Source organism: Cyanobium sp. NIVA-CYA 375 (genome assembly GCF_056108345.1).
The window spans coordinates 1-49,927 of sequence record NZ_JBSYHW010000013.1; the positions used below are offsets into that span (position 1 = coordinate 1).

At 64.0% G+C, this 49,927-nt stretch carries 51 protein-coding genes and 1 tRNA gene; 28 read left to right on the forward strand and 24 right to left on the reverse strand.

The genetic code is table 11. The features are described from left to right. Window positions 1–115 precede the first annotated feature (115 nt). A complete protein-coding gene (locus tag AC01FP_RS05275; RefSeq protein WP_474478734.1) occupies window positions 116–1,027 on the forward strand; it encodes a glycosyltransferase in 912 nt (303 codons plus the stop codon). A gap of 213 nt (window positions 1,028–1,240) precedes the next feature. Here AC01FP_RS05275 and rfbB read toward each other — a convergent pair whose 3' ends face one another. Then, window positions 1,241–2,374, reverse strand: a complete 1,134-nt coding sequence (gene rfbB / locus AC01FP_RS05280) for a dTDP-glucose 4,6-dehydratase (protein ID WP_474478655.1) — start codon at window positions 2,372–2,374, stop codon at window positions 1,241–1,243. A gap of 104 nt (window positions 2,375–2,478) precedes the next feature. On the opposite strand from rfbB, the gene AC01FP_RS05285 reads away from it, so the two are divergent. After that, complete coding sequence (locus tag AC01FP_RS05285; protein ID WP_474478656.1) at window positions 2,479–2,802, forward strand: clan AA aspartic protease; 324 nt, start codon at window positions 2,479–2,481, stop codon at window positions 2,800–2,802. A gap of 259 nt (window positions 2,803–3,061) precedes the next feature. Then, window positions 3,062–3,358: a hypothetical protein gene (locus tag AC01FP_RS05290; protein WP_474478657.1), complete on the forward strand. Its 297-nt coding sequence runs from the start codon at window positions 3,062–3,064 to the stop codon at window positions 3,356–3,358. 342 nt (window positions 3,359–3,700) lie between these two features. On the opposite strand, the gene AC01FP_RS05295 is transcribed toward AC01FP_RS05290, so the two are convergent. Then, complete coding sequence (locus tag AC01FP_RS05295) at window positions 3,701–4,039, reverse strand: type II toxin-antitoxin system PemK/MazF family toxin (RefSeq protein ID WP_474478658.1); 339 nt, start codon at window positions 4,037–4,039, stop codon at window positions 3,701–3,703. After that, the gene (locus tag AC01FP_RS05300; RefSeq protein ID WP_474478659.1) at window positions 4,033–4,272 is read right to left on the reverse strand and encodes an AbrB/MazE/SpoVT family DNA-binding domain-containing protein; all 240 of its coding nucleotides are present in this window, start codon (window positions 4,270–4,272) and stop codon (window positions 4,033–4,035) included. The genes AC01FP_RS05295 and AC01FP_RS05300 overlap by 7 nt, the downstream gene beginning before the upstream one ends. 216 nt (window positions 4,273–4,488) lie before the next feature. On the opposite strand from AC01FP_RS05300, the gene AC01FP_RS05305 reads away from it, so the two are divergent. Then, window positions 4,489–4,764: a hypothetical protein gene (locus AC01FP_RS05305; RefSeq protein WP_474478660.1), complete on the forward strand. Its 276-nt coding sequence runs from the start codon at window positions 4,489–4,491 to the stop codon at window positions 4,762–4,764. A 216-nt stretch (window positions 4,765–4,980) separates the two neighbouring features. Further along, entirely contained in the window at window positions 4,981–5,250 is a 270-nt protein-coding gene (locus AC01FP_RS05310) for an AbrB/MazE/SpoVT family DNA-binding domain-containing protein (RefSeq protein WP_474478662.1), read from the forward strand. 128 nt (window positions 5,251–5,378) lie between these two features. Here AC01FP_RS05310 and AC01FP_RS05315 read toward each other — a convergent pair whose 3' ends face one another. Both AC01FP_RS05315 and rfbD read right to left on the reverse strand, forming a co-directional pair. Next, window positions 5,379–5,726: a DUF4172 domain-containing protein gene (locus tag AC01FP_RS05315; RefSeq protein WP_474478663.1), complete on the reverse strand. Its 348-nt coding sequence runs from the start codon at window positions 5,724–5,726 to the stop codon at window positions 5,379–5,381. A gap of 140 nt (window positions 5,727–5,866) precedes the next feature. Then, window positions 5,867–6,730, reverse strand: coding sequence for a dTDP-4-dehydrorhamnose reductase (rfbD, locus tag AC01FP_RS05320; RefSeq protein ID WP_474478664.1), 864 nt, complete (start codon window positions 6,728–6,730; stop codon window positions 5,867–5,869). Between the two features lie 98 nt (window positions 6,731–6,828). Here rfbD and AC01FP_RS05325 point away from each other — a divergent pair, with 98 nt between their 5' ends. Both AC01FP_RS05325 and AC01FP_RS05330 read left to right on the forward strand, forming a co-directional pair. Beyond that, a complete protein-coding gene (locus tag AC01FP_RS05325; protein WP_474478665.1) occupies window positions 6,829–7,053 on the forward strand; it encodes an AbrB/MazE/SpoVT family DNA-binding domain-containing protein in 225 nt (74 codons plus the stop codon). Then, a complete protein-coding gene (locus tag AC01FP_RS05330) occupies window positions 7,050–7,484 on the forward strand; it encodes a putative toxin-antitoxin system toxin component, PIN family (protein WP_474478667.1) in 435 nt (144 codons plus the stop codon). Before AC01FP_RS05325 ends, AC01FP_RS05330 begins: the two co-directional genes overlap by 4 nt. On the opposite strand, the gene rfbC is transcribed toward AC01FP_RS05330, so the two are convergent. Together rfbC and rfbA are read right to left on the reverse strand one after the other, a co-directional pair. Further along, window positions 7,441–8,061 (reverse strand): dTDP-4-dehydrorhamnose 3,5-epimerase, encoded by a 621-nt coding sequence (gene rfbC / locus AC01FP_RS05335; protein WP_474478669.1) that lies wholly within the window; start codon window positions 8,059–8,061, stop codon window positions 7,441–7,443. The genes AC01FP_RS05330 and rfbC overlap by 44 nt on opposite strands. Beyond that, window positions 8,051–8,935 carry a glucose-1-phosphate thymidylyltransferase RfbA gene (gene rfbA / locus AC01FP_RS05340; protein ID WP_474478671.1) on the reverse strand — a complete coding sequence of 295 codons (885 nt, stop codon included), beginning with the start codon at window positions 8,933–8,935 and terminating at the stop codon, window positions 8,051–8,053. Before rfbA ends, rfbC begins: the two co-directional genes overlap by 11 nt. Before the next feature lie 29 nt (window positions 8,936–8,964). Between rfbA and AC01FP_RS05345 the strand changes: the two genes are divergently transcribed. Then, the gene (locus AC01FP_RS05345; protein WP_474478673.1) at window positions 8,965–9,450 is read left to right on the forward strand and encodes a GNAT family N-acetyltransferase; all 486 of its coding nucleotides are present in this window, start codon (window positions 8,965–8,967) and stop codon (window positions 9,448–9,450) included. Between the two features lie 251 nt (window positions 9,451–9,701). On the opposite strand, the gene ribH is transcribed toward AC01FP_RS05345, so the two are convergent. Both ribH and psbZ read right to left on the reverse strand, forming a co-directional pair. Further along, window positions 9,702–10,181: a 6,7-dimethyl-8-ribityllumazine synthase gene (ribH, locus tag AC01FP_RS05350; protein WP_322764411.1), complete on the reverse strand. Its 480-nt coding sequence runs from the start codon at window positions 10,179–10,181 to the stop codon at window positions 9,702–9,704. Between the two features lie 3 nt (window positions 10,182–10,184). Beyond that, window positions 10,185–10,373 (reverse strand): photosystem II reaction center protein PsbZ, encoded by a 189-nt coding sequence (gene psbZ, locus AC01FP_RS05355; protein WP_106632462.1) that lies wholly within the window; start codon window positions 10,371–10,373, stop codon window positions 10,185–10,187. Between the two features lie 130 nt (window positions 10,374–10,503). On the opposite strand from psbZ, the gene mutS reads away from it, so the two are divergent. After that, complete coding sequence (gene mutS, locus AC01FP_RS05360; RefSeq protein ID WP_474478676.1) at window positions 10,504–13,362, forward strand: DNA mismatch repair protein MutS; 2,859 nt, start codon at window positions 10,504–10,506, stop codon at window positions 13,360–13,362. Here the strand turns inward: mutS and AC01FP_RS05365 are convergent. Continuing rightward, window positions 13,335–14,018, reverse strand: coding sequence for a precorrin-8X methylmutase (locus AC01FP_RS05365; protein ID WP_474478678.1), 684 nt, complete (start codon window positions 14,016–14,018; stop codon window positions 13,335–13,337). The genes mutS and AC01FP_RS05365 overlap by 28 nt on opposite strands. Window positions 14,019–14,180: 162 nt before the next feature. On the opposite strand from AC01FP_RS05365, the gene AC01FP_RS05370 reads away from it, so the two are divergent. From AC01FP_RS05370 to AC01FP_RS05385, 4 genes are read left to right on the forward strand one after another with little or no spacing between them, the layout of a single operon-like run. Next, window positions 14,181–14,924 carry a type II toxin-antitoxin system Phd/YefM family antitoxin gene (locus AC01FP_RS05370; protein WP_474478679.1) on the forward strand — a complete coding sequence of 248 codons (744 nt, stop codon included), beginning with the start codon at window positions 14,181–14,183 and terminating at the stop codon, window positions 14,922–14,924. Between the two features lie 16 nt (window positions 14,925–14,940). Then, window positions 14,941–15,912 (forward strand): DNA polymerase III subunit delta, encoded by a 972-nt coding sequence (gene holA / locus AC01FP_RS05375; protein ID WP_474478682.1) that lies wholly within the window; start codon window positions 14,941–14,943, stop codon window positions 15,910–15,912. Between the two features lie 57 nt (window positions 15,913–15,969). Next, entirely contained in the window at window positions 15,970–17,808 is a 1,839-nt protein-coding gene (locus AC01FP_RS05380; RefSeq protein WP_474478683.1) for an aspartate kinase, read from the forward strand. Next, window positions 17,805–19,124, forward strand: a complete 1,320-nt coding sequence (locus tag AC01FP_RS05385; protein ID WP_474478685.1) for a sugar transferase — start codon at window positions 17,805–17,807, stop codon at window positions 19,122–19,124. The genes AC01FP_RS05380 and AC01FP_RS05385 overlap by 4 nt, the downstream gene beginning before the upstream one ends. 15 nt (window positions 19,125–19,139) lie before the next feature. Here AC01FP_RS05385 and uvrB read toward each other — a convergent pair whose 3' ends face one another. The 3 genes from uvrB to AC01FP_RS05400 form a co-directional block, all read right to left on the reverse strand. After that, window positions 19,140–21,146: an excinuclease ABC subunit UvrB gene (uvrB, locus tag AC01FP_RS05390; RefSeq protein ID WP_474478686.1), complete on the reverse strand. Its 2,007-nt coding sequence runs from the start codon at window positions 21,144–21,146 to the stop codon at window positions 19,140–19,142. Between the two features lie 16 nt (window positions 21,147–21,162). Beyond that, window positions 21,163–21,591 (reverse strand): phage holin family protein, encoded by a 429-nt coding sequence (locus AC01FP_RS05395; RefSeq protein ID WP_474478688.1) that lies wholly within the window; start codon window positions 21,589–21,591, stop codon window positions 21,163–21,165. Window positions 21,592–21,659: 68 nt separating this feature from the next. After that, entirely contained in the window at window positions 21,660–22,445 is a 786-nt protein-coding gene (locus AC01FP_RS05400; protein ID WP_474478690.1) for a DUF561 domain-containing protein, read from the reverse strand. On the opposite strand from AC01FP_RS05400, the gene tilS reads away from it, so the two are divergent. Together tilS and AC01FP_RS05410 are read left to right on the forward strand one after the other, a co-directional pair. Continuing rightward, the gene (tilS, locus tag AC01FP_RS05405) at window positions 22,444–23,508 is read left to right on the forward strand and encodes a tRNA lysidine(34) synthetase TilS (RefSeq protein ID WP_474478691.1); all 1,065 of its coding nucleotides are present in this window, start codon (window positions 22,444–22,446) and stop codon (window positions 23,506–23,508) included. The genes AC01FP_RS05400 and tilS overlap by 2 nt on opposite strands. Next, window positions 23,505–24,116 carry a hypothetical protein gene (locus AC01FP_RS05410; RefSeq protein WP_474478692.1) on the forward strand — a complete coding sequence of 204 codons (612 nt, stop codon included), beginning with the start codon at window positions 23,505–23,507 and terminating at the stop codon, window positions 24,114–24,116. The genes tilS and AC01FP_RS05410 overlap by 4 nt, the downstream gene beginning before the upstream one ends. Window positions 24,117–24,147: 31 nt before the next feature. On the opposite strand, the gene AC01FP_RS05415 is transcribed toward AC01FP_RS05410, so the two are convergent. The 3 genes from AC01FP_RS05415 to AC01FP_RS05425 are packed head-to-tail and all read right to left on the reverse strand — an operon-like array spanning window position 24,148 to window position 28,246. Next, on the reverse strand, window positions 24,148–26,190 hold the full coding sequence (locus AC01FP_RS05415; protein ID WP_474478693.1) for a ribonuclease J: 2,043 nt from the start codon (window positions 26,188–26,190) through the stop codon (window positions 24,148–24,150). 59 nt (window positions 26,191–26,249) lie between these two features. Beyond that, a complete protein-coding gene (gene dapA / locus AC01FP_RS05420) occupies window positions 26,250–27,155 on the reverse strand; it encodes a 4-hydroxy-tetrahydrodipicolinate synthase (RefSeq protein ID WP_474478694.1) in 906 nt (301 codons plus the stop codon). Beyond that, window positions 27,152–28,246, reverse strand: coding sequence for an aspartate-semialdehyde dehydrogenase (locus AC01FP_RS05425; protein WP_474478695.1), 1,095 nt, complete (start codon window positions 28,244–28,246; stop codon window positions 27,152–27,154). The genes dapA and AC01FP_RS05425 overlap by 4 nt, the downstream gene beginning before the upstream one ends. Before the next feature lie 211 nt (window positions 28,247–28,457). Here AC01FP_RS05425 and tig point away from each other — a divergent pair, with 211 nt between their 5' ends. The 5 genes from tig to AC01FP_RS05450 all read left to right on the forward strand — a co-directional run bounded on the left by tig (window position 28,458) and on the right by AC01FP_RS05450 (window position 34,444). Continuing rightward, window positions 28,458–29,882 carry a trigger factor gene (gene tig, locus AC01FP_RS05430; protein WP_474478696.1) on the forward strand — a complete coding sequence of 475 codons (1,425 nt, stop codon included), beginning with the start codon at window positions 28,458–28,460 and terminating at the stop codon, window positions 29,880–29,882. Between the two features lie 46 nt (window positions 29,883–29,928). Beyond that, the gene (gene clpP / locus AC01FP_RS05435; protein ID WP_474478697.1) at window positions 29,929–30,588 is read left to right on the forward strand and encodes an ATP-dependent Clp endopeptidase proteolytic subunit ClpP; all 660 of its coding nucleotides are present in this window, start codon (window positions 29,929–29,931) and stop codon (window positions 30,586–30,588) included. Between the two features lie 78 nt (window positions 30,589–30,666). After that, window positions 30,667–32,040 (forward strand): ATP-dependent protease ATP-binding subunit ClpX, encoded by a 1,374-nt coding sequence (gene clpX / locus AC01FP_RS05440; RefSeq protein ID WP_474478700.1) that lies wholly within the window; start codon window positions 30,667–30,669, stop codon window positions 32,038–32,040. A 14-nt stretch (window positions 32,041–32,054) separates the two neighbouring features. Continuing rightward, complete coding sequence (locus AC01FP_RS05445; RefSeq protein WP_474478703.1) at window positions 32,055–32,666, forward strand: lecithin retinol acyltransferase family protein; 612 nt, start codon at window positions 32,055–32,057, stop codon at window positions 32,664–32,666. Window positions 32,667–32,683: 17 nt separating this feature from the next. Next, window positions 32,684–34,444 (forward strand): DNA polymerase III subunit gamma/tau, encoded by a 1,761-nt coding sequence (locus tag AC01FP_RS05450; protein WP_474478705.1) that lies wholly within the window; start codon window positions 32,684–32,686, stop codon window positions 34,442–34,444. Window positions 34,445–34,474: 30 nt separating this feature from the next. Here the strand turns inward: AC01FP_RS05450 and AC01FP_RS05455 are convergent, their stop codons facing one another. After that, window positions 34,475–35,827: a glycosyltransferase family 2 protein gene (locus AC01FP_RS05455; RefSeq protein WP_474478707.1), complete on the reverse strand. Its 1,353-nt coding sequence runs from the start codon at window positions 35,825–35,827 to the stop codon at window positions 34,475–34,477. 24 nt (window positions 35,828–35,851) lie between these two features. Next, window positions 35,852–37,309 carry a SpoIID/LytB domain-containing protein gene (locus AC01FP_RS05460; RefSeq protein ID WP_474478710.1) on the reverse strand — a complete coding sequence of 486 codons (1,458 nt, stop codon included), beginning with the start codon at window positions 37,307–37,309 and terminating at the stop codon, window positions 35,852–35,854. Window positions 37,310–37,530: 221 nt separating this feature from the next. Here AC01FP_RS05460 and rpmI point away from each other — a divergent pair, with 221 nt between their 5' ends. Genes rpmI through AC01FP_RS05475 form a run of 3 tightly spaced genes read left to right on the forward strand, consistent with a single transcriptional unit; the run spans window position 37,531 to window position 38,684 of the window. After that, a complete protein-coding gene (gene rpmI / locus AC01FP_RS05465; protein ID WP_254960546.1) occupies window positions 37,531–37,728 on the forward strand; it encodes a 50S ribosomal protein L35 in 198 nt (65 codons plus the stop codon). 46 nt (window positions 37,729–37,774) lie between these two features. Next, complete coding sequence (gene rplT, locus AC01FP_RS05470) at window positions 37,775–38,122, forward strand: 50S ribosomal protein L20 (RefSeq protein ID WP_474478712.1); 348 nt, start codon at window positions 37,775–37,777, stop codon at window positions 38,120–38,122. 19 nt (window positions 38,123–38,141) lie between these two features. Beyond that, window positions 38,142–38,684, forward strand: a complete 543-nt coding sequence (locus AC01FP_RS05475; protein WP_474478715.1) for a tetratricopeptide repeat protein — start codon at window positions 38,142–38,144, stop codon at window positions 38,682–38,684. Between the two features lie 21 nt (window positions 38,685–38,705). Here the strand turns inward: AC01FP_RS05475 and AC01FP_RS05480 are convergent, their stop codons facing one another. Continuing rightward, window positions 38,706–39,326, reverse strand: coding sequence for a hypothetical protein (locus AC01FP_RS05480; protein WP_474478718.1), 621 nt, complete (start codon window positions 39,324–39,326; stop codon window positions 38,706–38,708). Window positions 39,327–39,384: 58 nt separating this feature from the next. Here AC01FP_RS05480 and AC01FP_RS05485 point away from each other — a divergent pair, with 58 nt between their 5' ends. The 3 genes from AC01FP_RS05485 to AC01FP_RS05495 all read left to right on the forward strand — a co-directional run bounded on the left by AC01FP_RS05485 (window position 39,385) and on the right by AC01FP_RS05495 (window position 42,648). Further along, a complete protein-coding gene (locus AC01FP_RS05485; RefSeq protein WP_474478719.1) occupies window positions 39,385–40,215 on the forward strand; it encodes a thiazole synthase in 831 nt (276 codons plus the stop codon). An 85-nt stretch (window positions 40,216–40,300) separates the two neighbouring features. Further along, on the forward strand, window positions 40,301–41,494 hold the full coding sequence (locus AC01FP_RS05490) for an NAD-dependent epimerase/dehydratase family protein (RefSeq protein WP_474478721.1): 1,194 nt from the start codon (window positions 40,301–40,303) through the stop codon (window positions 41,492–41,494). A gap of 17 nt (window positions 41,495–41,511) precedes the next feature. After that, entirely contained in the window at window positions 41,512–42,648 is a 1,137-nt protein-coding gene (locus tag AC01FP_RS05495; RefSeq protein ID WP_474478724.1) for a glycosyltransferase family 4 protein, read from the forward strand. Window position 42,649: 1 nt separating this feature from the next. Here the strand turns inward: AC01FP_RS05495 and mrdA are convergent, their stop codons facing one another. From mrdA to cbiD, 5 genes are all read right to left on the reverse strand, one after another. Next, window positions 42,650–44,371: a penicillin-binding protein 2 gene (gene mrdA / locus AC01FP_RS05500; protein ID WP_474478726.1), complete on the reverse strand. Its 1,722-nt coding sequence runs from the start codon at window positions 44,369–44,371 to the stop codon at window positions 42,650–42,652. A 38-nt stretch (window positions 44,372–44,409) separates the two neighbouring features. Beyond that, the gene (locus AC01FP_RS05505; protein ID WP_474478727.1) at window positions 44,410–44,793 is read right to left on the reverse strand and encodes a hypothetical protein; all 384 of its coding nucleotides are present in this window, start codon (window positions 44,791–44,793) and stop codon (window positions 44,410–44,412) included. Between the two features lie 52 nt (window positions 44,794–44,845). Continuing rightward, window positions 44,846–45,427 carry a hypothetical protein gene (locus AC01FP_RS05510; RefSeq protein ID WP_474478736.1) on the reverse strand — a complete coding sequence of 194 codons (582 nt, stop codon included), beginning with the start codon at window positions 45,425–45,427 and terminating at the stop codon, window positions 44,846–44,848. A gap of 109 nt (window positions 45,428–45,536) precedes the next feature. After that, complete coding sequence (guaA, locus tag AC01FP_RS05515; RefSeq protein ID WP_474478729.1) at window positions 45,537–47,156, reverse strand: glutamine-hydrolyzing GMP synthase; 1,620 nt, start codon at window positions 47,154–47,156, stop codon at window positions 45,537–45,539. Window positions 47,157–47,190: 34 nt separating this feature from the next. Then, window positions 47,191–48,348, reverse strand: a complete 1,158-nt coding sequence (gene cbiD, locus AC01FP_RS05520) for a cobalt-precorrin-5B (C(1))-methyltransferase CbiD (protein WP_474478738.1) — start codon at window positions 48,346–48,348, stop codon at window positions 47,191–47,193. A gap of 90 nt (window positions 48,349–48,438) precedes the next feature. On the opposite strand from cbiD, the gene AC01FP_RS05525 reads away from it, so the two are divergent. Beyond that, window positions 48,439–49,593: a pyridoxal-phosphate-dependent aminotransferase family protein gene (locus tag AC01FP_RS05525; protein ID WP_474478732.1), complete on the forward strand. Its 1,155-nt coding sequence runs from the start codon at window positions 48,439–48,441 to the stop codon at window positions 49,591–49,593. A 70-nt stretch (window positions 49,594–49,663) separates the two neighbouring features. Next, window positions 49,664–49,735 (forward strand) — tRNA-Gly (locus tag AC01FP_RS05530). Window positions 49,736–49,927 lie beyond the last annotated feature (192 nt).

A 49,927-nucleotide genomic window follows, 5' to 3' on the forward strand; every position in this document is an offset into this window, starting at 1 on the left:
CACCCGATACGAGGCCGAACTGGCCGACGCCAGCCTGAATCTATGCCCCATTCACGAATCTGCTCAGGCGCCTGCCGCACAAGCGCCAGGTGATCACTTGCCATGACCTGACCCTCTGGTCTATCCAAACTCTGCGACAGCCAATTGGTATACCAAGACCGTTCAACTGGCCGCCTGTCGCAGCACCACACGAGTAATCGCGATCAGCCGCACGGTGGCCGATCAGTTGGTGAGCCAAAGGATTGCGGCACGGCAGATTGAGGTCATCCCCAATGGTCTGCCGCCAGCAACCCGCTGGCACAACAGACCTCAGGGCCATGATGTGGTGATGCTGGCCCGGCACGACCGCAACAAGAATGTGCAGCTGGCTCTTGAAGGTTTTGCGCGCTTTCTGGCCATGAACCCCCAATGGCCCGGCCGCCTTCTCATCATTGGCCGGGCGGGCCGCTGCACCCACCAGCTACAGCAAACCAGCCGGGCCCTGAACCTAGATTCCAGAATCAGCTGGCTGGCTTTACTGACCGATCAAGAATTGGCCCAGACATTGCGTCAGGCCTTCTGTTTAGTCTCATGCAGCTTAATGGAAGGGTTTGACTTCCCGTTGTTAGAGGCTCAAGCGATCGGTCTGCCGACCCTGGCCAGTGACATCGGCGTACATCGTGAAATGCACCACGAGGCGAGCTTGCTGTTCCGGGTAGATGACCACGGCAAAAACATGGCCCAGAGGCTCTACGATCTGGCCAACAGCAGATCCCTCTGGGTCCAGTTGTCGAGCTTGGGTTACAACAATGCCAGCCGCTACACGCTGGATCGGCAATCAGATCAGTCAGTTGTTGTTGTCCGTGCAGCGCTAATTGCGCCTTTATTGCGTCAAGCAGCTTGGCTGGCCAACTACATGGGTAGGGGACAAGCCCTAAAGCGGCCAAAATTAAGCTTATCAATTGGGCTTTATTCACAACATAGTTCAGATCTCCAACCCCACCCGCCCCGAGCTGCATGTATCGGAGGTGCGTGCCTTGGCCGATGAACACCGCCGCACGGTGCCCCATATGAATCCAATTGAGGTGCGGCCGGGTATATCCCGATGGGCAAAGGGATCTAGTGCTGCGGCACTAACTTGGCTCCCTGAGATCGATCCACGCTGAAACCGTAGAGCCCCCACATCCCGGTGAGCCTGCCCTGGCTGGCCTGCAGCTCCGGGGAGTAATAACCTCACAGATAGCGAGTTTCGCGGGCCGGTTCAAGCGTGAGGGGGCGGGGCCTGGACCGCCGCCAAATTGGCACCGATCCGCTGACCCTGGTAGCCGGCCTGGGCCTGCACACGCGCACACCAGCCCAGATTGTCTAGATACCAGCGAACCGTGGCTTCCAGCCCCTGCTCAAAACTATGCCGTGGTTTCCAGCCCAGCTCGGTGGTGATCTTGGCCGCATCGATCGCATAGCGCCGGTCGTGGCCGGGGCGGTCGCCCACACGGGTGATCAATCGAGCATGAGGAGCACCCTGGGGCCGCAGCTGATCCATCAGCGCGCAGATCGTTTCCACCACATCGCGGTTGGTGCGCTCACTGGGGGAGCCGTGATCGCCGGCACCACCCACGCAATAGCTCTCACCCAGCCGACCCCGCGTGGCCGCCAGCAGCAGCGCCTCCACGTGGTCTTCCACATACAGCCAGTCGCGCACATTGGCGCCATCGCCATAGAGGGGAATCGGCTCGCCAGCCACGGCCTTGAGAATCACGACCGGAATTAGCTTCTCGGGAAACTGCCAGGGGCCGTAGTTGTTGGAGCAGTTGGTGAGCACCACCGGCAGTCCGTAGGTGTGGTGCCAGGCGCTCACCAGGTGATCGCTGGCCGCCTTGCTGGCCGAATAGGGGGAACGGGGGTCGTAGGGGGTGGTTTCTGAGAAGCGGCCGGTTTCGCCCAGGGATCCAAACACTTCATCGGTGCTGATGTGGTGGAAGCGGAAGCCCTCGCGCCGCTCCGCCGGCAGCTGCTCCCAATGGGCCCGCACCGCCTGCAGCAGGTTGAAGGTGCCGCTCACGTTGCTCTCGATGAACGCCGCAGGCCCATCGATCGAGCGATCCACGTGGCTCTCGGCTGCCAGGTGCATCACCAGGTCGGGATCGGCCTGGCGCACGGCTGCGGCTGTGGCATCGGCGTCGGTGAGGTCCACCCGCAGCAGCTGGTGGCGCTGGCCCGCCTCGGGGCCCAGGCGTTCAATTCCGGTGAGATCGCTGGCGTAACCGATCTTGTCGAGGTTGAACACCGTGGCGCTGGAATCGCGCAGCAACCGGCGCACGAGCGCACCGCCGATGAAGCCGGCGCCGCCGGTAACCAGCACGCGGTTGATCCCTTCGGGCAGTAGAGAGGGCATGGGATCAATCAAGCTTTTATGAGGCTACCGGGGAACGTTGTTCCACAAACCATCACCACGGAAGGGGGGCATGCCTACGGGCAAAACGTCTTTAACCTGACCCCTTGGGCTTGATTTATGGCACCGATCAGCTCTCCAACCCCTCGAGCCCCGAGCTGCAGGGATTGGAGGTGCGTGCCCTGGCCGATTCCGGGGCCGTGCACCTCTGCATCCCTGAGCACGTCGCCATCCAGCTGCAGCTGCGAGAGCTGGAGCAGCGGGAGGTGATTCTGGCCGATGGACACCGGCGCACGGTGCCCTACATGGGCCCCATTGAGGTGCGCTTCGCCAACCGCCGCTGCTTCACCGGCGCCATGGTGCTGGGCAACGAAGTGCTGCTGGGAGCCATCCCCATGGAAGACATGGATCTGGTGCTGCGGCCCCGGTGAGCCTGGCCAAGTAGGCCGATCGCTTGACGCAAGGTCATTCCCCTTCGAACCCTTCGGGTTCGGTCAGAGAGCGAATCGAGAGCCATGGCCATGCCCGGGAAGGCCGTGATTCCACGGATGCCCTGATAGTTTACCTGTACTATCCTGTATTCAGGGCTTGGGCTGGCTACGGTGCTTTTGGGATTTGACCGTCAAGGCTGGATCACGGTTTTTGCCGCCCTGCTCCTCGCCCTGATTACGCTGTTTACCAATTACACCCATGTCGACCTCCTGGGAGCCGCTTCCGTCGACCTACCGCAGCAAGCAGGAATTCCTTGCATCACTGCCGCCGTGGCGACGGCTATTGCAGAAGCTCAATTGGCATCCAACCGTCGAGCTGAAAGTGCAGCGATACGAGCTGGAGCAGAGGAAGCTGCAAATGAGGAGAGAGGACGAGCGTCTGAAGAAAGAAGACGAGCGGCTCGACGAGCTCAGCACCAAGCTCAGTGCAATCTTGTCCAGCTCCGACACCAGCTCGAACCCTCCGAACGCAACTCAAGGCGAGTCCGAGATGTGATCTCGCTGCTGGAGGAGTACGGGGGGATGGCTTGAACAGCCTGCCATGGCGGGCCTTCCCTGCAGGCAAGACCCCTTTATCCTGTTCAGATGGGCTTGATTCACGGCACCGTTCACCTCTGCATCCCTGAGCACATCGCCATCCAGCTACAACTGCGGGAGCTGGATCAGCGGGAGGTGATCCTGGTCGATGGACACCGGCGCCATGGTGCTGGGCCCGGAGAGCCCCAACATCCCTGTGAGCCTGGCCAAGCGAGCCGGCCGCCTGGCCGATGCCTGAGGCTGAGCTGAAAGCGTCCAAAATCTGTACAAGTTGTACAGATTTCATGACACCCCCAAACTGTTACGGGCTGCTCAACAGCGCTCCCACCAGCCGCAGCACCCGCTCCACCACCGCAATCGGAGCATTGGCAATCAGCTCAGCCTCTCGGCTGCGCCAGTCCAGGCTGCGCAGTTGATCCGCCAGCACCACCCCCTGCACCAGCCCCCCTTCCGGCAGCGCCACTTCAAATGGGTATCCCTTCACCCTGCTGGTGATGGGACACACCAAAGCAAGGCCAACCTTGCAGTTGTACGTCGATGGCGACACCACCAATGCCGGGCGGCGTCCAGCCTGTTCACGCCCACTCTGTGGTGTGAAGCTGAGCCAGATCAGATCCCCGCGCTCCGGTGCTCTCACCACACTTCCGCACCGCTGGCCTCACCCCAGTCAGTTGTGCTGTGTTGGTTCTCAGCCGTGATCTCAGCCAGTAGGGCCTCCAGGTGGATCGCCTCTGCGGGCCTGGCGAGCAAGGTACCGGCCTCCACCTTCACCTCCATCTCACTGCCAGAGCCCACACCCAACTCGGTGGCGTAAGCCTTGGGGATCCTTAGCCCCAGGCTGTTGCCCCAGGCCTGCACCTTCACTTTCACCACAGCTCTGCCCGAATAGCCAAAGTCTATCCCGGTCGTGGCAGCCAGACCCAGCCGACTTCTCCGTGATTCCACGGATGCCCTGATAGTTTACTTGTACTATCCTGTGTTCAGGGTTTGGGCTGGCTACGGTGCTTTTGGGATTTGACCGTCAAGGCTGGATCACGGCTTTTGCCGCCCTGCTCCTCGCCCTGATCACATTGTTTACCAATTACACCCATGTCGACCTCCTGGGAGCCGCTTCCGTCGACCTACCGCAGCAAGCAGGAATTCCTTGCATCGCTGCCGCCCTGGCGGCGGCTGTTGCAGAAGCTCAATTGGCATCCAACGATCGACGTCGACGTGGAGCGCTACGCGATCGAGCAGAGGCTGAAACGACTCGAGAAAGAGGACGAACGGCTCGACGAGCTCAACAGCAAGCTCAGTGCAATCTTGTCCAGCTCCGACACCAGCTCGACCCCTCCGAACGCAATGCCAGGCGAGTCCGAGACGTGATCTCACTGCTGGAGGAATACGGCGGATTGGCGGGCTAAGCCTGTGCTGTGAATCGACGTAGGGTCAAATCACAGAGCTGCTCGATCAGGTTGGCGATGGTGATCAGCAAGGGAAAACGCCTTAAAATAAAGTTCTAAGCTGCCCACTGCAATAGTCGAGCCCCCAACGCAAAGGCGCAAACGATCGCGGTCCCTCACCGTCACCCGAAAAGGGCAGGTGACGCTGCGCAAGGATCTACTGGCCCATCTGGGCATTCAGCCTGGCCAGCGCATTGATGTGGAGGTGTTGCCTGGCGGCCGGCTGGAGCTGCAAGCCGAGCAAGCCACCAGCAGCATCAACAGCTTCATCGGCCTGCTGGCAGGCCGCTCCAGCCACTGCGCCAGCCTGGAGGAGCTGAATCAGGCCGCCGCCGCCGGCTGGGCCGGGCTCGGCGACGCAGCTCGCCTGCTGAGCGAAGCCGGCGAACCCGTGCATCTGCTGCATTGATCCCCGTTGCATTAGGGAACCTGTTCAGCTTGTACAACTGCCGTAGAAGCCTGAAATGTTTCCAGCCAATTGGGGCAAGCCGATAGCTGACACTCCGCTGCCACCCCATCCATGATTCCTCGGCGCGCTCAGGAATGGCTGGGTTGATCCTTCTGGTCCAGCTCAAACGGAAAGCCAAGGCGGTAGGCCCGGCTACGACCTGCACCAATCGGCGTGAGCGCCTGAAGTTCCACCAGCTCGCTGAGATCGCGCCAGGCCGTGGCCCGGCTCACCCTGGTGAGGCCAATCGCTTTGCGCAGGGTCATCCCCCCTTCAAATCCTGCATCCAGACGATCCAGTTGCTGAGCCAGCCCCAAAGGCGCCGCAGATGCCTGCAGCAGTGCTGGCCGAAGTGCGGCTCCATCCCAGCGGAAGTTGGGCCAGTCGCGCTGCTGCCAGATCCATCGAGGCTCCATCGAGCCCGTTAATCGCTTCACGGCTGCTTGGCGGGCTAACGGAACCGGAGGAGCGCTGACCGGAAGGCGTCCAAAATTTGTACAGACCGTACAGATTTGCCGACACTCCCAAACACCACACTCCCAAAGGTCACACTCCCAAAGAGCACTGCCGCCAACGCTCATGCGGGGTCCAGCACCTGCGCCAGGGCCGCCCGCCAGTGCAGAGGTTCCAGCCCGAGGGCTACGCGGCTGCTGCTGCACTCCAGCAGCGAGTAGCTGGGGCGTTGGGCCGGAGTGGGGTAGTCGGCGGTGGTGAGGGGGCGCACAGCCGCCGCCTGCTGCAGCAGGCCCAGCTCCACCCCCAGCTCGCCAATCGCCACCGCGAAGTCGTACCAGCTGGCGGCGCCGGCATCGCTCCAGTGCAGGATCTGCGGGCCCTCGACGCTGATCGCCCGCCAGCAGGCCTCCGCCAGGGTGTGGGTGGCAGTGGGGCAACCCACCTGATCGGCCACGACCCCCAACGCTTCCCCCGCCGCTGCCTTGAGGGCATGGAGCCGCAGCATCGTGAGGCAGAAGTTCTTGCCCACGGGCCCATAAACCCAGCTGGTGCGTAGCACTCGGGCGCCGGGCAAGGCCAGGGCCGCTGCCTCGCCAGCTGCCTTGCTGGCCCCGTAGACCCCGAGCGGATCGAGCTCATGATCCGGCCCGTAGGGCCTGCCCTGCTTGCCGTTGAACACGAAATCCGTGCTCACCTGCAGCAACCGGCCGCCCGTTTCGGCGAGGGCCTCGGCAAAGGCGCCGGGGGCACCGGCATTCACGACCTGGGCCAGCTCGGGCTCGCTTTCGGCCTTGTCCACCGCTGTGTAGGCGCCGGCGTTGAGCACCCAATCCGGGCGCTGCGCCTGTACGGCGGCCCGGCAGGCCTCGGGGCTGGCCAGATCCAGCTCGGCGCGGCTGCAGACCACCAGCTCCACCCCCGGCGGCGTTGAGGCGATCAGCGCCTGGCCCAGCTGGCCCGCAGCACCGGTGAGCAGCACCTTCATGACTGGGACAGGGTCAACATCGAGGCCATTGTGGGCGGAACAGGCAAGCGGCAACAAGGAAACTCCTAGAGTAAGGATTCCTTTCCAGCGCCAGATTCATGGTTGTAGCCAAGCGCACCAGCAAAAACCAGCTCACCTTGCCCAAGGCCGTGGTGGAACAGACGGGCCAGGCCGACTACTACGACGTCACCTGCGACAACGGCCGCATTGTGCTCACGCCGCTCCACCCCGGTGGAGCCACAGCGGTGCGAGCCCGTCTGGCGGAGCTCGGGATCAGCGAAGCCGATGTGGCCGATGCCGTGAACTGGGCCCGCCAGGCGTGAGACGTGATCCGACCCGAGCAGTGCTCGACACCAACGTGTTGCTATCAGCTCTGTTGTTCGCCAATGGCCGGCTCAGTTGGTTGCGGCCTTGCTGGCAGCGCGGTGCGTTGATTCCTGTTGTGGCTGAGCCCACAGTGCGGGAGTTGTTGCGGGTGTTGGCCTATCCCAAATTCAGACTGAACCCAGCGGATCAAGAGCGCCTACTGGAAGATCTCCTGCCGTGGTGTGAAAGCTGGACGGGACCGATCCCCACAAGCTCCCACGGGGTGCGAGACCCCCATGATCAGGTCTTCCTTGATCTGGCTCTGGCTGCAGCAACCCCTGTGCTGGTGAGTGGCGATGCCGACTTGCTGGCCCTTCAGGAGTCGGTGAATCCGTTGTTGATCCTCAGCCCAGCAGCCTTCCAAACATGGCTGGCTGGTTCCCTCTGAACAGGTCACCGTTGGCCAGCTCCGCCAGCAACGGCGCAGCGGCATCCTTCTCCGAAAGCTGGGGCAGGGCTCCGGCCAAGGCCTCCAGGGGCCAGGCGATCGCTAGCGCAGGGTCATCCCAGCGAATAGCGCGCTCGCACTCGCGGCTCCAGAAATCGGTGGTTTTGTAGAGCACCTCGGCGTGCTCGCTCAGGGTCAGAAAGCCATGGGCGAAGCCCTGCGGCACCCACAGCTGCTGGTGGTTCTCAGCGCTCAGGCGCGCCCCCACCCATTGGCCAAAGCTGGGCGAACTGCGGCGAATATCTACCGCCACATCAAAGATCTCTCCCAGCACGCAACGCACCAACTTGCCCTGGGGATGGGGCGGCAGCTGGTAGTGCAGGCCCCGCAGCACGCCGCGGCTGGAGCGCGAGTGGTTGTCCTGCACAAAGCAGGTTTCGCCGGCGGCAGCGTTGAAAGACTGCTGGTTCCAGCTCTCGAAGAAGAAACCCCGCCCATCGCCAAACACCCGTGGCGTCAGCAGCAAGGGGCCCAGCAAAGCGACGCCGGACGCTGTGGTGAGCCCTTCAGCCTGCATCTGGAGTCTCCAGTATTTGCAATAAATAATCGCCGTAGCCGCTCTTGCGTAGGGGCGCTGCCAGGGCGGCTAGCTGGTCGCCGCTAATCCAGCCCAACCGCCAGGCCACCTCCTCCGGGCAGCCCACCTTCAGACCCTGGCGGTGCTCCAGGGTGCGGATATAGCTGCCGGCCTCATGCAGCGAATCACAGGTTCCCGTATCCAGCCAAGCCATGCCGCGGCCCATCAGCTCCACCCGCAGCAACCCCTCCTCCAGGTATTGGCGATTGAGATCGGTGATCTCCAGCTCTCCCCGTGGTGACGGTTGGATATGGCGAGCACGCTCCACCACTGAATCGTCATAGAAGTAAAGGCCTGTCACCGCATAGCGGGAGCGGGGCTGGGCTGGCTTCTCTTCCAGGCTCAGCACCTGACCATTCGGCGCAAACTCCACCACCCCGTAGCGCTCGGGATCACGCACCGGATAGGCAAACACCGTGGCTCCGGCCACTCCGCCATTACTGGCCTGCAGCTGGGGAATCAAATCGTGGCCGTGGAAGAGGTTGTCGCCCAGCACCAGTGCCGCCGGAGCGCCATTGAGGAAATTAGCGCCGATTAAGAAAGCCTGAGCCAAACCATCCGGACTCGGCTGAACGGCGTAGCGAATCTCCATGCCCCAGGCGCTGCCATCTCCCAGCAACCGCTCAAAAGAAGCCAAATCATGGGGCGTGCTGATAACCATCACCTGCCGAATTCCCGCCAGCATCAAGGTGCTGAGCGGGTAATAAATCATCGGCTTGTCGTACACCGGCAGCAACTGCTTGCTCACCGCCTGGGTAATCGGATGCAGCCGAGTGCCGCTGCCTCCAGCCAAAATGATGCCCTTACGGGTCATAGGGAACGCTCCGCTGGGAGAATGCTGCCATGGCAGCACTGCGCCTCCTCCTCCACGCACCTGGCGCCCCTGGCCTGCGCTGGTTCGGCCTCGGCCCAGGTCTGCGGCCCAGCCGCGGCCTAGGGAAGCTGCAGCGCCTGTTTAACAAGCACGCCTTTTGGGCCCAGAGGCGCAGCTTTGCAGATCTACGCCGCCTGCTCGCCGGCAGCAGCGTTGTAGTGAGCCTGTGGCATGGCAAGCGGCTAGTGGGATTCGGCCGGGCCAGCAGCGACGGCACCTATCGCGCCGTGCTCTGGGATGTGGTGGTGGCCGGCGACCTGCACGGCCAGGGCCTCGGCCGCCGAGTGGTGGAGGCCCTGCTGGCCGCCCCAGCCCTGCGCGGCGTCGAGCGCGTTTATCTGATGACCACCAACAGCTCCGGCTTCTACGAGCAGCTGGGATTCCGCGATGCAGCCCCCCAGTCCTTACTGGTGAAACAAGGAGTTTCAGGGAGCTCAAGGGTTTCGACCGGATAGGAAAGCGCGCCAGCAGCCTCAGCGAGATCGCGATCGAGGGTCACCGGCAACAGGCCCAGGCGATAGGCATCGATCAAGCGACCATGGCCTGCCTCGTGGTGCAGACGACGTAAGCGCTCAAGCCAAAGCTCAGCTCCAGCCTGGATGCGATCGAGCAAGCCAGACAACTACTGGCGAGCCTGAGCCAGGGGAACCGTGGTCATGGCAGCAGGGGGACGGAGGAAGGGTTGTGCTGTTTCGGCCCGGAACTTTTAGTCGGGAATAGCCGCCATCAAGCTGCCCATCTCCAGGGCCTGCAAGCCGTAGTTCCAGCCCAGGTTGCTCTTGATGCCGGCCCGCTCTAGGGCCTGCTGCAGGGTGTCGGTGGTGAGTACCCCAAAGATCACCGGCACGCCGGTGTCGCGGGCCACGGCAGCCACACCTTTACTAACCTCATTCACCACCACATCGAAATGAGGGGTGTCGCCGCGGATCACGGCCCCCAGGGTGATCACCACCTGATAGCGACCACTGGCCGCCAGGCGCTGGGCCACCAGGGGGATCTCAAAACTGCCAGGCACCCAGGCCACATCCAGCTGGGCACTGGCATCACTGGTGTCGACTCCGTGGCGCAAGAGGCAGTCGAGGCAGCCGCTGAGCAACTTGCCGGTCACCAGGTCATTGAAACGGGCAACCACCACTGCGATACGCAGACCAGCCGTGTCGGTGAACCGCCCTTCAAAAATTGCCACGCTTCAGACCACAAAAATGCTCATGCCCCAGTTGAGCAGCACCAGGGCCACCCAGGCGAGACCGCCAAGCAGGATCAGGCGGTTGGAGCGACCTGAATCTTCACTACTGGCGTACAGCACCGGCACCGCCACAATCAAGGCGAACGACAGCACCACCAGAGCCAAAACGGTGAGGGTGTTGAGGATCTGCATGGATTAGCAGCGGCTACAAGCCGATTGGTTTCGAGATTCTCACACGCAGGCCCCGGGCTCCAGCACCGTTGCTTCACAACTCGATGCCGGCCCCCAAGAAGATCGATCAGCCGTTCAGGCAATCGCCCTGATGCGTCAGGGCACAGAAATTCCTCTGGATGCCGCGCTAGCCCACCAGGCCACCTTGCTCACTCAAGACGCCGACTTCGAGGGAATTCCCGAGGTCGAGTTCATTGTCAAAAAAGCTGAACGTTTCGGCAGAGCTGGGCGAGCCAGCGCTCCTACCATCAACTTCCCCCTGAGCAACCCCATTGCCGTGGCCGCGGAAGCCGATCAGCAGCTTTCGCTCACCGCCGCCCTGGGCCTGGCCGAAGATCCCCAGCCCGCTCCCGAGCCCGGCCCAAGCCGGCCCCGCAGCCGTCAACGCCAAGCCGCCCCAACAGCTCCGCCGGCCCCCGGCCCCGACTCCGACCTGCCCCCCTGGCACCACCACAGCCTGGTGGCAGCCGAACAGCTGACGCCGATGCTGCGTCACTACGTGGAGCTCAAGGCCGCCCATCCCGATCGGGTGTTGCTTTATCGCCTCGGCGACTTCTTTGAGTGCTTCTTTGAAGACGCCATCACCCTCTCGCGCCTACTGGAGCTCACCCTCACCGGCAAGGAGGGCGGCAAGGCTGTCGGTCGGGTGCCAATGGCGGGCATTCCCCACCATGCGGCCGAGCGCTACTGCGCTGAGCTGGTGCGCCGCGGCCTGAGTGTGGCCCTCTGCGACCAGCTGGAAAGCACCCCGGCCAAGGGCGAACTGCTCAAGCGCGGCATCACCCGGGTGCTCACCCCCGGCACGGTGCTTGAGGAGGGCCTGCTAGCGGCCCGCCTCAACAACTGGCTTTGCGCCGTGGTGATGGAGGGAGCGTGCTGGGGCCTTGCAGTAGCCGATGTCAGCACCGGCGAATTTCGGGTCACCGAGAGGACCGGCAGCGCCGGCTTGCACCAGGAGCTGCTGCAGGTGGAGGCAGCCGAGGTGCTCTGGCCCGGCGCCGCCAGCCCTACTTGGTGCCCCGAGGCCCTGCGGCTGACGCCGCTGCCCCGCACCCCCTTTGAGGCACCAGAGGCATCCGCCACCCTCAAGCAGCGCTTCGGCCTAGCCAGCCTTGCTGGCCTGGGGCTCGGCGAAGCGCCGCTGGCCCTGCGTGCGGCGGGCGGCCTGGTGGCCTATCTCGACGACACCAGCCAGGCCAAGGTGCCCCTCGATCCGCCCACCACCTGGCACGCCGGCGACCAGCTGGTGCTCGACGCCGCCACCCGCCGCAACCTGGAGCTCACCAAAACCCAGCTGGGCGGCAGCATCCACGGCTCCCTGCTCTGGGCGCTCGACCGCACCCACACCGCCATGGGTGGCCGCTGCCTGCGCCGCTGGCTGCTGGCGCCGCTGGTGGAGCGCACCGCGATCCTGGAGCGCCAGGGGGGGGTGAGTGAGCTGGTGGTCGACCGCTCCCTGCGGCTAGCCCTGCGCCGCCTGCTGCGCCCGATGGGCGACCTGGAGCGCCTGGCGGGCCGCGCCGGGGCGGGCAGCGCCGGCGCCCGGGATCTGGTGGCCCTGGCCGATGGTCTGGAGCGCCTGCCCCAGCTCGCCGCCCAGCTCGCCAAAGCCAGCAGCGCCCCCCTGCAAGACCTGGCCCGCCCCTGGCCCGAGCTTGAAAGCCTGGCCGGCGAGCTGCGCCACGCCCTGCTCGATGCCCCGCCCCTATCGCTCACTGAAGGCGGCCTGATCCACGACGGCGTCGACCCAAACCTCGATGACCTGCGCAACCAGCTCGACGACCAGGACTCCTGGCTAGCCGGCCAGGAGGCCGAGGAGCGCCGGCTCAGCGGCCTCGCCAGCCTCAAACTCCAGTATCACCGCACCTTCGGCTACTTCCTGGCGGTGTCCAAGGCCAAGGCGGCGGCGGTGCCGGAGCACTGGATCCGCCGCCAAACCCTGGCCAACGAGGAGCGCTTCGTCACCCCAGCCCTGCGCAACCGCGAGGGCGCCATCCAGCAGCTCAAGGCCCGCGCCGCCCAGCGCGAATACGAGCTGTTCTGCGCGCTACGCGCCCGGGTCGGCGAGCAGGCCGCCACCATCCGACACGCCGCCCGCCTGGTGGCCGAGCTCGATGCGATCGCCTCGCTAGCCGAGGTGGCCGCCACCGGCGGCTACTGCTGCCCGGAAATCACCGACCCCGCCGGTCCCGAGGCGCGCCTGCTGCAGATCGAAGCCGGCCGCCACCCGGTGGTGGAGCAGCTGCTGGTGGAAGAGCCCTTCACAGCTAACAATGTGGTGCTAGGTGCCATCCCCGAGGCCGCCCCCCGCCCCGACCTGCTGATCCTCACAGGCCCCAACGCCAGCGGCAAGAGCTGTTATCTGCGCCAAACCGGCTTGCTGCAGCTGATGGCCCAGATGGGCAGCTGGATCCCAGCCACTTCGGCGCGCCTGGGCATCGCCGACCGCATCTTCACCCGCGTCGGCGCCGGCGACGATCTGGCCGCCGGCCAGTCCACCTTCATGGTGGAGATGGCCGAAACCGCCAACATCCTTCACCACGCCAGCGAGCGCTCCTTGGTGCTGCTCGACGAGATCGGTCGCGGCACCGCCACCTTCGATGGCCTCTCGATCGCCTGGGCCGTGGCCGAGCACCTGGCCACGCCAGCGGAGCAGGGCGGCATCCGGGCCCGCTCGATCTTCGCCACCCACTACCACGAGCTCAACGCCCTAGCCGGCCAGCTGCCCAACGTCGCCAATGCCCAGGTGCTGGTGCAGGAAACCGGCGACGACCTGGTGTTCCTGCATCAGGTCGCCCCGGGCGGCGCCAGCCGCAGCTACGGCATCGAGGCCGCCCGCCTGGCCGGAGTGCCCGCCGCGGTAGTGCTGCGCGCTCGCCAGGTGCTGGGCCGCATCGAAGCCAACAGCGTCGTGCGGGTGGATCAGGGGGGCGGCGCACTCGCCGCCTGAAGCCAGGCAGAGCGCAGCAGGGCGTTGCAGGCCGCGGCCACCAGTCCGGCTCCGCCCTTGGAGCCCTCGAGCCGGATATGCACCAGGCCACTCTCAGCCAGGTGACGCTTGCTCTGGGCCACCCCCACAAACCCCACCGGCATGCCGATCACCAGGGCCGGCGCCGGCACCGCTTTTGATGCCACCAAATCCAGCAACACCTCTAGGGCCGTGGGAGCACTGCCGATCAACACCACGCCTGGCTCGCCCTGGCCGGCCAGCGCCGCCGCCATCCCGGCGGCCGTGCGTGTGGAGCCCACTGGCGCCTGCTCAGGAGCCCACTCGAGCACGCTGCGCACCTGATTGCCGAAAGTGCGCAGCGCCATCGGTGCCACAGCGGCGGCCGCCATTGCCGTGTCCGTGAGGATCGGTGCCCCGGCTGCCAACGCCGCCAAACCGGCGGCGCAAGCGGTAACGGGGCAGACCAGATCGACCACCAAGTCCGGATCGCCGCTGCTGTGAATCAGGCGAAGAAAAACGTCCTGCTGCAGGGGGCTGAGCGGCGCCAGCGCCGCCGCCGTCCCCGGCAACTGCCGGATAAGCCGCAAGCTCTCAGAAAAAATCGGGTGATCCAGGGAAGGCACTCCACTCAGAGCCGCAGTTTCAGCATTACTCATGGTTCGATTCATCTCTCATGGCCCATCTCTCATGGCCCATCTCTCATGGCTCATTTCAGTTGACCCATTTCTGAGCAGCGGTGCATCAATCACCAGCAGCGCTGTCCTTAATTCTGTACAGGTTGTACAGCCTGTACGGTCTGTACAGATTCGCGCACACCCATGCCTGACACCACCATGGGCGTCGAGGCGGCCAGACGCCGACTACCGGAACTGCTGGAGCGAGCGGCGGCCGGCGAACGAATCGTGATCCAGCGCCACCGCACCCCCATGGCCGCCCTGGTGCCGCTGGCAGGGCGGGCACCAGTTGATCCCCTGCTCCGCCAACGTCAAATCCAGAGCCTGATGGCCCTACAAGGCAGCAGCAGGGGCTGCTGGGATCCCCAGCAACGCCAACCAGCCCGACCAGCACCACCACCGCCAGCTTTTGTACAATCAGTACAGATCCTGCCCCACAAAGAGGCCTTCAATCCCCGCCTGCTAGCCCACGGCTCCCGGATCGCCCTCGATGGCACCGCGCTGGTGGCCTTTCTGGCCGACGCCAAGGGCGCCGGCAAACACCTTGAGCCACTGATGCAGGGCATAGCGGCTGGGTATTGGATTGGGGTTGTCAGCAGCTTGAGCCTGATGCGGGTGCTGGAGGGGCCCCTGGCCCGCGGCGACGAGGCCCTGACCCAGCGATACATCCAGGCTTTCGACAATCCCCACCACTGGCAACTGATCCCCAGCGATGGCGCCATCGCCGCTGCCGCCGTGCGTCTGCGCCGCCAGGAACCCCAGCTCGACGACAGCTGCGCCATCGAAATTGCTAATGCCATCCAGTCCGGCGCAGTGGTGCTGGTCACCGACCATCCGGCACTGACCCAGACTGCGCTCCACCCGGTGCTCAGCGCCCTGCGGATCTGAGCACCGCCCACCACCCATGCCCATTCACCTGCTCTGGGGCGACGACGAAGCTGCCCGCAACCGTGCCGTAGAGAAGCTCGTGCAGGCGCAGGTGGATCCCAGCTGGGCCACCATTAACCTCAGCCGCCTCGATGGCAACGACGCCGGCCAAGCGGCCCAAGCCCTCGAGGAGGCCCGCACACCGCCCTTTGGCGCCGGCAGCCGGATGGTGCTGCTGCAACGCAGTCCCTTTTGCAGCCAGTGCCCAGCTGAGCTGGCCGAGCGTTTCGAGGCCGCCTTGGCCCAGGTGGCGGATGGCTGCCATCTAGTGCTGGTGAGTTCCGGCAAGCCGGATGCCCGGCTGCGCACCACCAAGGCCCTGCAGAAGCTGGTGAAGGCTGGTCAGGCCAGTGAGCAAAGCTTTGCCCTGCCAGCCATCTGGGACGGCACCGGCCAGGTGGAGCTGGTGAGCTGCACGGCCCGGGAGCTGGGGCTGAAGCTCGAGCCAGCCGCAGCTGAAGCTCTCGCCGATGCCATCGGCAGCGACAGCGCCCGCCTAGCCAGCGAGCTTGAAAAGCTCAGCCTCTACGCCAATCCCATCACCCTGGCCGCCGTGCAAGCCCTGGTGGGCGGTCAAGCCACCAGCTCCCTCGCCGCGGGCGATGCCCTGCTGGCAGGCAAGCCAGCCGACGCCATTGCCCGGCTCGATGCCCTGCTGGAGGCCAACGAACCAGCCCTGCGCATCGTTGCCGCCCTCACCAGCCAGATCCGCGGCTGGCTTTGGGTCACCTTGCTCGACCAGAAGGGTGAAAGCGACGTGGCGGTGATCGCCAAAGCGGCCGGCATCGGCAACCCCAAACGCATCTACGTAATGCGCAAACAGATCCGCGGCCGCCAGCCTGCCCTGTTCCTGCGCCTGCTCAGCCAGCTGCTCTCAGTGGAAGCTGCCCTCAAGCGGGGCAGTGATGCCGGCGACGCCTTCCGCGACGGCTTCCTGCTCAACCCCTAAGGGACCAAGACGGATAATTAACCCTTCCTTCACTGACGCCAACCGCCACACCCCGCTATGGCCCTGCTGGTTCAGAAGTTTGGCGGCACCTCGGTGGCCGATGTGGAGCGCATCCAGGCAGTGGCCCGCCGCATCGCCCGCAGCCGTGAGGATGGCCACGAACTGGTGATTGTGGTTTCAGCTATGGGCCACACCACCGACCAGCTCACCGGCCTGGCCCGCGCTATCAGCAGCAACCCACCCCAGCGGGAGCTGGACATGCTGCTCGCCACCGGCGAGCAGGTGTCGATCGCGCTGCTTTCGATGGCGCTGCACGCTGAGGGCGTACCGGCGGTGTCGATGACAGGCACCCAGGCGGGCATCGTCACCGAATCGGCCCACGGCCGCGCCCGAATCCTGGAGATCCGCACCGAACGGCTGCGGCGCCTGCTCGCTGATGGTCAGGTGGTGGTGGTGGCTGGTTTCCAGGGCACCAGCAGCGGCGCCGGCGGCACCCCCGAGATCACCACCTTGGGCCGTGGCGGCTCCGACACCTCGGCGGTGGCCCTGGCCGCAGCGCTGGGCGCCGACACCTGCGAGATCTATACCGACGTTCCCGGGGTGCTGACCACCGACCCCCGCAAGGTGGCCGACGCCCAGCTGATGGCTCAGGTGAGCTGCGATGAAATGCTCGAGCTGGCCAGCCTGGGGGCTTCGGTGCTGCACCCGCGGGCGGTGGAGATCGCCCGTAACTACGGCGTGCCCCTAGTGGTGCGCTCCAGCTGGAGCGAGCAGCCCGGCACCCTGCTCACCAGCGGCGCCCCCAGGCCAATTGGCCATGAGGGGCTGGAGCTTGGTAAGCCGGTGGATGGCGCCGAACTGGAAACAAATCAAGCGGTGCTGGCCCTCGCCCACGTGCCCGACAGGCCCGGGGTGGCAGCCCAGCTATTCGAAGCCCTCGGCGCCGCCGGCCTCAACGTCGACCTGATCGTGCAAGCCACCCACGAGGGCAGCTCGAACGACATCGCCTTCACCCTGGCCGCCGCTGAATGCGACCGGGCCCAGCTCGTGTGCTGGGAGGTGCTCGCCGCCATGGGCGCAACCCTCAACGATGGCGGCGCCCAGCTAAGCGCTGAAGCCGGCTTGGCCAAGCTGAGCATCTCTGGCGCCGGAATCATGGGCCGGCCAGGGGTCGCTGCCCGGCTGTTCGACACCCTGGCCCGCTCAGGCATCAACCTGCGGCTGATTGCCACCAGCGAGGTGAAGGTGAGCTGCCTGCTGGCTGGAGATCAGGCGGATCGGGCCCTACGGGCCGCCGCCGAAGCCTTTGAGCTGACTGATCAGCAGCTGCGCCGCGATCCCGGGACCTGCAACCTGAGGGATCCGGCCGTACGCGGCGTCGCCCTCGACCGCGATCAGGCCCAGGTGGCGTTAAGGCGACTGCCCGATCGCCCCGGCACCGCTGCGGCCGTCTGCCGCACCCTGGCCGATGCAGGCATCAGCCTCGATGCGATCGTGCAATCCGAGCGCACCCACGCCGGGCCAAGCCGCGATATGAGCTTTGTGCTCAAACGCGACGATCTGGCGCGGGCGCAGCAGTCCCTGGCGACCCTTCTGGGCCAATGGCCAGGCTCCAGCTTTGAGGAGGGACCCGCCATAGCCCGAATCAGCGCTGTAGGTGCTGGCATGCCCTGCACCCCCGGCACCGCCGCCCGCATGTTCCGCTGCCTGGCCGACGCAGGCATCAACATCGAACTGATCGCCACCAGCGAAATCCGCACCAGCTGCGTCGTAGCCGAGGCCGAGGGCATCAAGGCGCTGCAAGCAGTCCACGCTGCATTTGCACTTGGTGGCATCGCGCAACATCAAGCCGAAGGCACCGAGGCGCCTGGCGAAGTTGAGGTATCCATGGCATGAACTGGAGCCGCCACCGTCTTCCCCTTGCCCTTGCGGCAGGTCTCGACGCTGCCGGGTTAATCGCAGCAGCCTTAATCGTCAATGGCCTGCGCCAGAGCAGTGTTGCTGATCAACAGCTATTGCTCCTCGCCCTGGTGCTGATCTACCTGAGCCTGGGCTGGCTGTTCGGCTCCTACACCCTGCTGAAACTGGCGCGGCTGCGCTGGATGCAACTGCTGCTGCGGCTCGGAATCACCAGCACCGCCAGCATCGTGGCGGGCGCCCTGCTGGGTTGGCTGCTGCGGGTGCCTCCAGGCATCACCCTGCTGCACCGGGGCAGCCTGATTCCCCTGTTCAGCCTGGCAATCCTCTGGAGCGCCCTTGTGCGGCTGGGGCTGCGCCAAAGCCAACATCTTTCATCCCAGCCGGCCTGGCAGGTTGTAGCGCTACCGCAGGAAGTGGCAGCCATCGCCCGGGAATGGCGGCGCAGTTACGGCAGCACTCCCCTTCCAGCGATATTGCCATTCAGCCCCACGCTCTGGGAACGCGATGCCCCCAACGCAACCATTGCCCTGAGTAGTGGCGTAGCCGCCGAAGCAAACGTGCAGCAGTTTTGCCAAGAGGTAGTGGGCCAGGGTCACCCCGTGCTGTCACTAGCGGCCATGGCGGAGCAAGAGCTGCAGCGAATTCCTCCCCACTGGGTGAGCGATCAATGGCTGCTGTTTTCGAACCGCATCGATGGCGTCAACAGCACGTTTGAACAGCAGCTAAAGCGCTTTGCCGATGTGGTGAGCAGCGTCGTGTTGCTGGTAATAACCAGCCCGGTCTTAGCGCTGGCAGCCCTATTGATCCGAGCGCAGGACGGCGGAGCCGTGATCTACAGGCAACAACGTACCGGGCTGCTGGGCCAGTCCTTCGCTGTGCTGAAACTCCGCACCATGGTGCCCCGAGCCGAAACCGGGTGCGCCCTATGGGCAGCAGAGCAGGATGAGCGCATCACTCCTATCGGCCATTGGCTGCGGCGCACCCGGCTCGATGAACTGCCCCAGCTGATCAACGTGCTGCGAGGCGAGATGAGCCTGATCGGCCCGCGTCCAGAACGGCCCGAGCTGGAGGAACAGCTAGAAGCGCAAATCCCCAACTACCGCCTGCGCCACTGGGTACGCCCCGGCCTTAGCGGCTGGGCCCAAGTGAATATGCCCTACACCTCAAGCATTGAGGATTCGGAGCTGAAATTGAGCTACGACCTTTTCTATCTGCGCAATGCCGGGCTGTGGCTGGATCTGGTGATCATGGTCAAAACTATCAAGATCGTGCTCAAGGCGGCTGGTCGTTAACCCCTCAGAACCGCGCTAGGCCTTCCCCACCAACTTCTGGCGCAGATTCTTAATCTTATCGCGCAGGTTGGCAGCCTCCTCGAATTCGAGGTTCTTGGCGGCGCCCTTCATCTTCTCTTCAAGCTGCTGAATTAGCTGCGGCAGGGCATCCAGCGGCACATTGTTGTGCTCGGCTTGCTCGGTGGCCTCCTCCAGCTGGTCGTCGTTGAGCCGCCGTGACATCTCCAAAGAGGAGAGGATCGAATTGCCGGCCCGCTTGCCCGCAGGGGTGGGGGTGATGCCGTGCTCAACGTTATAGGCGTGCTGAATGGTGCGGCGGCGCTCGGTTTCGGAGATGGCCCTAGCCATCGAATCGGTGAGATTGTCGGCATAGAGGATGGCCTTGCCCTCGATGTGGCGGGCAGCCCGGCCAATGGTCTGAACCAAGGAGCGCTCGGCCCGCAGGAAACCCTCCTTATCGGCATCAAGAATCGCCACTAGCGACACCTCGGGCAGATCCAATCCTTCCCGCAGTAGGTTCACGCCCACCAGCACGTCGTATTCACCATTCCTGAGATCTTGGATGATCTCAATCCGCTCAATCGAATGGATCTCCGAGTGCAAGTAGCGCACTCGCACGCCATTTTCAGCCAGATAGTCGGTGAGATCTTCGGCCATGCGCTTGGTGAGCGTGGTTACAAGCACTCGCTCGTTTTTCTCCGCTCGCACCCGAATCTCGCCGAGCAGGTCGTCCACCTGACCCTCACTGGGCCTCACCTCCACGATCGGATCGAGCACCCCGGTGGGGCGGATCACCTGCTGCACAATCTGGCCACTGCTCTGCTCCATCTCCCAGTTGCCTGGGGTGGCACTGACAAAGATCGTCTGCTGGGCCTTCTCCCAAAACTCCGAGCCCTTGAGCGGCCTGTTGTCGGCAGCGCTGGGCAGGCGGAAGCCGTGCTCGATTAGCACCTGCTTACGCGACTGGTCGCCGTTGTACATCGCCTGCAGTTGGGAGCAGGTGACGTGACTCTCATCCACCACGAGCAGCCAGTCCTTGGGAAAGTAGTCGATCAGGCATTCCGGCGGCGTGCCCGCCTCTCGCCCGGCCAGATGGCGGGCGTAGTTTTCCACTCCATTGCAATAACCCACCTGCTCGAGCATCTCCAGGTCGTAGGTGGTGCGCTGCTCCAGCCGTTGCGCCTCTAGGAGCCGCCCCTGACCGTTGAGTACATCGAGCCGCTCGCGCATCTCGTTGCGGATGGCCGAAATCGCGTCCGCCAGCCGCTCCTTTGGCGTCACAAAGTGCTTAGCAGGATAAATATTGATTGTGTCGAGGCTTTGCAGGATCTCCCCGGTGGTGGGATCCACGTAGCGGATCGCCTCCACCTCATCACCAAAGAGCTCAATCCGCACCAGCCTGTCTTCATAGGCTGGGCCGATCTCCAGCACATCGCCCCGCACCCGAAAACGACCGCGGGAAATCTCCAGGTCGTTGCGTGAATACTGATTATTTACCAACTCCCGCAAGGAACCTCGCAAATTGAGAGTCTCACCCACCTTAAACTTGACGGCAGCTTTTAGATATTCACTGGGAATACCCAGGCCATAAATGCAGCTGATTGAGGCAACTACGATAACATCTTTACGCTCAAACAGCGAACGGGTCGCCGAGTGGCGCAACATATCGATCTCTTCGTTGATCGATGCTGTTTTGGCGATATAGGTATCGGAGACAGCCACATACGCCTCCGGCTGGTAATAGTCGTAATAGCTGATGAAATATTCAACGGCATTATTCGGGAAGAACTCCCGCAGCTCGTTGCAGAGCTGAGCCGCCAAGGTCTTGTTGTGGGCCAGCACTAAGGCAGGACGCCCGGTTTGGGCGATCACATTGGCGATCGTGAAGGTCTTACCGGTACCGGTGGCGCCTAGCAGGGTCTGGTAGCGCTCACCCCCGTCGACGCCCTGGACCAGCCCAGCAATGGCCGTGGGCTGATCACCCTTGGGTAGGTAGGGGGCGTGGAGTTCAAACGGAACCATGTCCCCATTCTCGGGGTCAAACCACCGGAGCTGTGGTGATCAGGGCAGCTGCGCGAGTGAAGTCGACATCGAGGCCGAGGATGCGCAGGATCACGGCCGACAACACCGCATAGACGACCCCACCAAGAATCGCGCTCACCACTCCGTTTTTGAGCCGGAACCCCTTGATCAACCAGGCCGCCAAACCAAACAGCACCACGGTGATCGCCCAGTTGAACAGCAGGCTCACCGGACTGATCAGGCCACCTAGGCTGGTGATCGCCCACACCGGCCCGAGCAGCAGCTTCAGCGGCCAGATCAGCAGGGTGCCAAGCAAGCCAATCACCACTGCGGAAAGCAGGGCGACCGGGAAACTGCTTAGTTCCACCCCCAGAGGCAGCCAGGCCACAATCAACAGCACAATGGCCCGAATCGGCCACTGCAACAGCCAGATCAGAGAACCCATGAAAACGACGAGGAGATCAACTCCCGCAAGGTAGTCATGGGTTCACTCAGGCACCAATGAGCGTGGCGTTAAGCAACAACAGTTGCGCCAGCGGGCAGGCCTAGGGCCTCGCGCAGACCGCGCACTACGGCCACCATGGCCAGCTCATCGTTGAGCTTGTTGATCGCCGAACCCACCCCCACTCCGGCGGCACCGGCAGCAATTGCCATCGGCACGGTGACAGCGGAAAGGCCGGATGCACACAGCACCGGTGCAGTACTGGCCGCCGCAGTAAGGGCGCGGCTGATGGTGTGAGCCGCAGCCAAGGTGGGCGCCGCCTTCTCAATCAGGCCCAGGCTGCCGGCGCTGAAGGGCTTGGCACTGGTGCCCCCCTCGGTTTGGATGATGTCGGCACCGGCGGCCACCAAATCCACCGCCAGCTGCTCCTGCTGATCGAGGGGCAGCACGTGGGGCACGGTGACGCTCAACACCACTTCAGGCAGCAGCTCGCGGGTGCGTCGGGTGAGCTCGAGCACCTCGGCGGCGTCGAAGATGCGGCCGAGGGGATAGAAGGCGTCGTAATTACCGATCTCAACCATCGCCGCCCCGGCAGCCACAGCGGCGGGAAAAAGCTCGGGCTCGACGGCGCTCACGCAGATCGGCAAGCCGCTCACGGCAGCGGCAAGCTGCACCAGCGCTGAATCGCAGGCCACATCGATCAAATCGGCACCGCCTTGGCCAGCGGCCCGGCTGATCCGCTCCACACTGGCAGCATCAAAATTGGTGAGGCCAGCGATCACCTTGAGCAGGCGGCGTCCAGCCAGCGCGGCTTGCAGGGCGGAGGGCAGCTGCTCAAGACGCGACTTCGCAACCATGGAAACGCAAGACTGGAATAATGAGCTGATTCTCCCACCCGGACCGCGCTGGAGCCAGGAACATCTGCGGCTGCATCGCCACCTGCGGCACCATCCCGAGCTGTTGCCAGCGGGTGCGCCGCTGCTGCTGGCGATCTCGGGTGGTCAAGACTCCATGGCCTTGTTGGGCCTGCTGCGCGACCTGCAGCGCCTGCACCACTGGCCGCTGCACCTCTGGCACGGCGACCACCGCTGGCGACCGGAGTCGGGCAGCGTTGCCTTGGAGCTGGCCGGCTGGTGCAGCGACCAGGGACTCGACCTGCACATTTCCTCTTGGCTGAGGCCACTGGAGGCAACCAGCGAAGCTGCCGCCCGCCACTGGCGCTACGACCAACTGGCAGAACAGGCCAGATGTCTGGGGGTGAACCATGTGCTGACCGCCCACACCGCCAGCGACCGAGCCGAAACCCTCCTGCTGCACCTGGCCCGGGGCAGCCATCGCCGCGGCCTGGCAAGCCTGCGCAGCCAGCGCCCCCTCAGCAGCGAGCCAGGTGATCCAATCGTGCTGGCGCGGCCGCTGCTGCCCTTCTCCCGGGCCGACACGGCCCGCCTTTGCGAGCAACTAGCTCTGCCGGTGTGGCACGACCCGAGCAACACCGACCGCCGCTACAGCCGTAACCGAATCCGGGCCGAAGTGCTGCCCGTGCTCGAAGGGCTCCACCCCGGCGCCGCCCAGCGGATCAGCGCCCAAGCCGAAAGGCTGGTGGAGGAAGTAGACAGCCGCAACGAACTTGTAGCCCTGGCCCTACAGACCCTTAAAACCAGCAGCAACCTCAGCAGCACGCCAGCCCTACAGCGCCAGGCCCTGGGCAGCCTGGCCGGCGCCAATCAACGCCAGCTCCTGCACCACTGGCTCGAGCAAGGCAGCGGACTGGTGCTTCCTGCCAGGCAACTCGAAGAGCTACTTATGCGACTGCAACCGGGCCATCCCCCAGGCCAGGCCAACCTATCTGCCGGTTGGCAGCTGCAATGGGATCGCTCCACACTGTGGCTTAAGCCTTCTACCCCGCCCTCGCCGCGATGACAGCCTCGCCGAACTCGCTACAACAGCGCTACGGGGGCATTGAACGGCTGTACAGCGAACGTCAATGGGACGTGGTGTCCCGGTTGAGCGAGGAGCTGCTGCTCGAGCTGCCAGGCGACCCCGCCCACCCCCTGCGCCAACGGCTGCAGCTGCTCCTGGGCCACACCTACCTCTACGGCTACCAAGACAGCAGCACAGCGGCGGGGTTTTACAGCCGCGTGCGCGCTGCTACGGAAGAGCCCCTGCTGCGGGACATCGCCGACCAGGGACTGGCGCAATGCGCCCGCCAGATAGCGCCTACAGCGGCACCGGTTCAAAGCAGCGGCGCCGCCATGCCCTGGCTTGAGGAGCTTGGCGGCATCGCGCCTGCGGAGGTTCAGGTGCCGGGGCCGGCACCGGTGCCAAATCTGATGGTTGAGGTGGTCGATGAACCAGAGCTGATCGAAGTGGCCCAGGCGGATGAGTCTTACAGCGAAGAGCTGGTGGTCAATTTGAGTGAGGGGAGCCTGGCTGAAGTTGAAAAGCGCTTGACGGAGCGGGTAAGCAGCCCGAGCCCCTTAGAGCTCGTAGAGCTCACCAAGGGGCTGCTGCGGGTAGTAATCCAGTAATCCGCTGAAGCTGCTGCCGCGGGGAGTTGCTTCAGCCCACGGTGGCAGCTGAGCGGCGACGGCGGGTGCGGCCGGCGGGTTCTGGCTCGAGCTCTGCGGGCGCCGGGGCCGGCACCGCAACAACTGCAGCCGCTAGAGGGGCAGCCGGAGCAGGCTCAGGGGCGGGTGCTCCGGCCCCAACGGCAACCAGCTGCCGTTGGGGGGCGGGCACTGCACCATCACGGCCACGCCCCCCTCCATCGCGGCCACCTGAATCACGAGAGCCTCCATCACGAGCACCGCGGCCCCGGGGTGCGGGACGGCTGTCGGGCTCGACATCGGCGCGGCCCTTGTAGGCCGGGGTACCAGCAGGGGCGGGTTGCACCAGGCAAATGATCAGCGGCTCCACCTGCAACTCTCGGCGCAGGCGGCGTTGCAGACCCACCTCTACCTCTCGCTGCACTCCCACCCAATCCACCTCGGGGGCACTGCCACCGGTGTTGCGGCAGAGCTGATTCCAGCGGTTTTCCAATACCCAGCCGATTTCTCGCTCGGCCCACATCGAGAGCTTGCGGGCGTCGGCCGCGGTGACGACACCGCGGATATTCACCCTTGGCGGCGCTGCCATCACGCCATCGGTGCTGATCACAGCCAGCAGGGTGACAACGCCATCCTCCGCCAATTGTTGGCGCTCCTTTAGCACCCTGGCATCAACGATGCCATTGCGGGAGGCATCCAGCAGCTCGATACCGGCCTTGACGGGGTCGCCCTTGCGGATCGAATCGGCGGTGAGCTCCACCACATCGCCGTTGTCAATGATCAGCATGTTGTCGGTGGGAATCCCCATCGATTGGGCAGTTTTGCTGTGGGCCACCAACATGCGGTGCTCCCCGTGCACCGGCACAAAATATTTGGGCTTGGTGAGGGCCAGCATCAGCTTCTGGTCTTCCTGGAAGCCGTGGCCGGACACGTGAATGCCCTCGCCCTTGCCGTACACCACCTTGGCGCCGAGCATCATCAGCCGGTCGATCGTGTTGACCACCGAGATGGTGTTGCCCGGAATCGGGCTGGCCGAGAAGATGATCGTGTCGGTGCTTTTCACCTGCACCTGGGGATGCTCACCGCGGGAAATGCGGCTCAGGGCGGCGAGCGGCTCACCCTGGCTGCCGGTCATCAGCAACAGGGTTTCGCGGTCGGGCAGATCACGAATCTGCTTGATGGGCACGAACAGATCATCGGGGGCGCGCATATAACCCAACTCGCGCGCCTTGGCGATCACGTTGAGCATGGAGCGGCCCAGCAGACCCACCTTGCGACCGTTCTTGAGAGCCAGCTCCAGGATCATCGAGACGCGGTGAATCGAGCTGGCAAAGGTGGTGATGATTACCCGACCTTCAGCCTGGGAGATGTGGCGATCCAGGCATGGGAACACAGAGCGTTCGGGGGGGCAGAAGCCCGGCACCTCAGCGTTGGTGGAGTCGCTGAACAGGCAAAGCACGCCCTTGTCGCCGTAATGGGCGAGGCGAGCCATATCAAAGGTCTCGCCATCCACCGGCGTGTGGTCAAATTTAAAGTCGCCAGTGAAGATCACCGTGCCCACAGGGGTAGTGATGGCCAGCGAAAAACTGTCTGCCATCGAGTGGGTGTTGCGGATGAACTCCACTGAAAAGTGTTGGCCCACCTTCACCACATCGCGGGGCGCGACGGTTTGAAGGATGGTGCGATCCATCACACCGGCCTCCTCCATCTTGCCGGTGAGCATGGCCAGCGCCAGGCGCGGCCCATGAATCACGGGGATGCTGAAGTTTTTGAGGTGGTGGGCAATACCACCGATGTGATCTTCGTGACCATGGGTCACGATCATGCCGCGAATCCGCTTCTGGTTTTCCTTCAGGTAGCTGGTATCTGGCATCACCACATTGACGCCATGCATGCCATCGCTGGGGAAGGCCAATCCGGCATCCACCAACATGATGTCGTCGCCATATTCGAACACGCAGGTGTTCTTGCCGATCTCATGCAGGCCGCCCAGGGGAATTACCCGCAGGTGGGGCTGCTTGGTGGCGCTCTGGGCTCTGCCGTTGGAACTGGTCATGGAGAAGGAGTTTTAGGGAAAAGGAACAAACTGAATCGATCTGGTCTCAAGCCTTGGCGTCAGGTAGGACGCAGGGCGGCCAGGGTTTCGGAGAGGCGTTGTCGCACGTCGGTGGTGGCGGAAAGCAGGGGAAGACGGGGTGCACCCACGGGCCAGCCGCTGAGCTCAAGGGCGGCTTTAACGGGGATCGGATTGGTGCTGCAGAAAAGGGCCTTGCACAGCGGTAGCAGCTGGTCGTGCAGAGCCAGGGCCTGGGCCATATCCCCCGCGAAAAAGGCGCGCACCATGGCGCTGATCTCAGCGCCGGCCAGGTGGCTGGCCACACTCACCACGCCCACAGCCCCAACGGCAAGCATCGGCAGGGTGAGGGCGTCGTCACCGCTGTAAATCGCCAGACGGTTGCCGCACAGGGCCCGCAGGGCGCTCACCTCTTCGGTGCTGCCGCTAGCGGCCTTAAAACTCACCACGTTGGCGCAGTCAAACAAGCGGGCCACGGTGGCTGGCGCCAGGCTGGTGCCTGTGCGGCCAGGAATGTTGTAGAGCATCAGGGGCAGCTGGGGTGCCGCCGCTGCCACAGCGCGGAAATGGGCCTCAAGGCCGTCCTGGGGAGGCTTGTTGTAGTAGGGCACTACCACTAGGGCGCCATCGGCACCGAGGGCCGCCGCCTGCCGCGTGGCCTCCACCGCTTCGGCGGTGCAGTTGCTGCCGCTGCCGGCCAGCACGCTGGCCCGATGACCAACCGCTTGCTTCACCGCAACTAAAAGCGCGTGCTGTTCGTCCCAGCTGAGCGTCGGTGATTCGCCAGTGGTGCCGCACACCACGATCCCATCGGAGCCCTGGTTGATCAGGTGCTCTGCCAGCTGGGCCGCAAGGCCCAGATCCACCGAACCATCGACGGCAAAGGGGGTAACCATCGCCGTCAGCACGCGGCCAAATGGCGGAGTGGCTGGCTGGATAGGGCTCAAGCAGCACCTCCGGGCAAAACCGCTCCAGCTCTAGCCGCCGGGCCCTGGATCAACAGCTCGGCAATCTGGATCGCATTAAGAGCAGCACCCTTGCGGATCTGATCACCGCAGAGCCACAGCTCCAGGGCATTGGCGTCACTGAGATCCTGGCGGATTCGGCCCACCGCCACCGGATCGCGGCCCGTCACATCGGTGGGCATCGGGAAACGGTTGGCTTCAAAGTTTTCCAGCAGCTCCACGCCAGGCGCCTTGGCCAGCAGGGCTCTGGCCTCCTGCACCGGGAAGGGCTCATGAAATTCAATATTTACCGCCTCCGAATGGGCCCGCAACACCGGCACCCGCACACAGGTAGCCGAGAGCCGCAGCTCCGGAGTTCCCATGATCTTGCGGGTTTCGTTGAGCATCTTCAGCTCCTCCTCGCAATAGCCATTGGGCTGCAGCGGTGAGTTGTGCAGAAAAAGGTTGAAGGCTAGGGAGTGGGGCAGCACCTCACTCACGGGCTCACCACCATCGAGCACGGTGCGGCTGAGCTGGCGCAGCTCCTCCATCGCCCGGGCGCCGGCGCCGCTGGCACTCTGATAAGTGCTCACCAGCACACGCCGAATTGCCCGCCGCGCTGCCAAGGGGGCCAAAACCAAGGTGAGCAGGATCGTTGTGCAATTGGGGTTAGCAATGATGCCCCGATGGGCAAAAGCAGCCTCTGGGTTCACTTCTGGAACCACCAACGGCACCTCAGGATCCATACGAAAAGCACTGGAGTTGTCAATCACCACGGCACCAGCCCGGGCCGCCACCGGAGCCCACTGGCGCGACACCGAGCCGCCGGCTGAGGCCAGCACCACGTCCACCCCTTCAAAAGCTGGGGCCTCCACGGGCCGGATCGCCAGCGATGTGCCCTGCCAGGCGAGGCTTTGGCCGGCGGAACGGGGTGACGCCAGGGGAATCAGCTCAGCTACAGGAAAGTTGCGCTCAGCGAGCAACTCGAGCAATTCCTGGCCAACTGCGCCAGTTGCACCGAGCACCGCAACCCGCAAGGGGCGGTTGGGCAGGCAGGGAGATGGCGGGGCAGGGACGGTCTGGGCGGCGGTCAAGGGAGCGGGAACAGAATCAAAAATTGGTGGCGGAGCTGGGGCCGAACATCAACCCAACTAAGGCGGGAAGCTGCAACAAAGACGCCGACCTTCGCCGATGCCATTCTTTGCTGATTGAGGTCCTATCGCCTTCGTCGTGCGCCGATACGACAATACGCGCCGAGAGCTCGGAACGGCCGCTTTCTAGGATCGAGGTCTGCAACTGTTTTCCATGAGCTCTGCCGCCGCCCCAGCCGCCAGCCCGCTGTCGATAAAGGCCAGTCCCCGTCCGGGCAGCCGCGTAGCCCTGGAGGTGGCAATCCCCGGCGGCCGCAGCCAGGCCAGCTATGACGCCGCCGTGGACAAGCTGAGTCGCAGCATCAAGCTTCCCGGCTTCCGCAAGGGCAAGGTGCCCAGGCCCGTGCTGCTCCAGCAGATCGGCCCCCTGCGCATTCGGGCCACCGCCCTAGAAGACCTGGTGGACGCCGCTTTCCGTGACGCTGTTACTCAGGAAATGGTGGCAGCAATCGGCCGGCCCGAGCTCACCGAAGGTTTCGAGGTCGTGCTGGAACGCTTCGAGCCCGGCAGCGCCCTCACCATCACCCTGGAGCTCGACGTCGAGCCCACACCAAAACTCAAGTCCACCAAAGGGCTAAAGGCTGAAGCCGAGGCAATCAGCTTCGATCCGGCCCGTATCGATGAACTGATCGAGCAGTCGCGCAAGCAGCTGGCCGCCCTGGTGCCCGTGGAAGACCGCCCCGCCGCCAGCGGCGATGTAGCAGTGCTCAGCTTCAGCGGCATTTACATAGATAGCGGCGAGGCCATCAGTGGCGGCAGCAGCGATGCCATGGAGGTGGAGCTGGAGGAGGGCCGGATGATCCCCGGCTTCATCGAGGGTGTGATCGGCATGGCTATCGGCGACAGCAAAACCATCGACTGCCAGTTCCCCGATACCTACCCTCAAGAAGATGCCGCTGGCCGCCAGTCGCGCTTCGAAATCAGCCTGAAAGACCTCAAGTGCCGGGAACTACCCGCCCTTGACGACTCCTTTGCCCAGCAGGCCAGCGACAAAGCCACCCTGGCCGAACTGCGCAGCGATCTAGAAACCCGCCTCAAGGACGACGCCGAGCGCCGCGCTAAGGCCAGCCGCCACGACGCCCTGCTCACCGCCCTCGTGGAAGAACTCGAAGTGGAACTACCCGAAACCCTGGTGCAACAGGAAATCCGCAACCTGTTGGAGCAGACAGCTGGTCAAATCGCCCAACAGGGCATGGACGTCAAAAAGCTGTTCACGCCAGACCTGGTGCGCTCACTGATGGAGACCTCCCGACCGGAGGCGGAGGAGCGCCTGCGCCGCAGCCTGGCCCTTAAGGCCCTAGCCACCGCCGAGGCGATCGAAGTGGAAGCCAAGGAGCTCGAAGCCAAGATCAAGGAGATCAGCCGCGGCCTCAGCCAGCAGGGCAACATCGACCCCGAAAGGTTGCGCCTGGCCGTTGCTGACGACCTGCTGCGCGACAAGCTGCTGGAGTGGCTTGAGGCCAACAGCACCATCACTGAAAAGGCTGCCACCCCAGCCGACGCCAACCCTGACGCTGCAGGCGAGGAGCAGGCAAAGGCTAAAGCGAAAGACAAGGCCAAAGCGGCCAAGGCCCAATAGCCACAACCAGGACCAATAGATTGATTCTCCGAGAGCTTCCCCGCGTGTGATCGACGCCACCATTCGCCATCCCATCCACAGCAGCTGGAGCCCTAGTGGCTCCCCCGGGGTGCTGCCCACGGTGGTCGAGCAGTCGGGCAAGGGTGACCGCGCCTTCGATATTTATTCCCGCCTGCTGCGCGAGCGGATCATCTTTCTGGGCACCGGCATCGACGATCAAGTGGCCGATTCGCTAGTCGCCCAGCTGCTGTTCCTCGAAGCCGAGGATCCGGAGAAGGACATCCAGATCTATGTGAACTCCCCAGGCGGCTCGGTGACCGCCGGCTTGGCGATCTACGACACGATGCAGCAGGTGTCCCCCGACGTGGTGACCATCTGTTACGGCCTGGCAGCCTCCATGGGTGCCTTCCTGCTGTCGGGTGGCACCAAGGGCAAGCGGCTGGCCCTGCCCAATGCCCGGATCATGATTCACCAACCCCTCGGCGGCGCCCAGGGCCAGGCGGTGGATATTGAAATCCAGGCTAAGGAGATTCTGTTCCTCAAAGACACCCTCAACGGTTTGATGGCAGAACACACCGGCCAGCCCCTCGAAAAAATCACCGAAGACACAGACCGCGACTACTTCCTTTCGCCTGCAGAGGCGGTTGAATACGGCCTGATCGATCAGGTCGTGACCGACTCCCCTGCGGCCACCGCTGCTGAGTGATTCCTTCCGGTTTGATCCTTAAGGTCAGCTGACAATCCGTTATTTCCTGTCGATCCTGGAATCAGGACTCCCCTGCCCATGGCCAAGTTCGACGCCCACCTGAAGTGCTCGTTCTGCGGCAAGTCGCAGGAACAGGTGCGCAAGCTGATCGCCGGCCCGGGCGTCTACATCTGCGATGAATGCATCGATCTCTGCAACGAGATCCTTGACGAGGAACTGGTAGATAGCCACACCGGCACAGCCAGCGGCGGCGGCCGCCATGCCGCCGACTCCAGCCGCAACAAGGCCCCCAGCAAAAAAACAGCCAAACCCCTCCCAACTTTGGCGGAGGTGCCCAAGCCCCAGGAGATCAAGGCCTTCCTCGACCGCCAGGTAGTGGGCCAGAACGAAGCCAAGAAAAATCTATCCGTAGCTGTTTACAACCACTACAAACGCCTGGCCTGGCAGGGCGATGGCAAGGGCGAAACCGACCAGACAGCCACCAAGCTGCACAAGAGCAATATCCTGCTGATCGGCCCCACCGGCTGCGGCAAAACACTCCTAGCCCAGACCCTGGCCGAAATGCTCGACGTGCCCTTTGCGGTAGCCGACGCCACCACCCTCACCGAGGCTGGCTACGTCGGAGAAGACGTGGAAAACATCCTGCTGCGGCTGCTGCAGAAGGCTGATCAGGATGTAGAGCAGGCCCAGCGGGGCATCATCTACATAGACGAAATCGACAAGATCGCTCGTAAGAGCGAAAACCCCTCGATCACCCGGGATGTATCTGGTGAAGGGGTGCAGCAGGCCCTGCTGAAGATGCTCGAAGGCACCGTGGCGAACGTGCCGCCCCAGGGAGGACGGAAGCATCCCTACCAGGAATGCATTCAGATCGACACCAGTCAGATCCTGTTCATCTGCGGTGGTGCCTTCGTGGGCCTCGAAGATGTGGTGCAGAAACGGATGGGCCGCAACGCCATCGGTTTCCTCAGTGCCGATGGCAGCAACCGGACCCGCAGCGGCAAGGATCGCCATGCAGCCGAAGTACTGCGCCACCTGGAGCCCGACGATCTGGTGCGCTACGGCCTGATCCCTGAATTCATTGGACGGCTACCGGTGAGTGCGGTGCTTGAGCCCCTCGATACGCCAGCCCTCAAAGCCATCCTCACCGAGCCGCGGGATGCCCTAATTAAGCAGTTCCAGACTCTGCTGAGCATGGACAACGTGCAGCTCGAGTTCGAAGCTGGCGCTGTTGAAGCGATTGCCATCGAAGCCCATCGCCGCAAGACCGGCGCCCGGGCCCTGCGCGGCATCGTCGAAGAGCTGATGCTCGACCTGATGTACGACCTGCCCTCCCGCAATGACGTCAAGAGCTTCACCGTGACCCGGGAGCTGGTGGAACAGCGCAGCAAGGCCAAAGTGGTTCCCCTCAGCAGCGCCAACCTGGAATCGCCACAGCAAGCCAGCGCCTGATCGGGCATACAACGATGACCGCAGCTGATCATCTGCAGGTGCCCCGCCAGCATGGTCTGTTCCTGCATCACGGCATCGACCTGGGCGACGGCAGCGTGGCCCACTACCTAGAGGGACGCGAAATCCTGCGCAGCCCCCTGGCCGATTTCAGCCGCGGCGAACCGGTGGCGGTGGTGGCCTATCCAGCAAGCAGCTGCTCCCCAGCCGGCGTAACCCTGCGACGGGCCATGGGGCGCCTAGGCGAACAGAATTACAACCTGCTGTTTAACAACTGCGAGCACTTCGCCCATTGGTGCAAAACGGGCCGGCACCGCAGCGCCCAGGTCGAAGACTTGCTGCACACCGGCAGCCTCGGGGCCCTAGCGATCGGTCAATGGGTGCCAGCGGCCGTGCTCAGTGCGGCCCGAATGCTGCTGAACCAGGGCAACCTGGCCGAACTCGATAAGTTGCGTCAGGGCCTGCAACAAAGGTTGGAGCAGGAGCTGGGCCGGGCTGAAGCGCGCTGGGGCCAAGACCGCTTCGAAAGCCTGCGCCTAGCGGCCCAGAAACTGGCCGACCAACTCACGGCCGTAGAGGAACTGGAAGAGCGGCTACGGCGCCAACTCGAACCGGGCCAGGGCCACTAATCTCAAGCCTCAGCTTCATGGGCCCAACGGCGATTTCCAGCTACCAACCCCTCCACCACAAATACCGCCCCCAGCGCTTCGACCAGCTGGTGGGTCAGGAGGCGATCGCAGCCACCCTGGGCAACGCCCTGCGCACCGGTCGGATTGCGCCGGCCTATCTGTTCTGCGGCCCGCGCGGCACAGGCAAAACCTCCAGCGCCCGCATCCTGGCTCGCTCGCTCAACTGCGTAGGCAGCGATGGGCCCACCCCCGAACCCTGTGGCGTCTGCGAGCTCTGCACCTCCATCACCGCCGGCAACGCCCTAGATGTGATCGAGATCGACGCCGCCTCCAACACCGGCGTTGACAACATCCGCGAGCTGATCGAGCGCTCCCGCTTCGCGCCGGTGCAGGCCCGCTGGAAGGTGTACGTGGTGGACGAGTGCCACATGCTCTCGACCGCCGCCTTCAATGCCCTGCTCAAAACCCTGGAGGAGCCACCACCTCGGGTGGTGTTCGTGCTGGCTACCACCGACCCCCAGCGGGTACTCGCCACAATTCTGAGCCGCTGTCAGCGCTTCGATTTCCGCCGCATTCCCCTGCAGGCCCTGGAGCAGCACCTGAGCTGGATCGCTGAGCAAGAGCAAATCGGCATCACCCCAGAAGCCCTGCACGTGGTGTCCCAGCGGGCCCAGGGAGGCCTGCGGGACGCCGAGAGCCTGCTGGACCAACTCAGCTTGCTGCCGGCACCAATCGAGGCCACGGCAGTTTGGGAGCTGCTGGGAGCGGTGCCGGAGCAGGAGCTGCTGGCCCTAGCCGGGGCCCTGGCCAGCTGCGATCCCCTCGCCCTGCTGGAGGGCTGCCGCGAGCTGCTGGAGCGGGGCCGGGAGCCCGCCGCCGTGCTGCAGGGTTTGGTGAGCCTGCTACGGGATCTGGTGCTAGCTGGAACGGCGCCCGACCGCCTGGAGCTCACCAGCGTGTCGCCCCAGTTCCGCCAAGCCCTGCCCGATCTGGCCCGCTCGATCGGCAAAGCCCACCTGCTGCAGTGGCAAGCCCAGCTCAAGAGCAGCGAGCAGCAACTGCGCCACAGCGTCAACCCGCGCCTGTGGCTTGAAGTGCTGCTACTGGGCCTGCTGGCTGAGCCGGTAGCTGCTGCCCGGCCAATCTCTGCCGCAGCTCCTACTGCAGCTGCACCGGTGGTTGCACCTGCTGTCGCACCGCCAGTCGCCCCCCCAGCCGCCGCCCCAATCCCGGCTCCAGCTCCGGTCTGCGTCGAGCCCAACAACTCCGCCAACCTGCAGGAGCTCTGGCAGCAAATCCTGGCGGGCCTGGAGCTGCCTTCTACGCGCATGCTGCTGTCCCAACAGGCCCGACTGGTGCGTCTCGATGAGCGCCGTGCCGTGGTGCAGGTGGCCGGCAACTGGATGGCCATGGTGCAGAGCCGCCTGCCCCTGCTGGAAACTGCGGTGGCCAAGGCCCTGGGTAGTCCCCGCCAGCTGACGCTGGAAGGGGGTGGCGAGAGCTCCGCACCAACTGGCGCCCCCAGTGCAGCCACCCCCAGACCAGCACCGCCACCGCCAACGCCAGCACCCCTGCCAACGCCAGCAGCTAATCCGCCAGCCCCAGCACCACCGCTAACGCCAACGCCAACGCCAACGCCAACAGCTACTGCGCCCCCCTTAGCCGCACCCCTCGATGACAAGGCCAGAAGACTGGCGGAGTTCTTCAATGGCGAAGTAGTTGAACTCGATGGGCCGCTGGACGAATTAACTGGCGATACAGCTGAGGTGGCTGCCTGAGCAGGGCCAGCACAATTGTGTAACGGATAATCAGGCCGCTGCCGGATCTTCGATCGGGGTCTCGTCCTCCTCGCCGAGGTGCATGGTTTTAGCCCACACCAGGGTCTTGGGCAGCAGGGCCATGCGCAGGCTGGTCCAGGGAATCACCACAAACCAATGACCCAGGTAGACAATGCCGAGGGCCAGATTCCAGACGTTCATGGCGGGCAGGGCCGGCCCCTCGCCAGGGCGGCGACAGCCGGCCAAGATCGCTCCTCCAGAGAGCCCAAAGGCAACGAAAGACAAGGGCCAGATGGTTGGGCGGGTGCCCGTAATCACGGCGCCGAGCAAATCGGCAATCGCCACTACCGGCAAGAAGTATTGGAGCAGGAAGAAACTGGTTAAATCAAGCTTCTGGCTAGCGCTGAGACGCTGCGAAATCAGGCCAGGCCAGTAATCGAAGAAACGCTGCAAACCGCCTTCAGCCCAACGCTGACGCTGGCGCCACAGGGCAGCCAAGCTCAGCACGGCCTCTTCCTGCACCGGCGGATCCCAGAGGATGCCAATCGGCTGGCCGTCGAGCAGCAGCCTGAAACTGAGGTCTAGGTCGTCGGTGACCGTGTCTTCGTTAAAACCACCGCTAGTGAGCAGGGCGTCCCGGCGCAGCAGCTGGCCATTGCCGCGCAATTCGGCTACGCCTCCTACAGCTAAGCGACCCTGCTGGATCACGGCGTCGAGGGCCATCTCCATGGCCTGGGCCCGGGTCAACCAATTAGCGGTGGCATTGACCTCAGCTTTGCGCAGCTGCACCGCCGACCAGCCACCAGCTTCAGCAAAAGGAATCAGCCGCTCCAGAGTGTCGCTCTGCAGATCGGCATCAGCGTCGAGCACGAACATCCAGCGGCCCTGAAGCTGCTGCAGCACCAAATTCAGAGCACCCGATTTGCCGCCGCCGGCATCTGCCTCACGCCGCAATACCTGCAAAAAAGGATGACGCTCCTGCAGCTCAGCCAAAACCTGGGGAGTGCGATCGCTGCTGGCATCGTCAATTACCCAGAGCCGCAGCCGCCCCTGCGGGTAGCTCAACTGGGCAATGCGTTCCACCAGGCGGCCGATCACTGCTTGCTCATCGCGGGCCGCCACCACCACGTCCACTGCGGGAAGGGGCTCAGCCCCTAGAGCGGCGGAAGTTTGTGCTGGCTCCGAGGTGCCTGCCGAACCAAAAACCTGGCGCAACACGGTGCGCAAGCTGTACCCACCCAGCAGCACGGCCAGGGTGAAAGCCGGGATCAGGCGCAGCGACTCATGGAGCCAATGGGGCGCTATGCCCGCCCAGCCGCAGCCGATCAGGAACAGGGCCGACTTACCGCGACGGTGATCGGTGGAACGGCCACCCGCAGCCATGACGATCCCAAAAGTAACCAAATTCTAAGGGGGACTCGAGTCCGACCCGGGCGGGGACAGGGGGCTTGTCCCTGGCAACGCCCTCAGGGGCTGGAGACTGGTACCTGGGTAGTAGTGCTCAAGAATGCGGGCCAGGCTCCAGCCACGCCGGGCCAAGTCGATGGCCCCCGCCTGGGACAAGCCGGCACCGTGACCAAACCCTCCCCCTTCAAAAATCCAGCGACCCGGGCCGTCGGGTCGCAATACAAAAAGAGTGCTGGGCAACTGCCGCAGGGTGCGGCGAATGGCATCACGGCGTAGCACCACGCTCTGCATCACTCCGCTGGCGCCCCGTGCCTGGATTTCCAGCGCCAACACCCGACCACTGGGGCCCCGTTCAAGCACCGCTAGGCGGGTGGGCCGGTCGCCAAAGGGCATAGCAGCGCGGCTTAGGGCCTGCTGGATCTGGGCCGCATCAAGCTGGCGAGACCAGCGAAAACGGGGATGGTCGAAGCCATAGGCGCGGGCGGTGGCCGCCAGGGCTACCCCAAGCTGAGCCGGCTGCAACGGCAGGGACACAGCTGCAACAACGGCGGGCGGACCATCTACACGCGGCCGCAGATAGGGCAGGGCCTCCCCACTCCACACCTCCTCAAATCCGGCCGCAATCCCCCCATTTGTGGCGTGATAGACGCCATGAATCGGCGAGCCCTGCCAGCTCAGTACCTGGTATTGAGTGGCGGCAATCGCCTGGCGTACGGCCGCTCCAGCTTGGCGAGGGTCGGCATACACCTGACATTGGGTATCGGCGCATAGGTGGTAGCCATCCACCACGAATCGCTCCTGGTTGCGCAGGGCCCAGGTGCGGGCGAGCACCGCCTGGGCAGCCAGCGCCGCCGGGGGGGAGCCAGCGCCAATCTCATGGGGCACAACCCCAAGCAGGTATCGCTCTAAGGGCACCTCCTCCACCAAAGACCAGCTGCCGTAGGCATCTCCCTGGAGTCGGAACGGACCTGCAAACACCCCCCCCTGCCAGCGCAGCCCCCCAGGGGCCTCCAAACGCAAGGGCTCCTCAAACAAAACCGGACCGTCATGGCGCCGCAGCTCCAAAACCAGGCGATCGCGCTGCAGCTGCTCCACCAGCCGCGGCCTAACTCCAGCGGGCGCTGGGGCCTCTGGCGCGGCCCACACTTCCCACTCGGCCGGGTGGGCAATCACAGGGGTGGCACCAGCCAGTCGCCAGCGGCCAGCAGCCTCCTGGGCGCTCTCGTAGCTGGCAAAGGGCCCCCACACCTGACGGCGCAGCGCCAGGGGCTGGGCCAACGGCAGCCTGCGCCAGTGCAACTGCAACCTGGGCGCCTGAAACCGCTGGCCCGTCGCACTCAGCAGGGTGAGGTTTCCAGCCGCGCTGCGTAGCTCCAAGGGAGTAGGCGGACCCAAATGGGCCGCCAGGGCCACCCAGAGCACCGGCGCTGTTGCCGCCACTGCCGGCGGAGGCTGCACGGGCCAATGCAGCGCAGAAGCAGGGCCGGGTCCAGGTGAAATGGGAGGTGGGGCGGCACGACATCCCCCCGTTAGCAGCAGCGTGCTGGCCCAAACGGCTAACGGCAACAACGATTGGGCCGAAGAGGACCGGACTGAAAACATTGCTTGAAAGAAGGGGGCTTGGAGGAGGGCACTGCCACGTCGTACTCTGCTTGTTTGTGCCAGCCGCAACGCAAGAAATGCCGAAGCTCAAGACCCGCAAAGCAGCCGCCAAGCGGTTCAAGGCCACCGGCACCGGCAAGTTTCTGCGGCGCCGGGCCTTCCTCAACCACCTGCTCGATCACAAGAGCCCGAAGCGCAAGCGTCATCTGGGCACAATGGCTCTTGTTGATGAGCGCGATGCGGACAACGTGAGGGCGATGCTCCCCTACGCCTGAGCGCGACCTCGGCCGATTTTCACTTCTATCTTCCTGATCTACTGCTATGTCACGCGTCAAGAGGGGCAATGTTGCCCGCAAACGCCGTAACAAGATTCTTCGCCTAGCCCGCGGCTTCCGCGGCGGCAATGGCTCCCTCTTCCGCACCGCCAACCAGCGGGTGATGAAGGCGCTTTGCAATGCCTACCGGGACCGCCGCCGTCGCAAGCGGGACTTCCGCCGCCTCTGGATCGCCCGGATCAACGCAGCAGCTCGGCTCAATGGCCTGAGCTACAGCCGCTTTATGGGTGGCTTAAAGAAAGCAGACGTGCGCATCAACCGCAAAATGCTGGCCCAGCTTGCCGTGGTCGACCCCGGCAGCTTCACCAACGTCGTGGGTGCCGCTTCAAACTGAGTTCCATCGGTAGGTCTTTTTGGACGCCCTCCTCCCCCAGGCCTACCTAATCGGTCTGATTGTTTTGTTAGGGGTCGCTGCCGTAGTAGTGGCCCGTCAAATCTGGCGGGTGCGCGCAGACGAAGTCACCCTTGCCAAACTAGAGCGCAACGATGGCCCCAAAGCCTCAGACGCGGCAGCTTTATACGAGCTGGGCTCTGTACAGCTGCGCAAGCGCCTGTATGGCCAAGCTGCGGAGTCGCTCAAGCAGGCCCTAAAGAAAGCTGAGGTCGCTAAAGAGCCGGCTGAGGCCCAGGCCGTGATTCAAAACGCTCTTGGCTTCGCTCTTGCTGCTCAAAGCAATTACAAGACAGCAATTCGTCACTACCGGCTGGCGCTGGAGGCCAAGCCCGCCTATCCAGTGGCCCTCAATAATCTTGCCTACGCCCTGGAAAAACAGCTGAAGCTGGAGGAGGCCAAGCAGGCCTATGAGCAGGTGATTGCCCTGGATGCAAACAATAAAACTGCCCGCAAACGGCTGAAACTTCTAGCTCGCAAGGCCGGGCTGAATCAGGCGGCCTGAACCACAATCTCTAATCAGCCCTCACCAGAGCCCACGTACTTCAGAACCACGGCTTGAGCTCGGCATGCGGTTGGGAGCAGCCATGCTGCTGCTGGCAATTGGGCGCAGCTCTAAGCGACCGCCTGGGCTCGTCAGTCGGGGCGCTTGCCAGCCCGACAGCTGCAAACCCTGCAGACCCGTAAACACACCTCCCTTCTCCAGACCCGCCACGTCGCATTGGCAGAGCATCAGCATGTCGAGCTGGTCTGATTCAGCATTGAGATTGCCCTGCATGGGGGTAGTGACCCCTCCCACCGTGAGCTCGCCGCGCAGATCGATCATTTGGCCTACGGGCCTAACCGATGCGAGCCTCAGCTCGACGTCCATGATCTGGGAGTTGTCGAAGGGTTGGTAGATACCCTTCCAGGTGAGTGGCATCTCCCGGGCCAGCAGCTCGGCCCTGGCTACCGGATCAAAAGTTTCCGCTCCCCCAAGACCACTGAGCGATTCTCCGCCGACACTGCCGGCCGAGGGAATGGTGAAGGGCACGAATGCCTCACTGCCTAGAGGAGTGGCCGCCTGCGCCGGAACCAAAGCCAGTGGCAACACAGCCAGCGGCAAGGCGGCTAAGGACAGCGCTGCACGAATAACGGCGAAAGACACAACAACTGAAACCAACTAGTGGGAGGCTAGGACCGCCTTTGAGATCTGGCCCTGCTCCGTGGTCACCACCGCTCCCACCAGCGAATCGCACACCCACCGGGATCCTCTTGTCATCGGTGGGCGCAGTTTCCGCAGCCGCCTGATGACGGGCACCGGTAAATATCCGAGCCTGGCGGCCATGCAGGCCAGCCTGACGGCCAGCGACTGCGAAATCGTGACCGTGGCCGTGCGCCGGGTCCAGAGCCAGGCTGCCGGCCATGGCGGCCTGATGGAGGCCATCGACTGGCAGCGCATCTGGATGCTGCCCAACACCGCCGGCTGTGCCACCGCGGAAGAGGCGATCCGGGTGGCCCGCCTAGGGCGGGAGCTGGCCAAGCTGGCTGGGCAGGAGGACAACTGCTTCGTGAAGCTGGAGGTAATTCCAGACACCCGTCACCTATTGCCCGATCCATTCGGCACCCTGGCGGCCGCTGAGCAATTGGTGAAGGAGGGCTTCACGGTGCTGCCTTACATAAATGCCGATCCACTGCTGGCCAAGCGCCTCGAGGAGGCCGGCTGCGCCACCGTGATGCCCCTGGGCTCGCCGATCGGCTCGGGCCAAGGCATCCGCAACGCAGCCAACATTGCCCTGATCATCGAAAACGCCAAGGTGCCAGTTGTGGTAGATGCTGGCATCGGCGTACCAAGCGAAGCCGCCCAGGCCATGGAAATGGGCGCCGACGCCCTGCTGATCAACAGCGCCATCGCCCTGGCAGGCGACCCTGCGGCGATGGCACGGGCCATGGCCATGGCCTGCGAAGCCGGCCGCAGCGCCCTCCACGCCGGTCGTCTGCCGATCCGAGCAGACGCCAATGCCAGCTCACCCCAGGTCGGCCGGGTAGGGAGCTGAACGCCTGTAGTAGTTTGCGGTTGGAGCATCCGCTCGTCCTGCAGGGGTCTGGGGTTTTCGGAATGGGTTCGGAATGGGGGTTGCAATGAAGGTCTTCGTTCTCGGTGGCGACGGCTTCTGCGGATGGCCCTGCGCGGTGAATTTGGCCGATGCCGGTCATGAGGTGGTGATCATTGACAACCTCAGCCGGCGCAAGATCGACGTCGACTTGGAGGTGGAGTCGCTGACGCCGATCGCCACCATGGGCGACCGCCTCAAGGCATGGGAGCAAGTGGACGGCAAGCCGATGCGCTTCGTGCACCTCGACCTGGCTCATGAGTACCAGCGGCTGGTGGATCTGCTGGTCGCGGAGCGGCCTGATTCCGTGGTGCACTTCGCCGAGCAGCGCGCAGCGCCCTACTCGATGAAGAGCAGCGCCACCAAGCGCTACACCGTGGACAACAACGTCAACGGCACCCACAACCTGCTGGCCGCCATCGTGGAGAGCGGCCTCGACATCCACATCGTGCACTTGGGCACAATGGGTGTGTATGGCTACGGCTCCCATCGCGGCGCCACCATCCCGGAGGGCTACCTCAAAGTTGAGGTGCCCCAGCCAGACGGCAGTCGCTTCGAGGAGGAGATCCTGCACCCGGCCAGTCCGGGCAGCGTCTATCACATGACCAAGACGCTGGACCAGCTGCTCTTCCTCTACTACAACAAAAACGACCTGATCCGCATCACCGATCTGCATCAGGGGATCGTCTGGGGCACCAACACCGAGGCAACCGAGCGAGACCCACGGCTCACCAATCGCTTCGATTACGACGGCGACTACGGCACCGTGCTCAACCGCTTCTTAATGCAGGCAGCAATTGGCTATCCGCTCACTGTGCACGGCACCGGCGGCCAGACCCGCGCCTTCATCCACATCCGCGATTCGGTTAAGTGCGTTCAGCTGGCCCTGGAAAACCCGCCGGCAAAGGGCGAGCGAGTCAAGATCTTCAATCAGATGACCGAAAGCCACCAGGTGGGCGAACTGGCCCGCAAGGTGGCAGCCCTCACCGATGCCCAGATCAGCCACCTGCCCAATCCCCGCAACGAAGCCGTTGAAAACGACCTGATCGTGGACAACCGCTGCTTCATCGAGCTGGGTCTCAACCCCACCACCCTCGATGACGGCCTGCTGGCTGAAGTTGTGGATGTGGCCCGCCGTTGGGCTGACCGCTGCGACCGCAGCCGCATCCCCTGCCAATCCGCCTGGACCCAAACCCAGGCCCAGGCAATCCAGACGGCCTGAGGCGCAACTCCAGACCCTTGAAGATCGCCTTTTTCACCGAAACCTTCCTGCCCAAGGTGGACGGCATCGTCACCCGGCTCACCAAGACGGTGCAGCACTTGGTGGCTGCTGGCGATGAGGTGCTGATCTTCTGCCCTGAAGGTGCCCCCGAGACCTACATGGGAGCCCAGGTGGTGGGGGTGCCGGCGATGCCCCTACCCCTCTACCCCGAGCTCAAGCTGGCCCTGCCGCGGCCGGCGGTGGCCGAAGCGCTGGATCGCTTCAAGCCCGATCTTGTCCACGTTGTGAACCCGGCCGTACTGGGGCTCGGCGGCATCTGGCTGGCCAAAACCAAGTCCTATCCCTTGGTAGCCAGCTACCACACCCACCTGCCCAAATACCTGGAGCACTACGGCATGGGCATGCTCGAGCCGTTGCTGTGGGAACTGCTCAAAGCTGCCCACAACCAGGCCCGCCTCAACCTCTGCACCTCCACCGCCATGGTGCACGAGCTAAGTGAGAAGGGAATCCAGCACACCGATTTGTGGCAGCGCGGCGTAGACACTGAACTTTTCCAGCCGTCGCTGCGCTCCGATGCCATGCGCCAGCGGCTGCTAAATGGCCGGAGCGACACCGGCAAACTGCTGCTCTACATCGGCCGGCTATCTGCCGAAAAACAGATCGAACGGATCCGGCCCGTGCTTGAAGCAATGCCCGATGCCCGGCTGGCCCTAGTGGGAGATGGTCCTTACCGCCTGCAACTCGAGAAGATTTTTGCCGGCACACCTACCCACTTCGTGGGCTACCTAGCCGGGCAAGAACTGGCGGCGGCCTATGCCAGCGGCGACGCCTTCCTATTCCCCTCCAGCACCGAAACCCTGGGCCTGGTGCTGCTCGAGGCCATGGCGGCCGGCTGCCCGGTGGTGGGCGCCAACCGAGGTGGCATCCCCGACATCGTCAGCGATGGAGTCAATGGCTGCCTTTACGAACCCGACCAGGAGGGCAGCCTGGCTGCAGCGGTGCAGCGCCTGCTTGGCGATGCCAGTCAGCGTGCCGAGCTGCGCACTAACGCCCGCCAGGAAGCCGAGCGCTGGGGTTGGGCTGGAGCTACCGAACAACTGCGCGGCTATTACCAGCGCCTGCTAGCCAAGCCCGACCTGCAACTGGTGGCCTGAATCAGGACTGGGGCGGCTGTCCCGGCAAGCTGCCCCTAAACCAGGTATTCATTAAAGCCTTCACCATCGGAGCTGCCACCGTGCCGCCATAGCCGCCTGAGTTTTCCCCAAAGGCGATGATCACCAAGGTGGGCTTATCAGCTGGGGCATAGCCGCCAAACCAGGCGTGATCCGGCCGGGGTGGATCCTCGCCCGTGCCGGTTTTGCCAGCCACCGGAGGCAGGTTGGGATCATTGAGGAGCTTGGCGGTGCCGAGGGTCACCACCTGGCGCAGCCCATCCCGCAGCACCTGCAGGGTGGCCGGCTTGAGACCAATCCAGGTGCGTTCCGTGGGGCGCTCCACCAGGTGGGGCGTCACCAGCCAGCCACCGTTGGCCACCGCTGCATAAAGCCGCGCCATCTGGATCGGGGTCACCTGCAAGGCCCCCTGGCCAATGGCCGAGGTGATGGTGTCCACGGGTGTCCAGCCCTCACCCAGCACCTCCTGTTTCCAGGCCTGATCGCCCAGCAAGCCCGGGGTCTCCTCCTCCACCAGCTCAATGCCGGTGACCTGGCCGTAGCCCATACGCCGGGCGGCTTTGAACAGCTCATCGGGGCCCACCTTCAGCCCCACCTGATAATAAAAGGTGTTGCTGCTCACGGCCAAGGCGAAGGGGAAACCGATGGCTCCATAGGCGCCATGGTCGCGGTAGCAAAGGCCCGCGTAACAGAACGAATTCATCGTCATCACCTTGGAATCGGCTGAATAGCGGCCCGACTCCAAGCCCGCCACAGAGGTGACGATCTTGAAGGTGCTGGCAGGGGGAAAGCCCTGAAAGGCGCGATTCAGCAGGGGCGCATCGGGGGAATTGAGACTGCTCCACTGGCTGGAGCTTGGCGCCGGCGAAAAGACGTTGGGGTCAAAGGTGGGCCGGCTGGCCAGGGCCCGAATTGCTCCGGTTTCGGGGTCGAGCGCCACGATCGCCCCCTTGCGAACCCCATCGAGGGCTCGCTCAGCCGCCTGCTGCAGGGCCAGATCCAGGGTGAGCCGCAGGTCCTGACCAGCCCTGGCAGATTTCTCGCCAATGATGCGCTGCACCTGGCCGGCGGCGTTTACCTCCACCTGCTGGCCGCCCCACTCGCCGCGCAGGTGCCCTTCAAACTGCTTCTCGACCCCACTGCGGCCTACCCGATCCTGAATCCGGTAACCCTTTTGCTGGAGCTGGGCGTATTCCTCTTCGGTGATCCCGCTGGTGTAGCCAAGCACGTGGGCTGCCAGCCGGCCGTGGGGATAACTGCGCAGGATGTCCACGTCCACCTCGGCTCCCTGAAGCCCGGCGGCCTGCTCGCGGAAGCGCAGTACCTGCTCAGACCTGAGGCCGCTAGCCAGATCTATCCGAAATCCCTCCGCGTTGGCACCGCTGCGGCGGCGCGCTTCCAGTTGGGCCGCGGGCACCCCAACCACCGTCGCCAAGCGATTCCGCAAGGCCGGCCACTGGGCGTCATCGACCTCTCGAGGCTGGATGTAGAGGTTGTAGGTGAGCCGGCTGGTGGCCAGCACCTGGCCGTGACGATCTAGCAGGCGTCCCCGGATCGGGTTGCGGGGCAGCAGCCGGATTCGGTTTTCATCGGCCCTGGCGCGGTTTTCAGCGCCATGAAACAGCTGCAGCCAAGCCAACCGTGCAATCATGGCTCCGCTGAACAGCAACACCAGGGTCATTAGTAGGGCCGACTGGCGGCCCATACCTGTGTGACGCGAAGCTGCTGAACCAAAGGCCATGGTTAGGCGTGGGGCCCGAGCCGTTGGTCCAGCAGCTCAAGCCGAGCGGCGATGCGGGCCAGACCCTGCTGCAGCTCCAGGGCTTCCTGGGGATCGGCATGGGGTGCTGCCTCAGCCCCTACCTCGGTGGCCACGTCATAGACCTCCACCTTCATCACAGGGTTGCCAAGGCCTGGGCTGACCCGATCCAAACCCTGGCGCAGCTGACTGGCGGCAGGCTCGCCCTCCTGCCGCAGGCTGCCGAGGGGATCGGCCTCCTGGCCGTCAAAGGCTGCCATCACCTCGCGAGCCCCGCCCTTACGGGCCCGCTCCACCACCGCCAAACCCACTGGCAGGACGTCCTGCATCAAGGTGAGCCGGAGAGCATCAAAAGGATCGGTGGCCATGGCGGCGTTCCTGGCTCAGGAACCACAGTCTGACCTGCCTGCAGCCCGGTGCTCAGGGAGCCAGCCGCTGGATCCCTGGATCAACGATCACCTGGCGGCAGTTCTGCTGGCTACCCCACCACCAACCCGCCGCCACGGCGATCACCAGCAGCGAGGCCAGCGGCACCAGAGCCTGGCGGGTGACGTCAAGGGCCAGCCATTCGCCCCAGCCCCGCAGGGTGCGCTCCCGATCGAAGCGCCGCCGGGCCTTCTCCCCCTCCTGCTGGCGCCGGCGCAGGGAACGGGTCACCCAGCGCTCAAATGATTTTTTCTTTGTGACCGCCATCTTGCGCTCGACCTCGAGCAAATGGCCGGCCGAGAGATCAGGGTTGAAGGTGCTGATCAGCTCCAAGCTCTTGAGGAACATCTCCACGGCGCCATCTTTGGCGGCTCGCTCGCCCTCATCGAGCAGCTCCCAGTCCACCTCGGGATAAAAGCGCACCCGGTTGCTGGCGATCTGGTCTTCCATCAACTGGCCTGGCTCCCGCAGCCAGCGGTCTGTATTGGCGTCGAAACGGCGCCAATACAGAAAGGGATTGAGATAGATGGTTTTGCCGGCCAGCACAATGCTGTCCTGCTGCAGCCTTCGCTGCATGTCGGGATCGGGAGCTGTCGAGCTGGGGGGCACGGAGGCGGCAGTCACGACGTATGGGCTGGGAGCCGATGCTATCGAAGGTCGGCGGCCCGGGCTACTCCCGCAACACCTACTCCCATTCGATGGTGCCAGGGGGCTTGCTAGTGATGTCGAGTACCACCCGGTTCACGCCCTTGACCTCGTTGACTATGCGATTGGAGATGGTCTCCAACAGGTCGTAGGGAAGGCGAGACCAATCGGCGGTCATGCCGTCTTCTGAGGAGACGCAGCGCAGCACGATCGGAAAGGCATAGGTGCGTTTATCGCCCATCACGCCCACGCTGCGTACCGGCAGCAACACGGCGAAAGCCTGCCAGATCTCGTTGTATAAACCAGCCTGCTTCACCTCCTCGCGCACGATCAGATCAGCGTCACGCAAAATATTGAGCTTCTCGCTGGTGACCTCACCGAGAATGCGAATCGCCAAACCAGGCCCGGGGAAGGGGTGCCGGCCAACGATCTCCTGGGGCAAGCCCAGGCTGCGGCCCACCTTGCGCACCTCATCTTTAAACAAACGGCGCAGGGGTTCCACCAGCTTGAACTGCAGATCCTTGGGCAGGCCGCCGACGTTGTGGTGGCTTTTGATCTTCACAGCTACCCGCTCACCAGTTTTCGGGTCGATGCCCGTGCCGGCGCTCTCGATCACATCGGGATAGAGGGTGCCCTGGGCCAGGTAGTCGAAGGGGCCGAGGCGCCTGCTCTCCTCTTCAAACACCCGGATGAATTCCGTACCAATCAGCTTGCGCTTCTCCTCCGGGTCGGTGACGCCATCGAGCTTGCTGATGAAGCGCTCGCGGGCATTGATGTATTCCACATTGATGTGGAAGCGCTTGTCGAAAAACTCCACCAAAAACTCGGGCTCCCCTTTGCGCATGAAGCCTTGATCGATGAACATGCAGGTGAGCTGATCGCCAATCGCCTTGTGCAGCAGAAAGGCGAGGGTGGAGGAATCAACGCCTCCCGAGAGAGCCAGCAACACCCGCTTATCGCCTACTTGAGCGCGTACATCAGCCAGCGCTTCGTCAATAAAGGCGGCCGTGGTCCAATCGGCCTCGCAACCACAAATGTGGTAAACGAAATTGCGCAGCATGGCCATGCCACCGGAAGAATGCACAACCTCCGGATGAAACTGCACGCCGTATAGACGTCGCTGGTGATCGGCGACGGCGGCTTCAGGAGTGTTGTCGGTGTGGGCAAGCCGCTGGAAGCCCTCGGGTAGTCGTTCCACCGAGTCGCCGTGGCTCATCCACATCGTCGAGCCGTCTTCGACGTTGGTGAGTAGATCGATTGGATCGTCAACGTGCAGCGGAGCCTTGCCGTATTCCGCTCGACCGGCGGCCACCACCGAGCCACCCAGCTGCTGCACCATCAGCTGCATGCCGTAGCAAACGCCCAGCACCGGAATTCCTAGCTCCCAAATAGCCGGGTCGCACACGGGAGCCCCCGGCTCATAGACCGAACTGGGACCGCCGCTGAGAATGATCCCCCGGGGAGCAATCGCCCGCAGCTCCTCCGCCGTGGTGGTGTAGCCCATCACTAGGGAGAACACTTCGGTTTCCCTTACCCGCCTGGCGATCAGCTCCGAATACTGGGAGCCGAAATCAAGAATCACAATCGCCGGATAGCGCGACGACTGGGAGGTGGCGTCGAGCTGGGGCGCTGGGGCGGTAGGGGAAGCGGTGGAAGACATCGACAACGCTGGACCCTGGAGCATTCGAACCAGCCTAGGCGTCGCTACGGGCTGGGCTGCATAAAGCCGTGAGCAACTCCAAGCCAACCGGACCCTGGCCGCAGATCTGGCGGGAGCGATCGAACAGCACGGCCCCCACCGCCATCGCCTCCTGGCCGTAGCGGGCCAGGTAACGCAGGCTGCGCTGCTCTACCGCCGCGGCGATCGCATGGCGCAGCCGCTCGGCCCGCGGAGCGTCCCGCTGGTCCAGCTCTCCCAAGGCCGCCTCCACGGTAGGGGCGTCGTGGAGGGCCTGCAGAGCCTCCCCGCCCAGCCCGGCAAGGGCCGCCAGGGCCGTGAGCACCTCGGCGCGGCCATCGGCCAGGTGGTGGTGGGTGTGAAAGATGCCGCCCGCCAGCTTGATCAACTTGCCCTGATAGCCAAACAGCAGCAGGCGGCGCACACCAGCCTCGGCCGCCGCCACGAGCAGCGGTCCGAGCCAGTTGCCCGCCTTGAGCAGAAGCTCAGGAGGCAAACCCAGCCTGGGCGCCAGATCGAGCCCGTTTTCACCAATTACCAGCACCAGATCACCACAAAAATCAGGCACTGCAGCGCGTTCGCGCAAAACCGCAAGGACCTGCTCCAGCTGTTCGGGGGCGGCACTGCGCTGCACCTCAGCCTGGGTGCCGATCAAGGCCAGACCATCCACCACCCCAAAGGCGGCATTGCTGGTGCGCTCGGCCAGACGCCTGCCCTCTGGAATCACCACCTGCAGCTCCAAACGCCTTCCCGGCGGCAGTAGGGGCCGCAGGTTGCACTCGAGCAGCTGTTCGGCATAGGCCGACACGCACGCCTCACCACTGGCCTGAAGCACCCCCACCCCCTCGCCAGCCCCCAACTCGAGCCACTTGCCTGGCCCCTCCAGCCAGCGCAATTGCACCCATAGCTGCAGGCCACGGGTGAGGTCGAGCACCTCAGGCCCCGGATCGCAGCAGGCCATGGCCAGCACCCAGCCATCGGCCAAGGGCGCAGCCGCTTGCACCGGCACCTGGGCAGGCCTCTCGCCGGCTGCCTCGGCTTCGGGATGGAGCCAAAGGGGCTGGTAACGCTGCCAGGGCTGGCCGAGCAGGGTCATTAGGGCCGCCCGGGCTGCGGCCGTGAGCCACACCGGCACGGTGTATCCGGCAGTGACGTCCGCCGAAGAAGCCTCGATTTGGGTCAGCTCAAGCAACGGGCAAAAGAACACTGGTTTTTTATGGTGGTTGATTGTGCGGTCCGCCGCCGCCCGCAGTACCCCCTAGCCATGCAGGACAAACTCAGCCTGATGATCCCCGGCCCCACCCCGGTGCCAGAGCGCGTCCTGCTTGCCATGGGCCGCCATCCGATTGGCCACCGCAGCGCCGACTTTCAGAAAATCGTTAAGCGCACCACCGAGCAGTTGCAGTGGCTGCATCAGACAACGGGCGACGTGCTGGTGATCACGGGCAGCGGCACCGCTGCCATGGAGGCGGGAATCATCAACGTGCTGAGCAAGGGCGACACGGTGCTCTGCGGCGACAACGGCAAGTTTGGCGAGCGCTGGGTGAAGCTGGCCAAGGCCTATGGCCTGAACGTACAGGTGATCAAGGCCGAATGGGGCCAGCCCCTGGATCCGAAGGCCTTCCGCGCCGCGCTTGAAGCCGACACTGCCAAAGCGATCAAGGCCGTGATCCTCACCCACTCGGAAACCTCCACTGGGGTGATCAACGATCTGCAAACCATCGCCTCGCACGTCAAGGCCCACGGCACCGCCCTCTGCATCGCCGACTGCGTCACCAGCCTGGGCGCCTGCAATGTGCCCATGGAGGACTGGGGCATCGACGTGATCGGCTCCGGCTCCCAGAAGGGGTACATGATGCCGCCGGGGTTGGCTTTCGTGGCCATGAGCGACCGGGCCTGGGAAGCCTGCAAGCACTCAGATCTGCCGAAGTTTTATCTGGATCTGGCCAAATACCGCAAATCGGCCCATGCCGACAGCAACCCCTTCACCCCGGCCATCAACCTCTACTTCGCCCTTGAAGCAGCCCTGGAAATGATGCAGGCAGAGGGTCTTGAAAAGATCTTCGCTCGCCATGCCCGTCACCGGGCCGCCGCCCAGGCAGGCATGCAGGCGATTGGTCTGCCCCTCTATGCCGCGGAGGGCTGGGGCAGCCCGGCCATCACCGCTGTGGCGCCAGAAGGCATCGACGCCGAAGCGATGCGCAAAGCCGTGAAAGAAAAGTTCGACATCCTGCTGGCTGGTGGCCAGGATCACCTCAAGGGCAAGGTGTTCCGCATCGGCCACCTGGGCTTTGTTTGTGATCGCGACGTGCTCACCGCCGTAGCTGCCATCGAAGCAACCCTGCAGGATCTGGGCTTACACAAAGGCAGCGCCGGTGCTGGCGTAGCCGCCTGTGCAGCAGCCCTGGCCCAGGGCTGAGCAAACGTCTGGGGAGAGCAGGCTTTGCGCCGTTCTCCCCAAGACTCTGCTAATTTTATTTATACACCTTGCGGGTGTAATTCAGTGGTAGAATGTCAGCTTCCCAAGCTGAACGTCGCCGGTTCGAGTCCGGTCACCCGCTTTTAGTCCAGGGCTGAAAATTTGTTATTTCTCAAGCGATCATCTCGCTTGGCACTCGCTGGCAACACGACATAGCTTGACTGCGGACGACAGGTGATGCTCGCGATTGGCGAAACGTAACCGTTCACGGGGCGTGCCGGCCTGACCTTGACATGACATAGGCAGTCACCACTTCATGATTGATGCGCAGCTC

Excerpts from the sequence above, each read along its gene's own strand:
- AC01FP_RS05305 (WP_474478660.1), top strand. The coding sequence starts at position 4,489 with ATGTCGACCTCCTGGGAGCCGCTTCCGTCGACCTACCGCAGCAAGCAG.
- AC01FP_RS05400 (WP_474478690.1), bottom strand. The coding sequence starts at position 22,445 with ATGGTTGCGAAGTCGCGTCTTGAGCAGCTGCCCTCCGCCCTGCAAGCC.
- AC01FP_RS05395 (WP_474478688.1), bottom strand. The coding sequence starts at position 21,591 with ATGGGTTCTCTGATCTGGCTGTTGCAGTGGCCGATTCGGGCCATTGTG.
- rfbC (WP_474478669.1), bottom strand. The coding sequence starts at position 8,061 with ATGCAGGCTGAAGGGCTCACCACAGCGTCCGGCGTCGCTTTGCTGGGC.
- tig (WP_474478696.1), top strand. The coding sequence starts at position 28,458 with ATGAGCTCTGCCGCCGCCCCAGCCGCCAGCCCGCTGTCGATAAAGGCC.
- guaA (WP_474478729.1), bottom strand. The coding sequence starts at position 47,156 with ATGTCTTCCACCGCTTCCCCTACCGCCCCAGCGCCCCAGCTCGACGCC.
- AC01FP_RS05450 (WP_474478705.1), top strand. The coding sequence starts at position 32,684 with ATGGGCCCAACGGCGATTTCCAGCTACCAACCCCTCCACCACAAATAC.
- rfbA (WP_474478671.1), bottom strand. The coding sequence starts at position 8,935 with ATGACCCGTAAGGGCATCATTTTGGCTGGAGGCAGCGGCACTCGGCTG.
- AC01FP_RS05510 (WP_474478736.1), bottom strand. The coding sequence starts at position 45,427 with ATGCAGCGAAGGCTGCAGCAGGACAGCATTGTGCTGGCCGGCAAAACC.
- AC01FP_RS05525 (WP_474478732.1), top strand. The coding sequence starts at position 48,439 with ATGCAGGACAAACTCAGCCTGATGATCCCCGGCCCCACCCCGGTGCCA.
- AC01FP_RS05385 (WP_474478685.1), top strand. The coding sequence starts at position 17,805 with ATGAACTGGAGCCGCCACCGTCTTCCCCTTGCCCTTGCGGCAGGTCTC.
- AC01FP_RS05290 (WP_474478657.1), top strand. The coding sequence starts at position 3,062 with ATGTCGACCTCCTGGGAGCCGCTTCCGTCGACCTACCGCAGCAAGCAG.
- mutS (WP_474478676.1), top strand. The coding sequence starts at position 10,504 with ATGCGTCAGGGCACAGAAATTCCTCTGGATGCCGCGCTAGCCCACCAG.
- AC01FP_RS05380 (WP_474478683.1), top strand. The coding sequence starts at position 15,970 with ATGGCCCTGCTGGTTCAGAAGTTTGGCGGCACCTCGGTGGCCGATGTG.
- rfbB (WP_474478655.1), bottom strand. The coding sequence starts at position 2,374 with ATGCCCTCTCTACTGCCCGAAGGGATCAACCGCGTGCTGGTTACCGGC.
- rplT (WP_474478712.1), top strand. The coding sequence starts at position 37,775 with ATGTCACGCGTCAAGAGGGGCAATGTTGCCCGCAAACGCCGTAACAAG.
- uvrB (WP_474478686.1), bottom strand. The coding sequence starts at position 21,146 with ATGGTTCCGTTTGAACTCCACGCCCCCTACCTACCCAAGGGTGATCAG.
- holA (WP_474478682.1), top strand. The coding sequence starts at position 14,941 with ATGCCCATTCACCTGCTCTGGGGCGACGACGAAGCTGCCCGCAACCGT.
- AC01FP_RS05455 (WP_474478707.1), bottom strand. The coding sequence starts at position 35,827 with ATGGCTGCGGGTGGCCGTTCCACCGATCACCGTCGCGGTAAGTCGGCC.
- psbZ (WP_106632462.1), bottom strand. The coding sequence starts at position 10,373 with ATGCAGATCCTCAACACCCTCACCGTTTTGGCTCTGGTGGTGCTGTCG.
- AC01FP_RS05415 (WP_474478693.1), bottom strand. The coding sequence starts at position 26,190 with ATGACCAGTTCCAACGGCAGAGCCCAGAGCGCCACCAAGCAGCCCCAC.
- AC01FP_RS05325 (WP_474478665.1), top strand. The coding sequence starts at position 6,829 with ATGGTTGTAGCCAAGCGCACCAGCAAAAACCAGCTCACCTTGCCCAAG.
- AC01FP_RS05365 (WP_474478678.1), bottom strand. The coding sequence starts at position 14,018 with ATGAGTAATGCTGAAACTGCGGCTCTGAGTGGAGTGCCTTCCCTGGAT.
- clpX (WP_474478700.1), top strand. The coding sequence starts at position 30,667 with ATGGCCAAGTTCGACGCCCACCTGAAGTGCTCGTTCTGCGGCAAGTCG.
- rfbD (WP_474478664.1), bottom strand. The coding sequence starts at position 6,730 with ATGAAGGTGCTGCTCACCGGTGCTGCGGGCCAGCTGGGCCAGGCGCTG.
- mrdA (WP_474478726.1), bottom strand. The coding sequence starts at position 44,371 with ATGGGCCGCCAGTCGGCCCTACTAATGACCCTGGTGTTGCTGTTCAGC.
- AC01FP_RS05370 (WP_474478679.1), top strand. The coding sequence starts at position 14,181 with ATGCCTGACACCACCATGGGCGTCGAGGCGGCCAGACGCCGACTACCG.
- AC01FP_RS05410 (WP_474478692.1), top strand. The coding sequence starts at position 23,505 with ATGACAGCCTCGCCGAACTCGCTACAACAGCGCTACGGGGGCATTGAA.
- AC01FP_RS05490 (WP_474478721.1), top strand. The coding sequence starts at position 40,301 with ATGAAGGTCTTCGTTCTCGGTGGCGACGGCTTCTGCGGATGGCCCTGC.
- AC01FP_RS05345 (WP_474478673.1), top strand. The coding sequence starts at position 8,965 with ATGGCAGCACTGCGCCTCCTCCTCCACGCACCTGGCGCCCCTGGCCTG.
- rpmI (WP_254960546.1), top strand. The coding sequence starts at position 37,531 with ATGCCGAAGCTCAAGACCCGCAAAGCAGCCGCCAAGCGGTTCAAGGCC.
- AC01FP_RS05445 (WP_474478703.1), top strand. The coding sequence starts at position 32,055 with ATGACCGCAGCTGATCATCTGCAGGTGCCCCGCCAGCATGGTCTGTTC.
- tilS (WP_474478691.1), top strand. The coding sequence starts at position 22,444 with ATGGAAACGCAAGACTGGAATAATGAGCTGATTCTCCCACCCGGACCG.
- AC01FP_RS05505 (WP_474478727.1), bottom strand. The coding sequence starts at position 44,793 with ATGGCCACCGATCCTTTTGATGCTCTCCGGCTCACCTTGATGCAGGAC.